The sequence below is a fragment of the Psychromonas sp. SR45-3 genome, from assembly GCF_014163575.1.
In the GTDB taxonomy this organism is placed as follows: Bacteria; Pseudomonadota; Gammaproteobacteria; order Enterobacterales; family Psychromonadaceae; genus Psychromonas; species Psychromonas arctica.
In genome coordinates, this window is record NZ_JACJDP010000008.1 from 57,672 (window position 1) to 115,342 (window position 57,671).

At 37.9% G+C, this 57,671-nt stretch carries 56 protein-coding genes and 2 pseudogenes (2 of these 58 cut by a window edge); 17 read left to right on the plus strand and 41 right to left on the minus strand.

All coding sequences use genetic code 11. The features are described 5' to 3' along the window. Positions 1–574, plus strand: the 3' portion of a protein-coding gene (arcA, locus tag H5084_RS06630; protein ID WP_028869661.1) for a two-component system response regulator ArcA. Its footprint begins 143 nt before the window's first position; the window shows 574 of its 717 coding nt (coding positions 144–717); its start codon lies beyond the left edge, outside the window; its stop codon occupies positions 572–574. 220 nt (positions 575–794) lie between these two features. Here arcA and arcB read toward each other — a convergent pair whose 3' ends face one another. Beyond that, entirely contained in the window at positions 795–3,044 is a 2,250-nt protein-coding gene (arcB, locus tag H5084_RS06635; protein ID WP_182689961.1) for an aerobic respiration two-component sensor histidine kinase ArcB, read from the minus strand. Positions 3,045–3,513: 469 nt separating this feature from the next. Here arcB and folE2 point away from each other — a divergent pair, with 469 nt between their 5' ends. After that, on the plus strand, positions 3,514–4,434 hold the full coding sequence (gene folE2 / locus H5084_RS06640) for a GTP cyclohydrolase FolE2 (RefSeq protein WP_028869659.1): 921 nt from the start codon (positions 3,514–3,516) through the stop codon (positions 4,432–4,434). A 127-nt stretch (positions 4,435–4,561) separates the two neighbouring features. On the opposite strand, the gene H5084_RS06645 is transcribed toward folE2, so the two are convergent. Continuing rightward, positions 4,562–5,239: a pseudouridine synthase gene (locus H5084_RS06645; protein WP_028869658.1), complete on the minus strand. Its 678-nt coding sequence runs from the start codon at positions 5,237–5,239 to the stop codon at positions 4,562–4,564. A gap of 219 nt (positions 5,240–5,458) precedes the next feature. On the opposite strand from H5084_RS06645, the gene H5084_RS06650 reads away from it, so the two are divergent. The 5 genes and pseudogenes from H5084_RS06650 to H5084_RS06670 all read left to right on the plus strand — a co-directional run bounded on the left by H5084_RS06650 (position 5,459) and on the right by H5084_RS06670 (position 8,669). Further along, the gene (locus tag H5084_RS06650) at positions 5,459–6,349 is read left to right on the plus strand and encodes a pseudouridine synthase (RefSeq protein WP_182689962.1); all 891 of its coding nucleotides are present in this window, start codon (positions 5,459–5,461) and stop codon (positions 6,347–6,349) included. 324 nt (positions 6,350–6,673) lie between these two features. After that, positions 6,674–7,147: pseudogene (locus H5084_RS06655) on the plus strand (endonuclease); the annotation flags it as partial. A gap of 22 nt (positions 7,148–7,169) precedes the next feature. Next, positions 7,170–8,063, plus strand: a complete 894-nt coding sequence (locus H5084_RS06660) for a hypothetical protein (protein ID WP_182689963.1) — start codon at positions 7,170–7,172, stop codon at positions 8,061–8,063. A 7-nt stretch (positions 8,064–8,070) separates the two neighbouring features. Continuing rightward, on the plus strand, positions 8,071–8,316 hold the full coding sequence (locus tag H5084_RS06665; protein ID WP_182689964.1) for a hypothetical protein: 246 nt from the start codon (positions 8,071–8,073) through the stop codon (positions 8,314–8,316). After that, positions 8,316–8,669 carry a hypothetical protein gene (locus H5084_RS06670; RefSeq protein ID WP_182689965.1) on the plus strand — a complete coding sequence of 118 codons (354 nt, stop codon included), beginning with the start codon at positions 8,316–8,318 and terminating at the stop codon, positions 8,667–8,669. The genes H5084_RS06665 and H5084_RS06670 overlap by 1 nt, the downstream gene beginning before the upstream one ends. A 165-nt stretch (positions 8,670–8,834) precedes the next feature. Here the strand turns inward: H5084_RS06670 and H5084_RS06675 are convergent, their stop codons facing one another. Continuing rightward, positions 8,835–9,539 carry a nucleotidyl transferase AbiEii/AbiGii toxin family protein gene (locus H5084_RS06675; RefSeq protein WP_182689966.1) on the minus strand — a complete coding sequence of 235 codons (705 nt, stop codon included), beginning with the start codon at positions 9,537–9,539 and terminating at the stop codon, positions 8,835–8,837. Then, on the minus strand, positions 9,540–9,752 hold the full coding sequence (locus H5084_RS06680) for a hypothetical protein (protein ID WP_182689967.1): 213 nt from the start codon (positions 9,750–9,752) through the stop codon (positions 9,540–9,542). It abuts the gene before it with no gap. Positions 9,753–9,916: 164 nt separating this feature from the next. On the opposite strand from H5084_RS06680, the gene H5084_RS19695 reads away from it, so the two are divergent. The 7 genes from H5084_RS19695 to H5084_RS06710 all read left to right on the plus strand — a co-directional run bounded on the left by H5084_RS19695 (position 9,917) and on the right by H5084_RS06710 (position 16,536). Further along, positions 9,917–10,534, plus strand: a complete 618-nt coding sequence (locus H5084_RS19695; protein ID WP_259396692.1) for a hypothetical protein — start codon at positions 9,917–9,919, stop codon at positions 10,532–10,534. 84 nt (positions 10,535–10,618) lie between these two features. Continuing rightward, positions 10,619–10,933 (plus strand): tyrosine-type recombinase/integrase, encoded by a 315-nt coding sequence (locus H5084_RS19700; protein ID WP_310735739.1) that lies wholly within the window; start codon positions 10,619–10,621, stop codon positions 10,931–10,933. Positions 10,934–11,643: 710 nt separating this feature from the next. Next, positions 11,644–12,375 (plus strand): hypothetical protein, encoded by a 732-nt coding sequence (locus H5084_RS06690; RefSeq protein WP_182689968.1) that lies wholly within the window; start codon positions 11,644–11,646, stop codon positions 12,373–12,375. A 74-nt stretch (positions 12,376–12,449) separates the two neighbouring features. Then, complete coding sequence (locus H5084_RS06695) at positions 12,450–12,710, plus strand: AlpA family transcriptional regulator (protein WP_259396693.1); 261 nt, start codon at positions 12,450–12,452, stop codon at positions 12,708–12,710. Between the two features lie 234 nt (positions 12,711–12,944). Beyond that, positions 12,945–13,889, plus strand: a complete 945-nt coding sequence (locus H5084_RS06700) for a toprim domain-containing protein (RefSeq protein WP_182689969.1) — start codon at positions 12,945–12,947, stop codon at positions 13,887–13,889. Further along, complete coding sequence (locus H5084_RS06705; RefSeq protein WP_182689970.1) at positions 13,886–15,244, plus strand: DUF5906 domain-containing protein; 1,359 nt, start codon at positions 13,886–13,888, stop codon at positions 15,242–15,244. Before H5084_RS06700 ends, H5084_RS06705 begins: the two co-directional genes overlap by 4 nt. An 89-nt stretch (positions 15,245–15,333) precedes the next feature. Next, the gene (locus H5084_RS06710) at positions 15,334–16,536 is read left to right on the plus strand and encodes a tyrosine-type recombinase/integrase (protein WP_182689971.1); all 1,203 of its coding nucleotides are present in this window, start codon (positions 15,334–15,336) and stop codon (positions 16,534–16,536) included. Positions 16,537–17,688: 1,152 nt separating this feature from the next. Here H5084_RS06710 and H5084_RS06715 read toward each other — a convergent pair. The 30 genes and pseudogenes from H5084_RS06715 to H5084_RS06855 all read right to left on the minus strand — a co-directional run bounded on the left by H5084_RS06715 (position 17,689) and on the right by H5084_RS06855 (position 48,018). Then, positions 17,689–21,035, minus strand: a pseudogene (locus tag H5084_RS06715) (type I restriction endonuclease subunit R). A gap of 8 nt (positions 21,036–21,043) precedes the next feature. Then, positions 21,044–24,253, minus strand: coding sequence for a hypothetical protein (locus tag H5084_RS06720; protein WP_182689972.1), 3,210 nt, complete (start codon positions 24,251–24,253; stop codon positions 21,044–21,046). Beyond that, positions 24,253–25,695: a restriction endonuclease subunit S gene (locus tag H5084_RS06725; protein WP_182689973.1), complete on the minus strand. Its 1,443-nt coding sequence runs from the start codon at positions 25,693–25,695 to the stop codon at positions 24,253–24,255. Before H5084_RS06725 ends, H5084_RS06720 begins: the two co-directional genes overlap by 1 nt. Beyond that, complete coding sequence (locus H5084_RS06730) at positions 25,685–27,328, minus strand: class I SAM-dependent DNA methyltransferase (RefSeq protein WP_182689974.1); 1,644 nt, start codon at positions 27,326–27,328, stop codon at positions 25,685–25,687. The genes H5084_RS06725 and H5084_RS06730 overlap by 11 nt, the downstream gene beginning before the upstream one ends. Positions 27,329–27,871: 543 nt before the next feature. Beyond that, the gene (locus tag H5084_RS06735; protein WP_182689975.1) at positions 27,872–28,642 is read right to left on the minus strand and encodes a hypothetical protein; all 771 of its coding nucleotides are present in this window, start codon (positions 28,640–28,642) and stop codon (positions 27,872–27,874) included. 257 nt (positions 28,643–28,899) lie between these two features. Further along, complete coding sequence (locus tag H5084_RS06740; RefSeq protein ID WP_182689976.1) at positions 28,900–30,156, minus strand: integrase domain-containing protein; 1,257 nt, start codon at positions 30,154–30,156, stop codon at positions 28,900–28,902. Between the two features lie 310 nt (positions 30,157–30,466). Next, on the minus strand, positions 30,467–30,640 hold the full coding sequence (locus H5084_RS06745) for a hypothetical protein (protein WP_182689977.1): 174 nt from the start codon (positions 30,638–30,640) through the stop codon (positions 30,467–30,469). A 3-nt stretch (positions 30,641–30,643) separates the two neighbouring features. Next, positions 30,644–32,302 carry a hypothetical protein gene (locus H5084_RS06750; protein ID WP_182689978.1) on the minus strand — a complete coding sequence of 553 codons (1,659 nt, stop codon included), beginning with the start codon at positions 32,300–32,302 and terminating at the stop codon, positions 30,644–30,646. Beyond that, positions 32,299–32,772 (minus strand): DNA-binding protein, encoded by a 474-nt coding sequence (locus tag H5084_RS06755; protein WP_182689979.1) that lies wholly within the window; start codon positions 32,770–32,772, stop codon positions 32,299–32,301. Before H5084_RS06755 ends, H5084_RS06750 begins: the two co-directional genes overlap by 4 nt. After that, positions 32,766–33,650 (minus strand): hypothetical protein, encoded by an 885-nt coding sequence (locus tag H5084_RS06760; RefSeq protein ID WP_182689980.1) that lies wholly within the window; start codon positions 33,648–33,650, stop codon positions 32,766–32,768. The genes H5084_RS06755 and H5084_RS06760 overlap by 7 nt, the downstream gene beginning before the upstream one ends. Further along, positions 33,650–34,330: a DUF4376 domain-containing protein gene (locus H5084_RS06765; protein ID WP_182689981.1), complete on the minus strand. Its 681-nt coding sequence runs from the start codon at positions 34,328–34,330 to the stop codon at positions 33,650–33,652. The genes H5084_RS06760 and H5084_RS06765 overlap by 1 nt, the downstream gene beginning before the upstream one ends. A 9-nt stretch (positions 34,331–34,339) precedes the next feature. Continuing rightward, the gene (locus tag H5084_RS06770) at positions 34,340–35,959 is read right to left on the minus strand and encodes a phage tail protein (RefSeq protein WP_182689982.1); all 1,620 of its coding nucleotides are present in this window, start codon (positions 35,957–35,959) and stop codon (positions 34,340–34,342) included. Between the two features lie 16 nt (positions 35,960–35,975). Continuing rightward, positions 35,976–36,611, minus strand: a complete 636-nt coding sequence (locus H5084_RS06775) for a phage tail protein (RefSeq protein ID WP_182689983.1) — start codon at positions 36,609–36,611, stop codon at positions 35,976–35,978. Then, positions 36,611–37,810, minus strand: a complete 1,200-nt coding sequence (locus H5084_RS06780) for a baseplate J/gp47 family protein (protein WP_182689984.1) — start codon at positions 37,808–37,810, stop codon at positions 36,611–36,613. Before H5084_RS06780 ends, H5084_RS06775 begins: the two co-directional genes overlap by 1 nt. After that, positions 37,807–38,130, minus strand: coding sequence for a DUF2590 family protein (locus H5084_RS06785; RefSeq protein WP_182689985.1), 324 nt, complete (start codon positions 38,128–38,130; stop codon positions 37,807–37,809). The genes H5084_RS06780 and H5084_RS06785 overlap by 4 nt, the downstream gene beginning before the upstream one ends. Then, positions 38,120–40,063, minus strand: coding sequence for a phage tail tape measure protein (locus tag H5084_RS06790; protein WP_220485912.1), 1,944 nt, complete (start codon positions 40,061–40,063; stop codon positions 38,120–38,122). The genes H5084_RS06785 and H5084_RS06790 overlap by 11 nt, the downstream gene beginning before the upstream one ends. After that, positions 40,060–40,200 carry a DUF6890 family protein gene (locus H5084_RS20040; protein WP_409077629.1) on the minus strand — a complete coding sequence of 47 codons (141 nt, stop codon included), beginning with the start codon at positions 40,198–40,200 and terminating at the stop codon, positions 40,060–40,062. The genes H5084_RS06790 and H5084_RS20040 overlap by 4 nt, the downstream gene beginning before the upstream one ends. A 44-nt stretch (positions 40,201–40,244) precedes the next feature. Next, positions 40,245–40,523, minus strand: coding sequence for a putative phage tail assembly chaperone (locus tag H5084_RS06795; RefSeq protein WP_182689986.1), 279 nt, complete (start codon positions 40,521–40,523; stop codon positions 40,245–40,247). Beyond that, complete coding sequence (locus H5084_RS06800) at positions 40,520–40,759, minus strand: hypothetical protein (protein WP_182689987.1); 240 nt, start codon at positions 40,757–40,759, stop codon at positions 40,520–40,522. Before H5084_RS06800 ends, H5084_RS06795 begins: the two co-directional genes overlap by 4 nt. A 1-nt stretch (position 40,760) precedes the next feature. Beyond that, positions 40,761–41,345, minus strand: a complete 585-nt coding sequence (locus H5084_RS06805; RefSeq protein ID WP_182689988.1) for a 3TM-type holin — start codon at positions 41,343–41,345, stop codon at positions 40,761–40,763. Between the two features lie 2 nt (positions 41,346–41,347). Further along, positions 41,348–41,770 (minus strand): DUF5675 family protein, encoded by a 423-nt coding sequence (locus H5084_RS06810; RefSeq protein WP_182689989.1) that lies wholly within the window; start codon positions 41,768–41,770, stop codon positions 41,348–41,350. Next, positions 41,767–41,979: a TraR/DksA C4-type zinc finger protein gene (locus H5084_RS06815; protein ID WP_182689990.1), complete on the minus strand. Its 213-nt coding sequence runs from the start codon at positions 41,977–41,979 to the stop codon at positions 41,767–41,769. Before H5084_RS06815 ends, H5084_RS06810 begins: the two co-directional genes overlap by 4 nt. 2 nt (positions 41,980–41,981) lie before the next feature. Then, the gene (locus tag H5084_RS06820) at positions 41,982–42,434 is read right to left on the minus strand and encodes a phage protein (protein ID WP_182689991.1); all 453 of its coding nucleotides are present in this window, start codon (positions 42,432–42,434) and stop codon (positions 41,982–41,984) included. Positions 42,435–42,437: 3 nt separating this feature from the next. Beyond that, positions 42,438–43,571, minus strand: a complete 1,134-nt coding sequence (locus H5084_RS06825; protein WP_182689992.1) for a DUF2586 domain-containing protein — start codon at positions 43,569–43,571, stop codon at positions 42,438–42,440. A 32-nt stretch (positions 43,572–43,603) separates the two neighbouring features. Beyond that, on the minus strand, positions 43,604–44,320 hold the full coding sequence (locus H5084_RS06830) for a phage virion morphogenesis protein (protein ID WP_182689993.1): 717 nt from the start codon (positions 44,318–44,320) through the stop codon (positions 43,604–43,606). Beyond that, a complete protein-coding gene (locus H5084_RS06835) occupies positions 44,321–44,824 on the minus strand; it encodes a phage tail protein (protein ID WP_182689994.1) in 504 nt (167 codons plus the stop codon). It abuts the gene before it with no gap. Next, positions 44,821–45,282 carry a head completion/stabilization protein gene (locus tag H5084_RS06840; protein WP_182689995.1) on the minus strand — a complete coding sequence of 154 codons (462 nt, stop codon included), beginning with the start codon at positions 45,280–45,282 and terminating at the stop codon, positions 44,821–44,823. The genes H5084_RS06835 and H5084_RS06840 overlap by 4 nt, the downstream gene beginning before the upstream one ends. A gap of 107 nt (positions 45,283–45,389) precedes the next feature. Continuing rightward, a complete protein-coding gene (gpM, locus tag H5084_RS06845) occupies positions 45,390–46,109 on the minus strand; it encodes a phage terminase small subunit (RefSeq protein ID WP_182689996.1) in 720 nt (239 codons plus the stop codon). A 14-nt stretch (positions 46,110–46,123) separates the two neighbouring features. Continuing rightward, positions 46,124–47,116 carry a phage major capsid protein, P2 family gene (locus H5084_RS06850; protein WP_182689997.1) on the minus strand — a complete coding sequence of 331 codons (993 nt, stop codon included), beginning with the start codon at positions 47,114–47,116 and terminating at the stop codon, positions 46,124–46,126. Beyond that, positions 47,116–48,018: a GPO family capsid scaffolding protein gene (locus H5084_RS06855; protein WP_182689998.1), complete on the minus strand. Its 903-nt coding sequence runs from the start codon at positions 48,016–48,018 to the stop codon at positions 47,116–47,118. Before H5084_RS06855 ends, H5084_RS06850 begins: the two co-directional genes overlap by 1 nt. Before the next feature lie 222 nt (positions 48,019–48,240). Here H5084_RS06855 and H5084_RS06860 point away from each other — a divergent pair, with 222 nt between their 5' ends. From H5084_RS06860 to H5084_RS06870, 3 genes are all read left to right on the plus strand, one after another. Beyond that, the gene (locus H5084_RS06860; RefSeq protein ID WP_182689999.1) at positions 48,241–50,028 is read left to right on the plus strand and encodes a terminase large subunit domain-containing protein; all 1,788 of its coding nucleotides are present in this window, start codon (positions 48,241–48,243) and stop codon (positions 50,026–50,028) included. Beyond that, complete coding sequence (locus tag H5084_RS06865; protein WP_182690000.1) at positions 50,025–51,050, plus strand: phage portal protein; 1,026 nt, start codon at positions 50,025–50,027, stop codon at positions 51,048–51,050. The genes H5084_RS06860 and H5084_RS06865 overlap by 4 nt, the downstream gene beginning before the upstream one ends. A gap of 572 nt (positions 51,051–51,622) precedes the next feature. Then, a complete protein-coding gene (locus tag H5084_RS06870) occupies positions 51,623–51,874 on the plus strand; it encodes an ogr/Delta-like zinc finger family protein (protein WP_182690001.1) in 252 nt (83 codons plus the stop codon). 72 nt (positions 51,875–51,946) lie between these two features. Here H5084_RS06870 and H5084_RS06875 read toward each other — a convergent pair whose 3' ends face one another. The 7 genes from H5084_RS06875 to H5084_RS06905 form a co-directional block, all read right to left on the minus strand. Beyond that, the gene (locus tag H5084_RS06875; protein ID WP_182690002.1) at positions 51,947–54,283 is read right to left on the minus strand and encodes a right-handed parallel beta-helix repeat-containing protein; all 2,337 of its coding nucleotides are present in this window, start codon (positions 54,281–54,283) and stop codon (positions 51,947–51,949) included. Beyond that, positions 54,283–56,007 (minus strand): PKD domain-containing protein, encoded by a 1,725-nt coding sequence (locus H5084_RS06880; RefSeq protein WP_182690003.1) that lies wholly within the window; start codon positions 56,005–56,007, stop codon positions 54,283–54,285. The genes H5084_RS06875 and H5084_RS06880 overlap by 1 nt, the downstream gene beginning before the upstream one ends. A gap of 17 nt (positions 56,008–56,024) precedes the next feature. Beyond that, the gene (locus tag H5084_RS06885) at positions 56,025–56,207 is read right to left on the minus strand and encodes a hypothetical protein (protein ID WP_182690004.1); all 183 of its coding nucleotides are present in this window, start codon (positions 56,205–56,207) and stop codon (positions 56,025–56,027) included. Between the two features lie 236 nt (positions 56,208–56,443). After that, positions 56,444–56,797 (minus strand): hypothetical protein, encoded by a 354-nt coding sequence (locus H5084_RS06890; protein WP_182690005.1) that lies wholly within the window; start codon positions 56,795–56,797, stop codon positions 56,444–56,446. A gap of 57 nt (positions 56,798–56,854) precedes the next feature. After that, positions 56,855–57,049, minus strand: coding sequence for a hypothetical protein (locus H5084_RS06895; RefSeq protein ID WP_182690006.1), 195 nt, complete (start codon positions 57,047–57,049; stop codon positions 56,855–56,857). Next, positions 57,031–57,279 carry a hypothetical protein gene (locus tag H5084_RS06900; RefSeq protein ID WP_182690007.1) on the minus strand — a complete coding sequence of 83 codons (249 nt, stop codon included), beginning with the start codon at positions 57,277–57,279 and terminating at the stop codon, positions 57,031–57,033. Before H5084_RS06900 ends, H5084_RS06895 begins: the two co-directional genes overlap by 19 nt. A gap of 57 nt (positions 57,280–57,336) precedes the next feature. Beyond that, positions 57,337–57,671 carry the 3' end of a replication endonuclease gene (locus H5084_RS06905; RefSeq protein ID WP_182690008.1) on the minus strand. Its footprint extends 2,092 nt past the window's final position, so the window shows 335 of its 2,427 coding nt (coding positions 2,093–2,427); its start codon lies beyond the right edge, outside the window; it ends in the stop codon at positions 57,337–57,339.

Here is a 57,671-nt window from a genome sequence, read left to right on the forward strand (position 1 = left end):
AAACCTGATTATCATGGATATTAATTTACCAGGTAAAAATGGGCTTTTATTAGCAAGAGAGATACGTGAGCATAAAAATATTGCCCTTATTTTCTTAACCGGTCGTGACAACGAAGTGGATAAGATCCTTGGTTTAGAAATTGGCGCAGATGATTATATTACTAAACCCTTTAATCCGCGTGAATTGACCATTAGAGCACGCAACTTATTAACACGTACCATGCAAGATACCTTGTATTTTGAGCAGGTGCGCCAAAAGGTTGAACATTATAAATTCAGTGGTTGGACACTAGAGATAGATAGTCGCTCATTGATTAGCCCTCATGGTGAAGTGTTCAAACTACCGCGTAGTGAGTTCCGAGCAATTTTACATTTCATTGAAAACCCAGGGAAAATACAAACTCGTGCGGATCTATTAATGAAAATGACAGGACGAGAATTAAAAGCACATGACCGTACAGTAGATGTCACCATCCGTCGTATTCGTAAACACTTTGAAACCGTTCCAGAATCAGCAGAAATCATTTCCACGATCCACGGTGAAGGTTACCGCTTTTGTGGTGAATTAGAATAACCTCCTGAAGTTATAAATCCAATGTAGTACGAATCTAAAGTAAACAAAACAGAAATCGTTATCTACATGTTGATTAAAACTAAGAAGGCCAGTTTTACTGGCCTTCTTAATTATTTACAGTATATCTACCTGGTTTTATCAACCTTAGCGACCTACCAATTAAAAACAAACTCGTTTCTTATACCGATTTAAACGCCTTCAGTCCTGCGCGACACGAATATTATCCGCTATTGGCAACAATCCATTTTCTCAATTTTTTCACGTCTTCAAGATAACCTACTTTGATCAACTCGTGCCAATCATCAATATTATCCCACCAAGCCGGTAACTCTGGCGATTGCATTTTTTGCGCTAACTTCTGAATACGTAACAACCCTACGGAAGCAGCAGCGCCTTTAATTTTATGTGATTGAGAAGCGATCCCCTTTTCATTTTTTGCCACCATATGACTTTCTAGAATAGACAAATATTCAGGCATCATCGTCTCAAATAAGGAGACGTTATCTAACATCACTGACGTCGGTAAAAACTCCATCAACTCTTTCAGCATTTGTTCATTAAACAAATCAACTTTAGGTTCTTTCTGTATCGCAGGCTGCACATTAATGAGATTAGTAACCACTTCACTTGGATCACTAAAGTGGCGTTCCAACATACTATTAAATAATGGTAAACTTAAGGGTTTACCAATTGCATCATCCAAGCCTTTTTCAATAAATTGCTGTGTATCGGAAAAAACATTTGCGGTTAAGGCAACAATTGGCGGTAATTTAGAATATGTTTCACGCAGGCGTTGTGTCACCTCATAACCATTCATATCCGGCAATTGTATATCCATCAAGATCAGCTGAAATTCTTTATTGGCCACCTTATCGAGCGCTTGCTGTCCATCCATTGCGACGTCAACATGATGGCCTTGCTTTTCTAATAAGGCCCTTGCAACTAAGATATTCAACTCTATATCCTCTACCAGTAGGATAGACAAAATCGGCACCTGGAAGGTTGACTCTTTTTTTGATGCTGCAACGCATACCGTCGGTAAACTGAGAGTGAATGTACTGCCTTTCCCTAATTCACTGCTTACCGTTAAACGTCCATTCATTGCTTTCGCAATTTGGCTTGAAACCGACAAACCGATACCCGTTCCCGTTGCATGGCGCTCGCCTTGAACTTGATAGTACATGGCGAATATTTTGTCTAACTTATCTTTTGGAATACCGACGCCAGTATCTTCGACTTCAAAATTTAACCATGTTTTTTGATCTTCTATAAAACTGCTACAGCGTATAGTCACTTCACCTTGAACGGTAAACTTAACGGCATTAGTGATTAAGTTCCATAGTACTTGCCGTAAACGGGTACCATCAGAGTTAATGCATTTAGGTAATTCCCCTTCTTGTTTGAAGATTAAAGTTAATTTCTTTTGTTCCGTTTGAATATATGCAAGGCTTTGTAAATCATTGATGAAATCATCTACATTAATACAGTCATTAACTAAATTAAGGCGTCGTCTATCTAACTTATCAAGGTCGACAATATCATTGAATATATTCCCTAGCGTGATAGCACTCATATGAATGGTTTTAAGGTATTGAGTCTGTTCTTTATTAAAGTTTTCATCTAATAACATACGACTTAAGCCAACGATACCATTGAGAGGCGTTCGCAACTCATGACTAATAGTTGAAATAAAGGTAGTTTTATCGCGACTGGCTTTTTCTAAAAATTCTTGGTGTTTTTTACGTTCAGTAATATCTCGGCCAAAACCAATTAAACCAACACATTCGCGTTGGCTATTAAATAAGGGTAACGCACGAATTTCAAAATAGGCCATGCGCCCATTTGGATATTCCAACCACGTTTCGTGGATCTGCTCAAGATGAGTTTCAATCACTTTTTTATGCCTTAATGAAACTGACTGAGCATACTCATCAGAATAGATATCGGCAGGCACTAAACCAATTAATTCAGCTTCTGTTTTACCTGAGATCTCTTCCATTGCTTTGTTACAACTGACAAACCGTTGCACTAAATCCCGATGAAAAATCAAGTCAGGTGAGGTATCAAAAAAAGATTGTAGTAAGTTTTTCCCTTCGCGCAATTGCAGCTGTGTTTTTTGATGATCTACAATCTCATTTTCTAACAAGTGTGTTTTAGCTTTGTCTCGCTGGGATATTTTCTCTAATTTATCGACAGTCATTGCTAAACGTTGACGCGCATTATCTAAATCATCAACCACTACCGTTAAAAAATAAACTGCCCAAGGTGTGATCAATAAACCTAACATAACCGAACGATAAATATCGGCCATGTCGAGTGATTCAGAAAACAGATGTGCAATGATAATTTGAATACAGGCATCACCTAAAATAATCGCAAAGGCTAGTAACATGCTAAATTTTATTGGACCAAGACGTTTCAATAGCGAAACATAATAATGTACCCATGTTTTTAGATTAAATAGACTCACAGTTCCTCACAATATTAATAACTTAAATGAATGACAGGATTAAATAATAGAACGCTTAGTGTAACCGGTTTTTAGCCATTAATAATAATCCCAAGTACTCAGTGCTTGATGTTCTGCATTCACTATTCAGTTATCTCAGCCACCATATAAATAAAGGCGATTCGATATAAAATACTATTATCTGACCAGCACAAGTTATTTGCTTAGATCGCAAGTCTTAATTGAATATTACATGACATGGTTATAACGCCTTCCACCTCATTTTACACCTAGACTTGAAATATAATCATAATCAACATCAATAAAGCATTTAAAATCAATCATTTTTTAAGTATAGGGATAAATTATCAATCACTTAGATAAAACCTTTGTATTTGGTGGTTTTTAATTTTTGTGATCCCGTTTATAATGCGCGCTTCTTTTTATATTCATTTATCCATGTAAAGCATGTTGAAGGGAGCCTTATTGAATGGCAATGCCAGATATCGCAAATAGTGCACAAGCTCAAACAGAAGGCGCGTTAGATCGCGTAGGTATGAGTAATATTGAGTTACCATTGATGGTACAGACAGATAACTGCCCTGCTCAACAAGTCAGTGCTAATGCAGAATTATTCGTTAACCTGGGTGATCCGCAAGCCAAAGGCATTCATATGTCACGCTTGTACCTGCAACTAGATCAACTTTCAACAGAATCTGAACTAACGTTAGCGACATTAACGACTTTATTAGAAGGGTTTATCGAGAGTCATCAAGACTTAAGTTCAGAAGCCTTTGTTAAAATCGCATTTGATTATAATTTACGTCGCAAATCATTAATCAGCGAAAAGCGTGGTTGGAAAGCTTATCCCGTTGTCATTATCGGACGTTTAATAGATGGTAAACTGGATATTGAACTTCAAGTTGATGTCCCATATTCTTCAACTTGCCCATGTTCAGCAGCTTTAGCTCGTCAATTGATTCAAGATGCATTCAGTAAAAAATATGCGCAAGCAGCAACACTTGATAAAGACGAGATTGTGGCTTGGTTAGGTTCTACTCAAGGTATTGTAGCAACGCCGCATAGCCAACGTAGTGTTGCACAGGTGAAAGTTAAACTTCAGACAACTGCTGATAACTTTCCAATTATTACACTGATTGATTTGATTGAAGCAACATTAAAAACGCCAGTACAAGCAGCCGTAAAACGTGAAGATGAACAAGAATTTGCACGTTTAAATGGTCAAAACTTAATGTTCTGTGAAGATGCTGCACGTCAATTGCAATATGCATTACATCAACAAACACAATTTAGTGATTTTTGGTTACGCGTAAATCATTATGAAAGCTTACATGCGCATGATGCGGTATCGGTTACCACTAAAGGTATTAAAGGCGGTTATCAAGCTTAACCACTGAGAATATTTTTTATTAAGCTTAATAAAAAACCTTGTTCAGCAATGACCAAGGTTTTTTTATCTAACAAATAAGAACATGAGATAAGTACGATTCCAATCAAGAAGAGGCTAAGGTCAGCAACTATTGCTCGCCGATTACCTCTATAAAGGGAATCTCAGTTTTAAAACTCACTATTTTTTTAGTGTACGGGTGCTTGATACTTATTTCGCTTGCATGCAATAACAAACGAGGAGATAAACTTAACGCCAACGGATCTGCATAAAAATCATCCCCTAAAATAGGATAGCCCATTGCCATCATATGCAGTCGTAATTGATGTGTACGCCCAGTAACAGGCATCAATTTTATTAATGTACTTTGCTTTCCATAACTCACTACTTCATAAAAGGTTTTACAGGCTTTACCCGATTCAAAATCAACCTTGTGTTTAGGCGGGTTATCTTTATCTTTACTGAGTGGTACATCGATACAACCTTGCTGCTGTGGCACATGCCCTAAAACACGAGCATAGTAGACTTTTTTTGTTTCACGTTCTTGAAACTGTATTTTTAGCGCCCTTTCAGCTTCTTTTTTTAAAGCGAAAATGATCACACCAGAAGTGGCTAAGTCTAAGCGATGTACGGTATGGCTATCAGGATGTAATTCAAGCAGACGACTGTAGATACTGTCATGTCGTTCAATATCACGCCCCGGCACCGATAAAATCCCAGCAGGTTTATTAAATACAATCATATCTTTATCTTTATAGATCGTATCTAACCAAGGTTCAGTAGGCGGGTTATACAAGAAGTCATTCATCGTCATGTCAGTTAGTTGCTTAAACAAGTGGCAAAGATACCATTTACCAATAATTTTTCAATGAATGAAACACCCCTTCTTAGGCATAGTCATTACTATGATTAAAAGAAAGATGATAAGCAAGGTAATAAGAATCGTCATACGCATCACCTTCTATTGTTAATTAGCCACTAAATTAAGCAAGTCACACATGCTATAGTCCATAATTTAGGTTACTAAATGGCAATATCACAATACCCTTCAAAACTGAGTTTGCCCATAATTAACCCAGGCGTCGCGACAGTATTTGAATATCTGCTTATTAAATTCCCTTATGTTAAAGCAAGCGTTTGGCAACAGCGTATTAATGATGGCAAGGTGCATTATCATGATGGTTCACTGTTAACAATGCAATCCCCCTTTCAGTCACAGCAACGTATTTACTATTACAGAGAAGTTGAAAACGAACCGATTATTCCTTTTGCGGAAAACATATTATTTCAAGACCAACACATTTTAATTGCCTATAAACCGCACTTTCTTGCTGTCACACCAGGAGGAATCTATGTGAGTGAATGTTTACAAAATCGTTTACGTCAACGAACGGGGATAGACACCTTACAAGCATTACACCGTTTAGACAGAGTCACTGCTGGATTAGTAATGTTCTCTATCAACCCTGAGACGCGAGCGCTTTATCATGATTTATTTGAGAATAAAAGAATACACAAAACTTATCAAGCAGTGGCTAAGATTATAAAAAATCAGGCTTTAATCGATAAAGAATGGCAGGTCAACAATCGTATAGAAACCAGTGAACCACGTTTTACAATGCGCATTACTGAAGGAGAAGCTAACAGCCACTCTATTATAAAATGCATACAACAAACGACTCAACAGGCGTTATTTGAACTAACCCCCATCACGGGTAAAACCCATCAGTTACGAGTCCACATGCAATCATTAGGTTTCCCGATATTAAATGATAAATATTATCCTCATTTACAGCCATTATCAGCAGATGATTATTCAGCACCATTACAATTATTAGCTAAAGAACTCAAATTCATAGACCCTATTACCCAACAACCAAGGCACTTTCAATATGATGGTAATTTATCATTACTTTAAATTTCATTATAAATAATGTAATAAATGACCTATTAAATAACGTATGAAATAAAAAATTGAATGGACACATAACATTCATCATTAATTTATGATTCATCATCACAAACTTGAATTAAACCTATCAACTAAGGTTAAATAGAGAGAGCTTTCTTATACTTTAACCTTTTGCTTTCATATACTTCTGCACGATGAACTTACACGGTTAACTTACACTACTAACTTGATCTAATTGATTACCTTAGACTAGCTTACTAAGCTATCGCTTAAATAAACCTATTATTCACAAATAGGATCAACGATGTCGACAATCATATTTATATTCCTTGGCAAGAAGGTCATGCAGTATGTGTAGATAACAAAGGTAAGAGTTTTAAAGGTCGAAAATGTGCAAGTAAAGCAAATATAGAATATCGCTATATGCAATCCGACATGTTTAATCTTTATCCCGCCATTGGCGCAGTTAACGCATTAAGAAGCAATTACAACTTCACTATGTTACCTAATGAAAAAAGTGATTTTGGTTCTTGTTCAATGAAAATAGAGAATAAAAAGGCAAAGCCACCTGAATCATCCCGAGGACGAATAGCAAGAACTTACTTGTATATGGAAGATTCATATAGCCGCTACAAAATGAGCAAATCACAAAAACAACTTATGAACGCTTGGGACAAAATGTATCCAGTTAGTGATTGGGAATGTAAGCGAGCAGAACGTATAGAAAATTTACAGGGTAATATAAATAATATTGTAGTTAATCGGTGTAATGAAAAAATTAAAATGTTAAAAATAAATTTATAACAAAAATAATACAGAGACCCTAATGACAAAAATAATATCTAAAACTCAGAACAACGGAAAATGTGTTTTTAAAATATCTTATGATACAGATGGGACAGCTGACCATACCATCGATGCGCACACTCTCGGGACATCTATTATCAATATGTCTAAGTTAATAAAGGAAGCCGATGAGCATATTAACTCTAAAGCGCCAGATTTAAGAGTTGAGGTGAAAGCAAACTCTGAAGGCTCATTTGTTGTTGAGTTTGTAACTTATTTACAAAATGCAGGAGTAAATCCTCTTTCTGTACTTGGTCTTATTCCTGTAACTGCTGGTGTTGCAACTGTTTTTGGAGCGATTAAACAAATAAAGTCCAGAAAGGTCAAACTAATTGAAAAAACATCAACAGGAATTTCTAAAGTTTTCCTGGATGATGAAACTTCAATTGAACTACCTAGTCATATAGCTGATCTTGTCGTAAACAAGAGCTTCCGAGATAGTATTGATAAAGTAATTAGCAGACCGTTGTCTGAATCAACTAATGCAAAGTTCATAATTAAAGATGAACTAGATAACGAAGTTTTAACGATAACCCAGCGTGAAAGTATAGACTTCAACTCTATTACTTCTAATGTTGTAGACCAGATTATTGATACAGAAGAACAAAAAACTATACGTTTTACTAACATCAACTTCGATGGGAATGCAGGATGGAAGGCTGAATTGGCAGATCGAACTACAGTTCCAATAATTATGCAAGATAACGCATTTATTAATAAAATAAGCAAAAATAACCTACAGTTTGCTAAAGCTGATTTATACTCAGTAAAATTAAGAACAGTAAAAAAAATTCGTCATGGTACAACGCCTACCTATAAAAGGTATGTTATTCAAGTGACGAGAAATGTTACTCAATCACAACCTCAGACTTAGGCACCATATGACAGAAACAGACGCATATTTAAATTTATTTTTAATACTAGGGACAATATTGACGCTTCCCTTTGTATGGAGTCTATTTATTGCTGTAGGTAAATTTTTAATAGTGACATTTTTGCCACCAAAAGATGTCACTTTTGAAATCAAATTAGCCTCTGGTGAAGTTATAGTAAAAAAGGTAAACATTGAAAATAATAAAGAACTTATTAATGCAATACTCTCAGAAAATGGGAGGGTAATTTCTTAATGTCTATTAACAAAAAAAGTGATGGAGTTTTAACAAGCGCTATTGCAGGCTTATCGACAATTTTAATTGCTTTACTTCAATATAACCCAACAAAACTAGATGCAGACTTAATCATAATGCTATCTACTTGCTCTCCAGTAGTATCTGCAGCGGTTATCTCCACTTTTTATTGGCTTTTTTTACAAGGAAATGGAGAAACTATCGAGCAAAAAGCTGTAAATAGTCAATTGAGTCGTCAAATAAAATTTTTGCGGAAACAGATTAAAACAAATAAAAAACAAAATATATGTACAGAACGCTTACATGAAACACTCAATAATACGATCGAATCAAAAGCAAAACAGTATAAGTAGTTTAATAGTCATATAGACTATTTGAGTATAAATAAGTTTTAATAAACAATGGTACTTAGATTGGTTTAGTAATTGCTGGCAGCTTAATCGATATTTCTTTGAGCTCTTAGTCCATTTTATGACTTGTTTACTTTCTCCAATGAAGGAAAAATTTCCGTCGAGAGCTTACTTTGTTAAGTCTGAAAGTAGAAATTTTGGATAAATATTTATAATATCTTCAATCCATTCTTTTTTCATTTTCAATGAAATAGCAACTCTTTCATATTCACGGGGGTTTTCAATGATATCTTGAAGAGCTTCAATCACACTCGGAATAATGACCCTCTTACCATAATGCCCTTCAGCTAATTCAATAGCTTTATTAGGGATGCTTCCCCACTCTTTATACATAGCAAGAATATCAAATATATCTTTATGAGGTAGAGTCAACTTTCTATCCGCATTAGCAAGTAGCTTAGTATAAAAGCATGATTGTTGATCTAAAAATGGAACAGGAAATTTATCAAGGTCTATAAGTGAATTAAGTTCATAATTATCAAAACTAACAAACTCTAACTTTATAGCAGTATTTTCATACTTAATTATAGTTCTAACGGCATCTCTATCTGCTCTAATTTCTCTTGCATAGGTAAAGTCTTTTTTTACTAAATCTCCTAGGGTACGATTAGTCACTTGCTCTCTAACTGCTCTATAAGCGTCTTTATTTGGACACAAAAAATCAATATCGATAGACTCTCTAAATTCGCTCAATTCTAGAGCGATTCTAGTACCACCACCAAAAATAACTTTATTAGCACAAAAAAAATCAGCATTAAAATTTTCTAATGCTGATTCTATAATTTGGTGATGCTTAATCGCATAGTTTGCCAATTAATTCACAGCCGGCATAAAAAAACCATTACCATATGCGTCAGTTAAACGACTAATTAATTTTTTTTCTTCATCGATCAATTTATCTTGATTAACATAACCCCATCGTTTTTCATATAGTTCTAAAGCTAATTTAGGTTCAATGAATTTTTGGTGCATATCCCATAGAAGCTGATTTAACTCATGGTATTTATTACGATTTATATTTCTCATATTATAACCTTAAGTCTACTGCTAAACTTTTAAAAAATAGACGTCAAACTTTATATATTTAATATACATTCAAAAAACATTTAATACAATGTGCATACAACGTTAAATATGACGTTATATTGTGCCATAGTGCACCATAGTGCGAAATACTATACAAACTCTGAATGAAAAATTTATGGATATCAACATTTGTCAGTAAAAAACAACCTAACAGCACTTACTTAGTCGACTGCCGACCACATGGGGCAAAAGGCCCTCGAATACGCAAATGCTTTGAGACTCAAGGAGAAGCGAAGCGGTTTCTACAATACACGCTCGCTCAAGCTGATGATAAGTCTTGGATGCCTGTGAAATCTGACAATCGTAGATTAGATGAATTGATCGAGCTTTGGTTTAACCTTCATGGTCAAGCACTCAATGACGGTAAGAAAAGAAAAAATAAACTACTCGCCATGTCATTAATGATGCACAACCCTATTGCTAAAAACATTACTGCAAGTGATTTTTCTAAATATCGTCAATTACGTATACAAGACGTATCAATCAAAACAGCAAATAATGACCAGACCTATTTAAGCGCCCTTTTTAATGAGTTAAAGCGATTAGGTGAGTGGGAACATGGTAATCCGTTAACAGAACTGCGAGCCCTGAAATATAAGCAGCCTGAAATGGGGCTTCTACACCCAGATGAAATAGTATGTGTATTTGAAGAATTAAAGAATGGCCGAAACTATGATGCTTATCTAATATCAAAAATATGCATTTCTACGGGGTGCCGATGAGGTGAAGCTGAATTATTAACAGGGTCACAACTAACACCTTACCGTGTCACTTTTATCCATACAAAAGGCAACAAACGCAGAGCAGTGCCAATTAGTGAAGAACTCTATAATGAGCTACCACGAAACTCAGGTCGTTTATTTAGCAACTGTATTAAATCATTCAGAATGGCCATAGAAAAAGCAAAGGTAAAACTTCCCAAAGGGCAATCGACTCATGTACTCAGGCATACGTTTGCAAGTCACTTTATGATGAACGGTGGGAACATATTAGTATTACAGCAAATACTTGGCCATGCCAGCATTACAGACACAATGAAATATGCCCACTTCTCCCCTGCACATTTAGAAGATGCGATCAGATTAAACCCACTTTCTACGATAGAAAAAGATAACATCTAAAAACTCTATGGACATAATGTGGACATAAAAAAGAAAAAGGCTCTGTAACCTATTGATTACAGAGCCTTTAATGTGGTGATGGGGGAAGCCTAACAATGAATATAAGCAATTGATAAGTAAGTAAAATACAATAACGTAATTTTTAAGGAACTAGATGCAGTACTAGTTAAAATAAAAGTCATTATTAAAAATAAAGTTGTTTATCTTAATTAAATAATAGATAAACATGATGAAAATTAAAGTTATCAATAGGAAAAAACAAGAGTTATATTTAAAAAATTAACCCTTTATTCTTATTAACCTCGTATAACATATATATTTTTTACACTCAAAAGCATTCAAAAGATTAATATTAAATATTTTCAACTTATTGTGATCAACATATATCAATAACGATTTTTACTTCTACGTTATTTTAACCTATCTATTTTTATGCAAAATAAAAAACAAAATTACCTATACCATCACTACCACTCTATTTATAAATAAATAAAATCAACACTTTAAACTGGTACTAGTGCTTTTAAAGCAATTTTCAAGTTCTTTTTAGGTGTACCACAAATAATAATTGAAAGATTTCAAACCATAAAAAAATCATTAATAGCTCTTCATTTACTAAATAATAATTGTTCAAGCACTTATAAAACTCCTGTCGAACTACTTAGACTCCATTGTATTATGCAATATTTAATATTTGGATGAGATTAATAATGACAACTGACAATAAATGTTTACCTTTAAACACCTCAGATGGTTTACGCAGTGTAACCAATGCTCAAGACTTTTCAGCTATAATTAAAGATTTAATACTTGAAAGTAATCGTCGAAGAGTTGTAATTAATAAATACCAAAAGAGATACAAAAAATTACTTAAAAACGATACAGATGAAGGTAAACAGCAATTACAAATGATTATGATCGTCTTGATCAAGATATTAACTCAACAAGATGAAATTAATACAAAAATTATTACTATTCAATACCAACAACAAACCAATACTTTAAATTCAGAAGCTAAAACTAAGGTTGATACCTTAAAGCAAAAATCTGAAATATCAGAGTTAAACGAGCAACTAGAGTTAACCTTAAAAGTTTTTGTTGCAGCTGACCAGCGAATTAAAAAGCGTATAAAAAATAACAAATCTAAAGGTGATAAAAACAAAAATAAGTTTGAATATTTAACAAAAGTAGCTATTAAAATTACAAATAAATACGCTGAAGAATATCCAGAAAAATTAAATAATAATATGTGTGCACGTAAAGTAACTGCTGAAATAAGAAATAGATTTATTGAACATTTTCAAGATAAAGAAGAGCAGACAAAAGCAAATATCGTGGGTGAGCCAAATAAAAATACAGTTGATGAGCATGTAAAAAATGCATACTTACATTTTGGTTTTCCATCATATTTAGAATCCAAAAAGCAATTACCTAACACTTAAGTATTGGGTAGTTTAATAATTTCCAGCCATCTAATATCCCCTTATAAATTCAATAAGACCAAGGGGATCCAACAATGTACGAGCAACAAACCCAACCATTAAATGTAATCCGAATGCTTGAAGCGGCTAAACGTTTCGGATTAGCAAAATCAAGTTTCTATGATCGAGTTTCACAAGGATTAATAACCCCACCAATTAGTTTAGGAGGACGAGCAAAAGCTTATGTAGAAAGTGAAATAGATACTGTTTTAAAAGCAATGATTTCAGGTAAAACTGAATCAGAAATAAAAACACTAGTTCTTGATTTAGTTCAACAACGTCAAAACCTAGCTTAAGGAAGGATATGCTTTATATAAAAAAAGCTATTCCAACAAAAGTCAGGATAGCTCAATTAATTATTAACGTCTGCACAACGTTTAAGTTTAACTCTAACATTAATAAACCTATATACACAATTTTACAAAAAGATATTAGAAGTTATTTATTACTTTCAGTACCTAATCGTTCAACGATAGTCTTTTTAATTGTCAATATACTTACCCTTTTATTAAAAAATACAGGGGCTTGCTATGACAACTATTGATATTAAATGCAGAGTTCATAATGAATTTATCACTGCAATGGTAAATATGGGAATCGAAGCTCATCAACCTTTAAATGTTGAAGCTAATGGTCAGTTAGAACGTTTTAGAATAAAAGGAGATAAAACAGGATCTAAGAATGGTTGGTATGTTTTATTTGGAGGAGCTTTCGCAGCAGGCTCCTTTGGAAGTTGGAAAACAGGGCTAACTTCGACTTGGAGGGCTAAAACGGCTAATAAAATAAGTAAGAAAGAGCTCACTACTTTCAAGCAACAACGTCAGAAATCAATAGAACGTTTAGAGCAACATCGTATCAAAGTTCAACATGATGCTGCAGTAGACTGTGGAAAAATCTGGAGTAAAGCAAGTCAGTTAATAGACGTGAACCACCCCTACTTACTTGACAAAAAAATAAGAGCTTATGGTATTCGACAACTTGGTGAGCGTTTACTCGTTCCAATTATGAATGCACAAAATGAACTTGTAAGTATTCAGTTTATTGGCCCTACTGGTCAAAAATCATTTAAATCAGGTGGCCGAGTAAAGGGTTGTTTCATGGTGATAGGTGAACTAAAAAATACTGTATTTATTTGTGAAGGTTATGCAACAGGTTCAACTATACACGAAGCAACAAAGTTAGGTGTAATCATTGCTTTCAACGCATCTAACTTATCACCAGTTATATCATCACTAAAAGCGAATGGACTTAATCAATTGAATATTATTATTGCTGCAGATAACGATTTTAAAAACACAAAAAATATCGGATTAGAAAAAGGTCAGGAATCTGCTTATTTAAACTCACTCCTACTTATCTACCCTTACTTTAGCAAGAATCAAGACGGATCAGATTTCAACGATTTAGCTCGTATGAATGGCCTTAGTAAGGTAGCTAAATACCTAAGAAATGTAGCTAAGGATATCAGTAAATGAATGGGCCTATAAAAATAATAACCAATAGTGATACTCCAAAAATTTCAATGATAAAAGGAAGAATATTAACAGACAATGAAATTGCCACCCTTAATGAATTAAATAATAAATATGCCCATGTAATCATCGGAGGTAAACATTTAATCGTAGCAAAAGTTGATTGTTCAATTAATGGTACAAAACTAGCTTTTGGACCTATTCAAAGTTTTCACAATTATTTTACTCATAAATCAACCGTAGCTAACATGAACCGTGGGACCGCATGGACACACTGGGAACACAAAGCCTTTTATGAAAATGGTATTGGTTTTTACCCTGATAGAGCCAAATCTCCAAAAGGCTGCTACAACTTATTCGAGAATTGGAAGTGCAAGTCAAAGCAAGGTGACTGTACTTTTATCATTCAACACATAAAAAATATTTTGTGTAATGGTAATCAAGATGCTGGTCATTATTTTATTCAGTGGTTGGCACATATATTCCAACACCCTGATAAAAAACCGACCGTCGCTATATTCCTAAAATCAGTTGAAGGCACAGGTAAAGGCAGCTTATTTCGCTTATTACAAAAAATACTAGGGGTCCATGCAGGTCAAATCAATGGCTCTCAACTAGTAACACGTAACTTTAATAGTATTTTAATATCTAAATTATTGATTTTTGCTGATGAAGTAAACTTAATGAGTAGTGATACTTTTGACAAAATAAAGGGGCTTATTTCCGAACCTATATGCCAATTAGAAAAAAAAGGTGTAGAGGCAGAACCAATGGCAAATCTAGCTAGATTTATATTTGCGAGTAATCATGAAGAAGTGTTTCCTGCAGGTAAAAGGGAAAGACGATTTTTATTAATTGAAGCAAGTTCTGAAAAGGCTAATGATAAAGAATATTGGAAAGAATTTAATAGATTAATAAATAATGAAGAGTTTACAAGTGCATTCTTACATTACTTATTAAATATGGACCTAACTAATTTTGATCCATTTAACGCTCCGATGACGAGGGAACTAATAGAACAAAAAATTTCAAATTTCAGCATGGTGGACGAATATTTCTATGAAGAGCTAAATACCCAGTCACCTTTTAATAATGAAAAAAGAACACCTTCGACTATTTTAATGAAAAGGTTTATTGAATGGATCAAAACAGCTGAATATCAAGATAACAAAGGTTTAAAAGTAAAAGATAGAGCCGCCCGCTCTTTATTAGCTAAAAAGCTAATAAAACTAGGTTTTAAAAAAATAGGATTAAGAGCAGACCGAAACGGAGGTATTTATTATGAAACTCCAAACATTAAAATATTACGTAGAACTTTTGCAGAAGAGCACGGCTTAACCGACAAAGATTTATTTTAAGTTAAAGCAAGCTAAATGAAAGTTAACAGCAATGATTACTAATAGATCATTACCGATTGCTGTTGGTAATTAGAATAAAAGGATAAATAATGAAAACTAAAGTTATAAAGTACTCAAATAATACAATCAAAAAGATGCAATTTGAAACTGACTTTTTTGAACTTAGAGACCCCCGCTACCCGCTTCGCTTAAGATTTCATAAGAATAGAGAGAAAGCATCTTGGTACTTTGTCCAAAGAGCCCAAGGTAAAAGTTATTTTAAAAAAATAGCAAACTGGCCTATTTTAAGTTTTTCAGATATTCAAGCTAACTTAAGCACCTATCAGGTTAAATTCACTCTCAATCCGGATAGCGCTATTAGTAGCTTCTTTGCAAGCGTTGATTCGTTAGCTAATTGGTACTTACAAAGAAGTAAAACGAATGCATCTATTTCCAATCTACGGAAAGACACCATTAAATGGGCTATTACTCGTCATATTATCCCATTAATTGGGGATTTACAGATAACGGCGATAAACAGAGAAACTTTGGAGTCTAAATTTTTTTGGCCGATGCAAAGCACTTTGCAAAACTCAACAATGCGATCTGTTTGGAATATTCTTAAACAACTTTTTACCAAAGCTATGTTTTTAAAACTAATTGAAGCCCATGAACTCGTCGCTTTAAAGTTCTCTGATTTTATTAAAGAGAAAATAGTAGCTGAACCAACACGTCTAAGAGCGACTCAATTAGATGAAGTTCATAAGAACATAAAGGACCAAAAACCTTCAATACAATGTTTAATAATATTAATGTTGGCTCATGGAACCCGTATAGGAGAAACAAGGCAACTTAAATGGGATTACTTTTGCTTTCAATCTAACACTCTACATATCCCTGGTAAAATCACTAAAAATGGAGATGAATTAACAGTGCCAATAACCGACAAGATAGTAAAACTATTGCAGCAATATCGTAAATACCAATGCAAGAGGCGATATAAAGGGGTGTATTTGTTTCCTGGTATAGCCAAAAGAAAACCAGTAAGTGCAAAGAAAAGCCATTCGATGGTACAAAAAGTTAGTTTAAACAACTGGACGAGTCGATCATTAAGAAAAATATTTAGAAGTAAATTACTAGAATTAGGTGTTGATTCTGAAGTAGCAGAAATGATGATAAACCATAGAAGAGGAATATTAAGTGAGACTTACATACACACAACGGTTCCGATACTAAAGAGACAAGCTTTGGATAAATATCATACCTGGCTGAATGACTTTCAACCTGGAATACTAAGTCTCTCAATAAAATGAAAAACTTAAATAACCATAAACTTTAATTTATAAAGTGATCACTGTACATAGCCAAAGTGATCACTCTCACTTATTAAAAAACAGCACATTCAATCATCTGCGAACTAAAAATATACAAAGCATACAAATAAACAACTTTAAATAGAATTTTTATCTATTTTTAGTATGAGTACTTTGTTTATCACGCTAAAGATTAAGTGATCACTTTAAAAATTGCGTCCCCTCTACACAGCTCATTTTTCCTCGTATGTTTTTACTTCCTTTAATAAAAAAACATACATCTAATTGATTTTATGTAAATCACACTAAAAAACGGTCTCTTTTTAACCACTTACATTATTTTATTTTGGTTACTCTAAAATTTTGTATTTATATACTTAATCTCCAAAAACACACTTTAATAGAACTTGTTGAAAAATAAATAATAGAGCAACATTTCACTGTATTTACAGGCCAATTTTAATAGTAATTTGAGTATTGTCTTAGGTGATAAATTCTAAAACAATCTATCTCATTAGCTAAAAAGAGGTTTCTAGCTAATGAGATAAAAATAAAATCCTATGTTCATCTTAGAGCTTGATTAATTAATTTAACCTTGGTTAGACATCGTCGTAGCTTAATGGATCTGACTTAATTTAAAATAATGTTGAACTGAGCTTTAATATAAAACATAGTAAAAATAATAATTAAAGGAGAATTTGTTAGAAAGATGTTATCCAAAAGTGATCACTTTATACAAGTCATGATGTAGCTTTAAAAAGCTTATATTGTGCCATATTATTTACAGAGCTTTTCTTTAATTTTTGTATTGAGTTGTACTAAATGAAGGTCATAGACCTCACCATAGATAGTGTCGGAGGTATAGCTGGCTTTTTCATCAATTATTACATCATTCTTATTCAATGGCATATCCTGGACCAACATAAACTCCGTTATCAATATTTTGACGAGTTTGAATTGAATAACTAATTTCCCTATTTTCAAATATAGTCTTTACCTTTTTAATTCCGGGCTCACTCCTCATCATAACTAGCCCCCAAACTTCTATTTTCTCATTAGATACCAACATTCAAATAGACGTTTACAAAGCTCTTCACCTGACAGTTCTGTAACAACTTCTTGTGAATAAATAGTATCTACAAACATTCATGATTAAGCTCCTCTAGCCTTAACCGCCTCTGCTTGCTCAAATATCTCTTTATAAACTTCATCACGGCTTACCGGTGGGTAACCAAACTTGGCTAGTATTAATATCAACTCTACTTTTAAAGCCGCTTTGATATCATCACGGTGATTCCAGTCTGTAAACTTAGCTTTATTATCGACAATAACTTTTACCGCTTTAGCCAACTCAATAAGTTTGTCTTCTGGATAATCAAAGTCATACCGAACAGCTAAGGTTTTTAATGCGTCATAAAAGGCTTTTTCTTCGATATCAATACCTAACTCATCGCCAGCATTCATCTCATCACGCACGCCGTAGATTAGGTCAACCATACTGTCAGAGAACTCTTCTAAGACTTCACTCACTAATACATCATCTTCTTTGCGTTCGTTATAGCGTTCAACTAATGCTTCAAAACGTTTAGTGAAATCAGTACCTTGTACTTGGTTTACTTTTTTTAATTCGCCAATCGCCTTAGCTAACAATTGCTGTAATATCTTAATTTTAGTATTTGGCAGTTTAATTTTTTCAATTTTAGCAATATAGTCATCATTGAAAATATCAATCTCACCACCACTTTCATTACCCAGTTTAAAGATCTCTTCTACACCATCACTTTGTAATGCTTCAGAAAGCATTTCACGTACCTTGGCATTCATCTGCGCTGCGTCGGGCACAACGCCAGTACTGAGTTTAAAAACAATAGAGCGAATGGCTAAATAGAAGTGGATATGATTACGCTCCTCTTCGTTTATTTTCTCGCTACCACAACAAACGTCATAAGCGGCTTTTAAACGTTTCACTATATCAATGAAGCGTTTTTTACGTTTTTCAGTCACTAATACAAATTCAGCCGCATGATTTAAACAGTTTAACTGCGCGACCGCTTGGCCAGTAAAATACGGAGTAGCATCGAATGTGTGAAAAGCATCTTTTAACAAAGCGAGGTGATTTTTAACTTCAATAATAGAGGCTTTAACATCCTCAAAATTGGTTTCATCGGTTTTAGAGTATTGGGCCAACGCTTTATTCATGGCTGATTTAATACCAATATAATCAACAACCAAGCCTTTATCTTTACCTTCAAACTGACGATTAACACGAGAAATAGTTTGAATTAAACTGTGTTTTTGAATGGGCTTATCGATATACATGGTATCTAAAAATGGCACATCAAAACCGGTTAGCCACATATCAACCACTATCGCGATTTTAAAATTAGAATTTTTATTTTTAAACTGTGTATCTAAGGCCTTACGTTCGTCTTTTCCACCAAGTAAGTGATACAAACGTGCTACATCATCTTTACCACGGGTCATGATCATTTTCACCCGTTCAGAAGGGGCTGCAATGCGTCCTTCGCTAATAGCTCGTTTACGTTCAATGTCAGATAACTCACTGGCATTATCTGTATCTACTTTTTCAAACCAAGTTGGGCGTAACGTTTCGAGCTCTTGGTATAGTTGATAAGCAATGCCACGTGAACTACAGACAAACATTGCCTTACCAACGACCGTGGAGCCTTCTTCAACACGTTTGTCATAATGCTCGACAAAGTCTTTTGCTATTGCACTAATGCGGTCGGGGTCGCCTAATATCGAATTCATATTAGCGGTTGCTTTTTTACTCTCTTCTATCTGTAATTCATTACTACCGACTGCTTCACAGTCTTTATAATACTGCTCAATTTCTTTTAGTTTATTATTGTTAAGACACACTTTCGCAGCGCGTCCTTCGTAAACAATACGCACTGTAATTTCATCTTTTACTGACTCCGTCATAGTGTAAGAATCAACAACCTGACCAAACACATCTAAGGTGGCATCAACCGGTGTACCGGTAAAACCAACATAAGTAGCATTAGGTAAAGAGTCGTGCAGGTATTTTGCAAAGCCGTAGGTCTTCTTAACACCAGTGTCTGTCACTGTCACTTTTTGATCTAAATTGACTTGGCTACGGTGCGCTTCATCGGAAATACAAATAACATTACAGCGATCCGTTAATAGCTCTGCATCTTCAGTAAATTTATGAATGGTCGTTAAAAACAAACCACCACTGTTACGATCTTTTAATAACTCACGTAAATGGCTACGGCTAGTGATAGTGGTAATAGTATTGTCACCAATGTAGGTTTTAGCATTACCAAACTGTTGCGATAGCTGGTCGTCTAAATCGGTTCGGTCAGTGATTAAAATAATCGTTGGGCTTTTAAAATCGACACTTTTCATCAACAATCGCGATAAAAACTGCATGGTATAACTCTTACCACACCCCGTTGCACCAAAGTAAGTCCCCCCTTACCGTCCCCCATTGGTTTTTGATGGGTTTTGATATTTTCGAATAGCTTTTTAGCCGCATAATATTGTGGATAGCGCGGTACAATTTTTATCTCTTTTTTACTGGTATCAGGGAAAAAGACAAAGTGGCGCATCACATCACGTAAACGCGCTTTATCAAATAAACCTTGAAGCATAGTATGTAACGAGTTTATGCCATCTTCAGCCACCAACTCTTGGCCAGTCACTTTGCCCCAAGAGTAAAAGAATTGATAAGGGGCAAACAAGTTCCCCATTTTATTATTCACGCCATCACTGATCACACACAAGGTATTAAATACAAATAGTTGAGGGATAGCACGACGATAACGGATAGTTAACTGTTCAAAGGCTTCAAATATTGGGGCTTTTTCGCGTATCGCACTTTTAAACTCAAATACAACGAGCGGTAAACCATTAATATACAAAATCGCATCAGGAATACGCTTTTCACCCGTTGCTCCGACAATTTCTAACTGACTAACGACCCGATAGATATTGCCGTCATCTGTAGCCTTGCTTGCTTTAGCATCCGCTAAGTAAGCCACATTATCTTCGGCTACCTTTAACGTTTTTTGATCGGCTGTAGAATCAACAAAGTTAGCATTAACAGCATCAGGAAATAATGATTGTTTAACTGACGCTTCGACATTGTCGTAATCAAGCAGTTGAATATACAAATCTTTTTGAGAAGCACTGCCCGCGGTACTAGCAGATTCACGCTTTAATAAAAAACCATCACTCAACCACTTACAAAACGTTTTATTGCTGTCGTATAAATCACTGGCAGGCAGGGTTTCTAACTTGCGAATAATCGATTCAATTTCACCGTCAGTTATACCCGCGCTTTGATAGCGCTTCGCTAGAAAGGCTTGTAGATCTGCTTTAATCAACACCTCAGATTGAGTACGCACACCATCAATTAATAACGGATGCTCTCCACCTTTACTGTGTGGGTAACCTTGCTCACCTAAGAGTTCAATAATCGCTTCTTCTAATTTAGCTTCAGTGAATTTCATTTTCTACCTTAATTATATTGAATAGCTTCATTATCAAATGTCAGATTTAGTTGAATACATTGATCATTACTCAACTGTATTTCCATAAAGAATGTTAAGGATAACTTCCCTTCAATGTTATTATCAGAAACTGCAAAAGATGCATTAACGTATCTTTGTTGCAGCTCATCAACAGGTGAAAACAAAAGCTTCTTAAACAAGTTTCTAGAGGTAATTAAACACTGTTTACCTTCTCTTAACGGTAACCTGTAGACAGGACAATTATCGATATGGCAAAGGTATCCCCCACTAAAACCATCCCTTAGTTCAATGCCAAATAAACTGGAATTATTTGCATCATAAGTGTATTTTCTTATCGTATTTTCAAAATTACGGTGTGAAATAAACAAAACTGGTTTTTCAAAATCTAATGCTAATCGACGAATTTGAGCAAATGTAACTTCAACTGATTCACAAACTACTTCTTCAGATGGGACTTTATTAATTACACTTTGATAGATACTCTTATCGACTTGATTTTTTACCCCATCAGCAAGCCAATTTTCTTCGTTAATCACATACGTTGAATCAATCCCTTCTGCAACCCTGTCTTTGCCAAATCCATTAATCGTCAATTTGTGTGCAGTGGCGTTGCTAACAAAATCTTTGTTGCTCACTTTATCGAATAAACTAAATGGGTATTGTGGAGATTGTATTTTTAAGAAAGGACTTGAAGCGAACAAAGCTAATTGATTAAGCTTGTTTTCATCAATTTCGGCATTTTCAAGAAGGTTATTATTAACACTTTCAATCCTTTCTATAATTTTCTCAATAGACGTCTTGAAATTAGTTTTAAATACTCTAAGTTGACCTTCAGCGCATAGGATGGAGCTTTCAATATTCTCAGCTATTTTTATCCACTCTTTAAGTTCTTGAACTAAATTATAGCGAGAAGTTTGTGCAAACATTTCAGATAAAATAAACTTGTACCAACGTTCGCTCAAAAACCAAACGCTTGATGACATTGAAAGTGATATTTCAATGTATGCACGTTTCATACTAAGAGGAGAATCTATCCCCCCCCAGCCAGAATATGAACGGCCAGAAACCATTTTCTGCGTATCCATTCTTTCAAATTTCTCGATAACTGAAGACAAATAATCTTTATAAGGCCTATTTCCATCAGACGATATATATTCACCCTGTCTAATATATGCACCAAGCACCTCGCCTGGATTTGTAAATTGAGTTGATACAGCAGAGTCACCACCATCTTTACATTGGCCAGACAGGAGAGTTAATACATGATTCTTAATCTTACCTTCATGGTCTGATTTAGGTTTTGATAAAATATAACAAGCAGTGATCAACCTAAGATCTGTTGTAAGGTTTTTAAATGCAAGTTCAAAAGCAGGCACATGTTCATACTTATGCTCATTCAATATACTCTTCCAGAATCTATTATCTTTATTAGTAACAGTAAGCTGAGCAGTTGTCAGGAATTCAATTTTCCATTGATATTCTTGATGGTAATGGTCTTTTTTAGAGAAATTATTTAACCAGTTATTTAAGATATCAATAGCCCAACTGGTGGCTTCAAAGTTTTCAAAACGTAAAGCAGAGATAACAGCTTGTGCTGAAAAACCCAGATGAGAAATGAAGGAAGGATAAGCTTCTTCCATATCTCCTTCACGTTTATACTTATATTCAATCGAGTTTAACCAGTCCTCCCAAGCTCCTACAAATATGTACAAAAGCTCTTCGTATTTATTTGCTAACCTAATATCTGATTGATTTAGATGCACTGAATACCATTCAACTAATATGTGCCACTGTAAATAATTTCCCTCAATGAGCACAGCCGTTTCTCTCGCAGATACTCCGTAACCAAATGAGTTAATCCTTTTATGCAAGGTCAACATTTTTTGGAAGTAACTAGATGTAATCATAATTTTCTCTGATGCTAGCCGAGAAAGTTTATAATACTCTGTGTTCAATTCATTTAAATAACTACGTCCAAACAGGCCAGAATTTGGTAATAGGATCCAATTGTCTTTTTTACCGTGATCATTAATAAAAGCTAAGCTAGAAGATATTTCTATATGCCATGCAATTAAATTATTTACCGCAACTTCAAATCCATGCGTATTGTCGTTATTGATAGAGTCAATGGCAGAGCCTAACAAACCATCTGACATTGCTTTAAAGCTTTCATCACTTAGGTTATCAACAGCTTTGTATGATACCGATCCCTTTATCAAAAATTTAACCAGATAATTTAATTTAAAATTAGTTTTGCAAAGATGAAATTCATTTAACGCCTTAGATAAACGATAAGGTTGAAAAATAAGTGTCAGTCCTTTTTTCCTGAATAAAAAAAGGATCATTACTTGCAATCGAATTGCTAATTTAAGTAACCAAAATCGAATATTACTTAGTGATTTATGTTTGTTAACATTTACAGTTAAAACTTCATATCCTTCATCTGTGTAATTATGATTTTCAATTTTTAGAATTGATTTGTTTTGGAAGGATAGAAAACCTTTATGGCAGGAATGTTCAACAAATATAACTTTTAGGCGGCTCTTTATATCTTTAATACATAACTCATTAATCGAGTAACGAATAATTAAGTTATCTCGTTTCGTGGCATCTAATATTGAAAATGTTTTAGCAAAAAACCATGAGGTCAGCAGAATGTTTAGTGATAGCCATACTGCCGATGAGATACACACAGCTAGGTAGTTTGAATCGCTTAACCAAGGCTTGGAAAAGTAACCGAGAAGTATAAATAAAGATAAAGCTAAACCACTCAAACCTGAAAACATAAAACCAGAGTATTTCTGGTAAATTGGCAAGATAGTTTGAGATCCTGCTGTATTTTGTAATAGAACTCCAATCAAACCAACAACAAGTGGGTAAATAACCGCAACGATAGTTAATTGACCACCCAAAAATATTTGTTGCCAGCCGAGTAAGGCATTCTTGTCTTTGATAAAGGGTAAAGCTAATGCTGTTAACTCAGGCTTCCATACTAATAAATTTGAAGATAGCAAAACAAAGAAGAAGAACAGCATGCTGACATAGAACAGGTATCGTTGTGACCATTGAACAATTTGTCCCTCAAAGAAACTCCATTTATTTTGCTTAAACGCTTCGTTTTTATAAATAGTTTCATTAATGTCTTTATTTACATAATAATTGAGATTTTTAAATAAATTCCCAAAAAAAGAAAACATTAGCATTCCTCTTTTTCTGTAATTCGAGCATTCGTAATTTGTAATTCACCTGAAATTAATTTTGGCAAAAGTGCTTCTCGGATTTTTGTTAAAGATTGAGTCTCGAGTTTATTACTCATCATTTTAGTAAAGTTTGGTTTAGCAAATTCAGTGAAATAATTAAGAACAACGCTTTCTTCTGGAAGTGCTAGATAATAATCATTAAAACACGGATTTTGTACTCGTTGACGACCAGAAGAACCAACCATACTTTGCATACAATGAGCCCTAAAGTTTTCTTCTCTAGCTAAACATGCAATGAACGGGTAGCTAATGCTCTTATTTTTCCTAAGAACAATAAACTCCGTTGAGCCAAAACCAACTTCATCATCAGCAAGAAAGTCTACTAATGCTGTTTTACCATTTTGTAAACATGGAGTAATGCGGGCTAATAAAACGTCATATTGTTTAAATTTTGCACCTCCAGAAAATTCTTTTTTGATGATTTCATCAACCATGTAGCCTGAGGTTGGTATTGATTTCATATCTGCAAATTTAGCGACAGTACCTTTAGGCAACGTTGTTCTAGGATTTACTTGAATCGCTTTTGATACTGGGACGACCTCCCATCCCTTTGGAATCCAGCCGTTGATGCCGATTGAGGGGGCGTCGGTTGGTTCAAACTCGCTTGGGAAGTGTTGGTGGGTATTTTCTGCTTGTGCCAGCTCTATGTTATTTTCAGGTTCTGCTAGGTTGTGCTGTGTTAGTTTTGTTTGCAGTCCAGGGTTATGTTGCAACACCTGTAAGCGTAATGTTGCACGTTGTACTAATGCTGCAGGCCACGTACTTGGTAGAGCTTCTAGGTTAAAATCAGCCTTAGCTAATGCATTATCAAACACAGGATCAAAATCAACAAACCAGCTTTTGAATAACGTCTGCGCCATTTTTTCTAGGGTTTGGTTGGTTTGTTGGTTTAATTGTATTTTATCATCTAATCTTGCACCAATATTTGCAATTTTTTCTTCTACATCCTCAGGAAACCGAGGAATAAGCAAACCATTGATAACTTTTAGACTTAATGTTTTTTGCGTCGAACCACCAACTAAACTCTCTACTTGGTTTTTAACAAAAGAAGAGTTTATTGCTAAATATAGATATCTAGGATTTATTTTAGGAACTATTGCAGAAGTATTCTGACCCAAACAAAAATTAGTTTCTTCAACTAAAGCCGTTATGCCATAACTTCCAACTCTTGTTATTATGATGTCACCTTTACTTGGTCGATAACGTTTTGAGAACTCATCAAAAACAATCTCATCAACCTTAAAAGTTTTTTCAAGATTAATACTCCCATACTTTACATCAGTAACTCTAACCATTGGTTTTCCTGAGGTTACATACTGTGGTGTTTTATGAAGTGAATCAATTACATCTGCAATATCACATAATTTATCATTCCCCATAACCCAGCGCCTCCAAGTTTTTACGGATCGCTTTATCTAACGCTTCAGCTTGATTCATTTGGCTATAAAGGGTTTGGCTGAGTTCTGTCATTTTAGTTTCAAAGGGAATACCATCGTCAACAAGATCTGCTGCGCCAACATATCGACCGGGTGTTAATACATAATCGTTGGCTTTCATCTCAGCAAGGGTGGCTGATTTACAGTAACCCGCGATGTCTTGGTACTCTTTTTGTGCTTTCTCGCTTGCTTCCTCACTTTCAACAACAAATTCTTCACCACGCCAAATATGGTAAGTTTCGGTGATTTTGGCAATATCGTCATTGGTTAATTCTTTTAAGGTACGGTTAACCATCGAGCCCATTTCACGCGCATCAATAAATAGCGTTTCACCTTGTCGGTCACGGCGTTTTAATAAGCCTTTTTCATCATTACCGCGTTTGTCTTTACTAATAAACCATAAACACACGGGAATTTGTGTGGTGTAAAACAGTTGCCCCGGTAAGGCGATCATACAATCGACTAAATCGTTTTCGATGATTTTTTGGCGAATGTCGCCTTCACCGCTGGTATTTGAACTCATTGAGCCGTTGGCTAATACAAAACCAGCGGTGCCGTGCTCGCTAAGTTTTGAAATCATGTGCATGATCCACGCATAGTTGGCGTTACCTGTTGGTGGTGTTGGGTAACCCGCCCAACGTGCATCGTCTACTAACTCATTATCTGCTCGCCACTGTTTTTGGTTAAACGGAGGGTTTGCCATAATGTAATCGGCTTTTAAATCAGGGTGCTGGTCTTTAAAGAAACTGTCACCGGCTACATCGCCTAAATTTCCTGAAATACCACGTACGGCAAGGTTCATTTTCGCCAGTTTATAGGTGGTATTGGTATATTCTTGCCCGTAAATAGAGATGTTTTTTTGGTTGCCGTTATGGCTATTAATGAATTTAAGCGATTGCACGAACATGCCGCCTGAGCCACAGCATGGGTCATAAATTTTACCTGAGAACGGTTCAATCATATCGGCAATCAGCGTAACAATGGATTTTGGTGTGTAGAACTCACCACCGCCTTTACCTTCAGATGCCGCAAATTTACCTAAAAAGTACTCGTAAACACGACCGACTAAATCTTCTTCGCTTTTAGTTTCTTCTGCGTTGTCGGCACCTTCTTTAGCGATTGTGTCGATATTGTTAATGGTATCGATTAATGCAGAGAGTTTACTGCTATCTAACCCTAAACGAGAAAAGTAGTTATCGGGTAATGCGCCTGCCAATGATTTATTGCTTTTTTCTACGGCATGTAACGCTGAGTCGATTTTTACCGCGATATCATCTTGTTTGGCGTTCATTTGAATAAACGACCAACGTGCGTCTTCAGGTAAATAAAAGATATTTTCCATGGTGTAAAACTCAACCATATCGATATATTCATTACCGTACTCTGCAACAATGGCATTTTTACGCACTTCAAACTTATCACTAATGAATTTAAGGAAGATAAGGCTTAATACGATGTGCTTGTATTCAGCAGATTCAACACTACCACGCAATTTATTCGCAGCATCCCAAAGGGATTCTTCAAAACCAATTTTAGTTTTTTTTGTCGTTGGACTTTTCTTAGTTGTAGCTGTCATGAAGGTCTCTTTAATTGCAGATAATTAATAGAACAAATAGATGATTTATGATAACAAACATTAATCATTTTATTGAGTTTTAAATCACTTTATTTGATTAATAATGAATGAGTTGCAGGCTTTTATACGCCTTAAGTTGGATATTGATATGTACATTACCGGGGAGGTAATTATCATATCCTCGATTTACAAAATTTGTATTACGTAAATAACAAATTAATCAAAAATATTAACGGAAAAAATATAACGCCGTAATTTGAGAAAACATTATTGTACTAATCTGTAAGGCCATATAAAAAATTAACAAAATTCAGTAACATTTTTTATATAAAAACCCCTTAATTATGTTTTTAAAATGAATAGCACTATCGTTTTATAAATCAATTCACCACAGCTCCCATAAATAATAGTTGCCAATAAAGGGTATATATTAGGAGAGTTTAGAATCCTTAAAGTAAATCAATTGAATAACTATTTACTGAGGCTAAAGTAATAATAAATTTTACGGGCTTATAATATTGTACAAACCCGTTGAAATGGAAATTACGAATCTAGAAGACAATAGTTAGCTTTAGTCTTATTTATTTTTTTATGCTTTAAGCCCATTTGATGTACAGCCTCTTTTTCCATGCACCTTAACTCACGAAAAATTGATAAAATTGGCTCCCAATATGTTATTGAGAACGAATTTACACATAGAGGGATTTTGAACATATGAAAAAGCTGTAAGGCATCGTCCATTGTTATTCGTATGTGACCGGAAGTACACAAGTCACAACTTGCACCCTGGCATTTAGGGCATAGCGTCGTACTTTTAGCCTTTTCTCGGGCTAATTGATCAAGCTTTAATTTTTCATACTTCAGAATACTCTTCAACTGTTCTCTTTGATAACTATCTTCATATAGTTCGTCTAATTGATTTTTAATCTCGATCTGTTTTTTCAAAGCAAGTTCTGCTTTAGGTCCAAATTTTTTGTACAAAGATTCTATTTTTTTATATTGACTTGGTATGGGGGTCCTAGTGAGCATATTAATTACAATAATTGAAGCGACCTTACTAGCAGCAACTCCAATAGATAAGAATTTTTTGTTAATATGCTCAAGTAACTCAACTATATTATTAGGAACATTATCAAAGTACTTTGCCTTTATTACTAGCATACCTAAACGATACTTTGTATTTGAAAGATCGAGTTCAGATAAAATCTCATTGCGTTCTAAAAAGTCATTACTAAAAGCCCCATTATTTAAAGTATTCATCTTTGGAGACTTTGGAGTTGCTAATTTAACAACTAATTCAAGTGATCTAGTCATTTCTCATTCCTTCTTAGAGATATAGAAGATTATTAAAAGAATAATACAGATCATAATTTAGCCAGAATTACAGATTATTTACTAATTTTTATCAAAAATATAAGTAATCATTTAACTTGACTGTTAATAACTGGTATAGATGGTTTATAAGCGGTATAGCTATAAAAACTACCTATACCGGCTACGAAGTTGATGGGGAATAAAGGTTATTATCATTGGTACTGGTGATATTGCTAATAGATTAAAAATAAGGTGAATTAACCATTTATGATTTTAAGCCCCTTGGATCTAGTTAAACTCATATTACCCATTGATGCTTGTTCTATATGATTACTCCACCAAGCCATCACTTTTTGTCTTCTTTCAAGATATTCACTGCGGTTATAGGCTTTTCGTACTTCATTAGCATCGACATGAGAAAGGCATGATTCAATAACATCACCGTCAAAACCTTGTTCATTTAGTGTAGTACTTGCCAATGCGCGAAGTCCATGTGCAACTAAACGCCCTTTAAAGCCCATTCTACTTATAGCGACATTAGCTGTTGATTCATTTGCATGTTTACGAGGATTCCGATCAGCTGGAAATAAAAATTCACGCTTTCCACTAATAGGTTTAATAAATTCAAGTAATGCCATAGTCTGATCAGTCAAAGGAATACTATGCGGTCGGTGCATTTTCATACGTTCGGCTGGAATATTCCAAATTCTGGTTTCAAAGTCAATTTCTTCCCACCTTGCTCCAGCAGACTCATTGGGCCTGCACATAGTATGCAATTGCCATTCAATTAAACAACGAGTAATTATTTTAATACTGGCCGTGTTTAGGGCTAGCATTAAATCGGGTAATTCATTTGGTTTAAGTGTAGGCATATGTTTTTTCTTAGGCACTTCAAACGCCTTATTAATGCCAGCTAATGGATTACTATTAAGCAAACCTGTGTTAACTGCGAAAACCATTACTTCATTAATCCTTTGACATAATCGCCTCACTGTTTCTAAACTGCCTTTTGCGCTAACAGGACGTATCACATCAATAACTTTTGGTGCTACTAATTTATTTAATGGCACATTCCCTAACTTAGGAAAAACGTGAAGCTCTAGAGAACGCCAAATATCTATCGCATAATTTTGGCTTACTTTAGTTTTTTTTACTTCAAACCAGTTAATAGCTGTCAATTTGAAGGTATTACTATTTTTTTCTTCTTCTAATTGTTGTTTTGAATCTTTTTCATTCTTGGGATTTAAACCTTGAGCTAAAAGATCTCTTGCAGATGTTCTTAATCTTCGAGCATCTGCTAATGATATTGCTGGGTATAGTCCAAAACTCATTGAAGTCATTTTTTTGGTATATGGACATTTGAAATTTAAAATCCAACTTTTTGTGCCATTAGGGGATATTTTAATTTGGAGACCATCACCATCAGAAAGCTTCTTGGCGATCAACTTACCGTCTTTCATCGTGGGTTTAGCTTGCTTAACTTCAGTATTGGTTAAGGGTGTTGTTCTTGCCATTATCTAGTACCGCCTTTTGTTGAATTGTTACGATACTAGATATAGTACTAGTTAAAATACTAGATGTCAGCAGTCTCTCTCGAACCCTATAGACATAAAAAAACCCGCAATGCCTTTGGTTATGGGCGTTGCGGGTCTTTAGCGGTCTTCTTAAGACCTTGATGTGGTGGAGATGGGGGGAGTCGAACCCACACCCAACATTACAAAACAACCACTTACTAAGGTACTCAAGGCTTTAGTGCGTCACAGTGTGCCACTGTATGCGCCCTAATACCACCACTGTGGACAGTTTATGGACACTTTTTTTTAACTATTCCACTTTGTTGGCGTTCACTTGCGCATTTTGTTTTATTTCATCGACGACTGCGTTTGCAATGGCTGTGGCTAGTTTGCTTGCCATTGCGAACTCACCGCTTAATACGAACCCTTGGGCTGTCAATTCCGTTTCTAGTTTTGATTCTAATGAATTCTGTGATAATGCCATAGTTTATTTTCCTGCAAAAACGGTGGTTGAACCATCCACATGTGGTTTACCTGTGAACGGGCAAATGCTTTGGCATGTGATCACGCCTGTACCACCATTCAATTTAATTGTGTCCGCATCTTGCGTTATATTTTTTGCGGTAATTATTTGGTCTTTGGTTATTGCGATTGTCTGCTTTCCGTTGACTGTTAGTGTGTCGTCTTTTTCGATTGTTTGTATTCTGTTTTGTAGCACTTTTAGTTTGTCATCTAATGTGATGATAGTTGTTCTTAATTTACCGACTGTTGTTATTAGTTCGCCAGCTGTTGATACTTGCATGTTACCTAGTGAGCCCAATACCAAATCATCACCTGATAATAGGTCGATAGCACCTAGTGCCTCAATGACTTTTTTACCCACAATCTCTTCAATGCTGTGTTCATCAACAATTAATCGATGCTTTCCAAATTCGCCTTGGTAGTTATCGGCTTGGTCGTGCTGTTCAAATGCACGTTTTGTTTGTGTTTGGTCTGTTTGTTCGGTGTTGTTTCCTGCGGCATCGATGCGTTGGCTGACTGCATCACGTTGTTGTTGCAGTTGTTCACCTGGTGCGATTGATGGCAATGCATAATCACGTCCATAAACACCGCGAAGAATTGGTAAATCGTTACGGCCATAAGCAAATGCGATTTCAACGAATGTTCCTTCAAGTGGGTAGGCTAATAATCCTGATTCACTGCCTGCCATGGTATTAGGCATTGGGATGGAACGATAAACTGGCACATTTGTATCTGCATTTAGGTTTTCATCTAATAGCTGAACGTCCACCGAATAACGAGGGCGAAACGGATCGGCTGTTTGTCCTGCTTGGGCATTATCGCGCACTGCTTCAACTCGCCCTAATTTGGGTAGGTGATTAGCCGTGGCCAGTTCAGGGAAGTAATTTAATATTTCTCGTTTTTTAGCCGGTACGCTGTTTTTATCGGTTTCCCAATAGGCGGTCATTTCATCGCCCATTAAATCTAAACGGATAATTCTTTTCTCTGTCAGCTTATCATCTTTAATTAGCGCCCCCGGTCGCAACATCGGGAACGGGGCAAAGGTCATGTTATCGCCTTTCAACCTTGATGATAAGTCCAGCGGAATGTTGACCGGTTTATTATAAAATCGGCAATCTTGATAACTACTGATGTGCACGGTTTGGTCGGTATGCTGAAACCAAACGAGATCGTTTATTTCAAATGCGCGCCCTATTTGCTGTAAGCATTGGTAGCCTGTTCCTTGGCAGACGAAGTTAGGTATTTTTCTATCGGTGTAATCTGCATCTTTTGGCAATACAAATTCCAACCCTGTTTTATCAGATAATAATGCTAACACATCACGCATGGTTGGGTGTTCTGCACTAACTGGCCAGCGGTGGCTTAATATTCCTGTGTTTTCTTTTGCAGTAATTTTGATGTGGCCATTTTCTGCAGGCTGTATTTTTTCAATATAGCCTTCAAAAAATGGTTTCATGTTTTGTTGGTAGCCGATATCAAAGCGTACTGCTTGATTTTTTTCAATCACCAGTTCATCTGACAGGGTAAAAATAGCCACGCTACCCAATGATAATTTTAGGCTAACTCGATGTTCTGCGAGTTTTGCATCTTGGTTATTAATGTATAGCCGTTTGTTTAGTTTCATATTCCCGCCTGCTCTGCATCAATCAGTGCTTGTTGATGGCGGGTGTTTTGTTTTTGCTCTGGCTTGGTAGTTGCTTTGAGTCTGTTTTCTTTTTGTTCTGCCACCCCATTATGCTCTCTTAGCTCAAACGTGACATTCCACGCCAATAGTGTTGCGTGTTCGGTAGCATTGATGTTATTCGTAAACTTGGCTTCACGAATTTTTAAGGCTTTAGCTAGGTCATTACCCACGCGGTAAACTTGGCGGTTGTCACTGTCGTCTTTTGCTGATGCGAGTTGATAAAGTTTGGTTAATGTGTCCACTGATTTAAACGGCACTGTGCCGGCAAAGGATAGCTTTTTTCCTTTGTCGCCCTGTTCTGCCACGTCGGTTGCTGATGATTGGCCACTCATGTCTTGGTCTTTTAACTCCATCGACATGGCAACGGTCATACCGTTTAGTTTGATCACTTCACCATTTAAACTCAGCATAGTAAATCCTCAAAAAATGTTAACGGCTGTTCGCTTAGTAATAAGCTTGCCACTGTGTATTGGTTGTTATTGGGCGCTGATGCTTGCAATAGTTGTGATGCAATACTTTCAGGTGAACCACTTATCGACAGACTATAAACACTACCATTTAATGATTTTAACGCATTCATTGCAGTGCTTATTTGGTTTAATTTATTGGCACGTTTTGCGGCTAATGCTTGTAACTTACCGATCACGTTGGTTTTGTCATTGGCTAATGATTCAAGCGTGGCCAGTTGCGCCCCTTGTTGTTTTAACAGTTCACGCAACGGCTGAGCATTTAAGTGTGCTTGTGGTTTAAATCTCGGTTGTATGATTGATGCCGATTGATGCAATTTATCAACTCCATTTGTTGATAATGCAGTGGCCTGTCTCGCCACTTGGCACCAGTCTGGCAATGTTAAAACAGCGGTAATGCTATTCATTGAATCTGCAAAGCGTTTTATTTGTGATTCAGTAACCATCACAACAATGGCGTTGATTGTGCCCGTTGGTCTGTTTTTATCAACTTGGTCGCGCATTTTTGAGGCCAGTATTTTAAGCGCGGTTTGTGGATTTAAATAGCTACCTGATGCTTGTTTATTGCCCACTTGGAATTGATAGGGCGAGGCGGTTAATACTTGCCCTTGATTTAACAGCGCATTGAGTTCGGCACGTAGGCCTAATAAACTTTCGGCTTCACTGCTTAATGGATGACGGCTGTAGTTTGCTTCGCTTTCAATGGCGGTTAGTTTTGCTACGGCATTGGTCATTGCACTATCAACCGAATCGGTTACCGACTCGGCGCTAGTTTGTATTGCTTGCGCGGCACTTGGCCATGATAGTGCGGATTTTTGCATTAGTTCGCCCAACCAATTACATAGTTTTCTACGTCATCGAATTGCGTTAGATTTTCTATTTCTTTTTTCATTTGTCGTTGTCTTGCGTGTATAACGAACCCTAATGCGGTGATTTCGTCATTCACTTTTTGCAGCGTTTCTCGTGTTATTGGTTGGTCATTATTATCGGCATCCGTCCAATAATCCGGCAAATTTGTTGCTGATAGTGCGCCAGTTAATCGGGTTCTTGATTCTGGGTTTGCATCCCATGTCACACCATCAACAGTTACTTTTGTGTCTGTTGCGCTTTCTTGTTGATCACGCCACGCTGTTACTGCTTGTTTTTTTGCTGTTTTTATTAACTCTATTTTTTGTACCCAGTGCTCACCATCCCATATCGAATAGTTTAATGGTTCTTCTAATGTATAGCCGTTTTCTATTTCTCCTAGCTCTGTTACTTTTTTTGTTTTTTGAGGGCTTTCTGTTTGATAAATTGTTTTCCCTCTAAAATCAGCTATGTATTCACATCCTGAAAAATCATTCAACGCAATACATGAAAACCCCTCTTTTTCAGGAAGTGGCTTTGTTTTCAACACGTTCTCAGGAATATGCAATACTCCACCGCGATGCTCTGCTATCAACCCGACACTTGATACTTCTTTTGTTGCGATATTCACTGGGTAATAGATTATGTTTAACATTATTAACTCCTAAATTGTAATGGCCATGGCGCGTGCGACGTTTCTAGGGCGTGTTTCTTCACCATAACTGCCTGTATTTGGATTCCCTACATGGATGTAAGAATCCCCGCGACTTTCTACATTGCTATAGGGGTAAGTTATACCTGAGTCATTATTAGTATCTTGAAACGCAACAATGTTATTTGCTCCGCCGGATTCGCCGTGAATATCGTGCTTGTGCTTTTGAAACTGGTGATCCTGCCAAGAACCTACCCTGCGATTTACATCTACACCACGCCCTTGATCTAGCACCCGTAAAAACTCACCTCTAATTTCACCCGTATTGATAAAGTTACCATTGACCAATTCTGGATATTTTCTCGCTAAGCGCCAATATACGGCCGTTGGTAAATTTACATTTAGCTCCATGATTGCCGTTTCTGGTGGTGCTGTACTTAACCACCAAAATGGCATGCCTACCTCTGTGCCAGTATAAGGTATCCACCAGAATGGGGCAGTAGCGTCTTGCCACTGCTCATGTCGATTAGTCAAAATAGCAGGGTCTTTGTTAACACAGGTTAAGTTTGGCCCTGCATACATCTGCATTATTTGTATTTCACCATTTTGTTCAATAGTGCATATTTCTCCTGTTTTGTAAATCCGGTTTTTATCCCACGGCAATCCCTGAGAAAACAATGCAGACTCTGCTATTTTTTTCTCAATACCATTCCAAAATTGGTTTAATTTCACATGTTTTAAATTTGTTTCTTCATTGTTAATATCATCTTCTGTCGCAGCATTATCCGCACGCTCTAACGCGCCCGTTTTTAATGTAGTTTTATCTGTGACACTGCCATCTGCATTAATCGTTGCAATTTTTTCGACATAATGTTTGTTACCACCTGCATCAATATAATTACTCTCTGCTGTTTGAGATGTAAATATTGATACGTTATTAATATAACTAGATAGTGCAGACCCCGCGCGATATACATCAATGTAAATATCACTTGGTTTATTGGTAATGGTTTGAACAATATCATCTTCTGTAACTGCTCTTAGTCCACCCACATAGGCCGTCCCTGCTGTTATCAAATATTTATTTTGTACCGTCTGCTTGCTCACTTTAAACCCGTCTATAACTGCTGCTTCTCCGTAGCTATCTAAACAACCTAATCTATGATCGTCATCTATTCCGTTCAATCTAGCCTGATAGTCTATTTGCCATGTTTCGGCATCAACCGTTATACCTGTTAATTCCGCTGCACCTGAATATGCTTGCAGTAGTGATTTAGTTGATGACATTCCATCCTCTTTTGTTTCACTAATTTTATGCACAATAACGCCACATGAATTAACCACATTTTTATCATGTAGGTAAATAGCGTTAAATGTAAATTCAGCAACAGATGATGGGATCACAACTGAATATGCTAACGCGCTTTCACCGACTTTTCCAACCTGATCAACGCTTTGTTTATGCACCCATGTTGATGGGTCTGGTAATCCGGTTGTGCGATCAATCGGTGCGGCTAAATCTAATCCTGGTATATATGCAAAAATCATTTCGTTCATGTCGGGACCATAACCGGCATTAATTTTTTCTTGCAAATATTGTTCAAATTGCAGTGGTATTACTGTTTGACTCATTGGTTATGCTCCTTGCCTATAAAAAGGCGACAAATACTTGTTGTTGATGATTTATTCTCTCGGTCAATACAGTGGTTTCACATACTGCTGACGTTCGTGCCACAAACATGGCATGTGAGTGTGAAAACTCCACTGCGGCCAAATAAGCAAAAGTTGGGAAGATAACTTCAAACCGATAACGCCTACAGGTTCGGCCATACTGCTCTATGAGTGTTTGCAACAGTGCGCTATTTTTTGAGATATCGTTATCAGTTAACTCAATGGTACAAACGTCCCACTCTTCACTTTGGCGCTCTTTAAACGAGACAATGGCAATACCTAACCGCTCAAATATTCGCTTAAACCCTGCGACACTGCCTGAATCTTTTGCATTAAGGGCGGCGTATTTAACGCGCTTACGATAGAGCCCTAACGATTCATTTTTAAAACGAGTGATATCTCTATCCCACGCCATCACATCAAGCAATGATTCACTGCAAGTCAGTGGATCTGATTGTTGAAGGGGAAACAGTAACCACCCTTTTATTAATGAGAAAAAAGCGCTCACACCTTTTGATAAATAATAGGGTTCTTTGATGGTGTCACTGGTTGTGCTTCCATCTTGCCACCACGGCACAACGGTGGTTGGCTGTTCTGGTATTTTATCTGGCATTAACTTTCCTCACTCACGACCAGTGTGTTAATTCTTGGTTGAACTAACGCGCTGACAATATCTTCTTGGATCACACCATCGATGCTTATCTTTATTGATTTAACGGTCACCATGTTGCTGTGAATTTCACTGGCCATTTTTGACACGCTAAAACGGCTTTTAGGTTTTGCTCTGGTCATTTCGTCAAAGGCTTCTGTTTCTCTGAATGCCGCTCTAATTCTGTTTTCTATTTCTAATAAGGTGGTATCTATTTTTTCTTGGGTCATGTTGTCGGCTAATACGGCTTCGGCTGATACATCATAGCTTTGATCTGCTATTGCTAAACAAGTCAGCACATCGCCATGGCCGTGATGGTCATCTTCAGTAATATGTGCGTTAAGTTCATCGATTAAACTTTGTGGCGTTTCACCTACTTCCATGACGATATAAGCGTTTGCGGTACCAGGTGAAATATTTCCTGTATTCTCAAAAAATATATTATCACTACGAATGCCAGCCACACTGGCAATAATTGCACGATATGCATCATCAATGTGCCAACTGCCTGAACTTGTAAATGCATTTTGTAAGCGCAATGCTAACTCTTCGTCGGTTTCTTCATTTGCACCTGATGTTGTTATCCAATCTGGTTCATTGACAGCCGCAGTAATCCCCGGTAGTTCCACGGGTAAAATATTAAAGTAACCGGCAGGCAGGTTATAAGCTAATCCTGCGGTCATGGCTTCGACCAATACTTTTCCTGTTTCATCACCAATGGCGATCACTGTATCAGCCAATACTTGCAATTGATAAGTTACGCCATCAATGGGCAATGTTTGAATGATAGCGCCTTTGGCAATGGTCACTTCATCACTTGCGGTGGCTTTGGTTAATGTGATTAAGCCTTGTGTTTTTACTGCGGCTTTTACGGTTACGTTCAGCTCCCATGCTTTTAGCTCTAATGCCCAACGTTCGGCGGTTGCAATAAACATATTAGGTAGAACGTAACCCGCTAATAGAGTTTTAATTAACCAGATGGTAGGCACGATAACCGCAGCACGCACCCAACGCCAAAACGGTGACATTTCAGAGTCATTTGATACTTTACTGCCTGCCGCAACCACCTGTTCTTTTAGTTTAATTTCTAATTCAGCTTCGGTAGTTGGTATGTTTGATTCTGAAAGAATGCTTTCAAAGTCTGCGTTTGGTCTATTGCTCATGCATTTACCTCTAGTTCACCAAATTCATAGGCCTCTGCTGTCAGCGTTATTTGTCCTGCTGTTAGCTCGGTTGCTGTTGCACTGCCGGGGATGATTCGCACATCTTGCTCGGCTAATTGTTCTATTTGTACCAATACATCAGATCGCAATGCGGCGTTACGCTCTGCGATTAATTCGCGTGCTAACCCTGATTCCATGATGCTGTGTTTTATATCTTGCGCGATGCTGTATAAATCACTGCATTCTTGTGGCTGTTGGCCTGCGTCAATATCCCAACCGCCATCAACTACTTTAATATCGATATATTTTTTATCCGGCATTGAATTCAGACGCCTCTTCTAAATAATCAAGCGAGAATGGTGCGGTTGTATTAACCGTTATATCACCGTATGTTCTGTTATTTCCTGCCTGTTGCTTATTGACCGTCGTCGCGTTCGCTACCATGCCCGGTGGTAAACTCGCTTTATTTTGTGGCTGTTTATACGGGAACATTGCAGAGCCTGCGTCTGATGTTTTGTTGTATGAACTCGACCAACCGCCACTCACCTCTGGAGCAACTGCCATATTTGCAGTCATTTTATCAAGCTCTGAAAACTCAGTGCCTACATCAATTGAAACACCGGGAATGAGGTTCAACTTATCTAACAACCAATCAATTGCACTTAATACTTTCTTTATTGGATAGATTATTGCGCTAAAAGCACCACCGACGATCCCGCCAAATAATTCACCCGCACTTGCGGCATTATTAAGCGCGTCACCTGTTGCATTCATTGCAGGTAAAAATGAAGATATCCACCCAAATGCCCAAGAAACTAAATCGCCAATAACTTTAAAAGCGTCGATCAAAGGATAAAACAAAACGGAAACACCTGAAGCCCTTACAAAGGCATCAATGAAACCGCCAACAAAGGCACTTACTCTGTCCCAGTAAGACCAAATTGCAGTTACAGCGCCTGCAATAACAGCAACGCCTAGGAGAACTGGCCCCGTTAATACTGAAAAAGCTATTGCAAGTCCTGACAGTGTTACAGTTGCTAACCCGCTTGCTAACGTTAAAGCGCCAACAAGCCCAGTCAAAGAAGCGACCCCAACGGCTACCCATCCTAGTACCTCACCTAACAATGGGAACTCTTGAACCCATCCAACAACAGTCATTAGCCCATCGGCCATTGTCCCAACAACTGCATTTATTGCTGGCAATATAGCTCCAAATACTGCGGCTCTCACTGCAAAAAAGGTCGCTTCCATTCTTTCCCATTGGTCGGTCATTTTTGATGCCATTTCCTCAGCTTTTCCCATGCCTTGCGTTTGGCCTAACGTTTCAATGCTTTGCGCTAACCCGTCAGTATCAGCCATAAGTAGTTTTATCATGCCTGTGGCTTCTTTGGTGCCAAAGGCTTTGGCTAACTCGGCTGATTCAGCTACATCAATGGTGTCACCATATCGCCCTTTTAATTGTTCTAAAATCTCAATCATTGGCAACATTTGCCCCTGACTATCAGTAAAACTTAAATTTAGTGCGTCTTGTGCTTTAGCCGCTCCATTTAAAAAGGCACGGTATTTTGTACCAGCTTCGCTACCTGACATAGTTGCTTGCAAGGTACCAAGGATCGCCATTTGTTCATTCATGCCAATACCAAATGATGTTGCCTCTGCACCAATACTGGTAAATGCACTGCTCATTTCTGAACCGGTAGTTTTAAACATTTGCACGGCGCTTGCTGTCATGCCTGCCACTTGTTCGACCCATTCACCTTTGCCCATATCATTAGCTTGGTTTTTAAAGATGCCGTACATGGTGCCCATGTAGTTTGTGATTGTTCCTGTGTCGGCTTTAGTTGCGGCTGCTAGTACGCCTGATGCTTTGGTGAATTGTGATAACTCGTTGCCATCTAACCCTGCAATAGCAGATTGAATATCATAAGATGCGGCCACAAAGTCGGTGGCTGATTTCCCATATTCTGCTGAAAATTCTAACGCGGTATTTTGCAGTTGTTTAAGGGCGTCATCGGTTACGCCTAATGATGCTACCTCGCCCATTTTTCTATCCATTTCGATAGCGGGCATTAATGCCGATTGTATTGCCAACCCTGATGCAACTAACCCAGCTCCCCCTGTCACCATATTTGACATACCTCTACGGCCTGCATCCATGGTGGTTTGCATTTGTGAGGTGATGCCTCGCAATGGTCGTGTGACTTGGTCAATTACACCGATGTGCATCATTAGTCTGTCAGTTATCGTACTCATTTTTTAAATAACTTCCCTATGGCGTTGGCAACGGCTATCTCTTGGCGTTCGTACAAATGATTGTCTAGCCATAATGCGCTGGCTAGATTTTCAATCTCGTCATTCTCATTTGGTAAAAGATGACGACGCAGGATCAAAGCTTGCTCAAAGCTGTTTTTCTCAATGGCCTTGACCCTGTTATTTAGTTTTTTAGCGCGACTTTCAGCCCACCTCGCGACGCTTTGTTAATTTCCATGAATACTTCCATCACTAGACCTGGCACGGTATCGAGCAATTCAACCAATGCTTCTTTTTGCTCTGGCGCTACTGTTCGTGATAAGAACGTATGGGCCGGTGCAATTTTATTATCTGGCATTAGGTCGTTGGTGTAGTTGTTGTGGTCTGCAACGGTTGGTGAAAATGTAAAGTCAGTTGCGCCGATGGTTAGGACAATTGCTTTTGCTACTGCTGATTTCTTCATGGTGTCTCTCTTTTGTTTAATGTGTCGTAAATTCGGTTGAACCCTGTTTCCATTTGGCGTTCTAATCGCTCTGCATGGGCTTTGAATTCATCTTTTGTCACGTAGTTTTCAGCTACGTGGGTTTTGTGGTTTGATAATGCACTGGACAATTTAAAAAAATGTCCGACTAACATGCCTACTATTGCGACAAGTAATGCCGCGAGTGCTACTAATGAACTTAACCAGCTTGCATCCATATCAGCCGCCTTTTATTGTTTTTTTCAATCCTGCAACGATGCCCACGGGCTCTTTACCTGCTTGCACTTGTTTATCCACTGAACGCTTGTGAATACTGATACCCAACACACTCAGCGCAATACCGAACAAGGGTGTTAAGGCCACCACGCTACCGACTAATTCAGCGGCTACAGTTGGGTGAACTACCATGGCGTAAGCGAGGCCGAAGAATAATAAGCACCAAGCCGCGCACACTGCATAACCAAAAGTCGGTCGCCAACGACGAACCCATGGATCATTACTGGCGAGTTCAGCTTGCATGGTGGCATTTTGTTGCACCACTGCTAATTTGCGTTCTTCGCTTTCAAGTGATGCATGTTCAAATGCAATTTTTTTAAGCTGTACTTGATTTTCAAATTCAAGTTGCTTCAGTTTGACCAAGGCTTCTGGATTATTTTTCAGCTCTTGTTCAATGGCCTGTGGCGTATTTTCAACCCCTAGCGCACTGGCCACCAAACTGCCCACGGCTGTTCCTGCTGGGCCACCGATTAATGTGCCGATAATCGGCGCGGCGGTACCTAAAATATTTTTTACGTTATCCCACATAATTAGTCCTTCACTATGGTGAGTTGTGCAGGTTCGCCGCCCAGCTCTTTCATTAATGCGGTGAATGCAACGCCTGAACTAACGACACCCCATTGGCCTTTGACATAACCAAAACTTAAACCTGGAGCCGCACACCCCAACAATTCACTTGGGACATTTGCTATATGCCATAAACATGCTGTTCTAATGCTTGGCCCGTCAACTGTAACTCCTAAAGTTGGGGCCACCATGGCGTATCCTTTCCCGTATTTTGGTGAGTTATTAGGAACTAATAAATAATCACCCTCTGGCACGCACGAGTTAAATGGCTTATTGTTTTTCCATTCGCGCTCTACAACACAACACACTTTGCTACCATCTGCGCGGTGCAACGTTGAGAATGTGCCCTCTTCAAAGTATCGACGTTTTAAAATAAAATGTTTCATAGCTTTCCCCGTTCTGATAACGATTTACAGTGAACGCAATGCTGACAGCCTTTGACCGCTTTTTGTCGTGCTTCCGGTATTTCGGTTCCACACTCAACACAATGGGTTTCACTGACCACTAATTTGCTTTGATTTGCTTTAAAGTGGTTTGATAGCGCCATTTGTCGTTGGCGCGTTTCCAGTTCACTTACTCGGTCAAAGGCGTCCATGATTACACCAATCCGCGCGTATCGTCTGCGCTTAAGTATGGGATGCCGTTTATTTTTACGAAGTTTGGCGATGTGACAAAGCCTTTTAATTTACGGGTTGTTTTGTCTGCACTGTCTGGGTCCAATGCGATTAGATCTGCAATTAATAGTTTGACTCCATATAGCTCGATTTTGTCTTCATCTTGGCCGTTGTTTGCATAAAACATGCAATCAAATGGTTCGACACCGCGCCATGAACCCGCTTCACGTGCTTTTTGTTGTAACTTTTTGAAGTTACTTAAATCAACTTCATATTCAACATCACAGGTCACACTGCCATCTGTGTAGCCATCTGTTACACCACGCGATTTTGCTACGGCCGTTTCATCGTTAATGGTGGCGCTTGCTGATTTAACATGCACCATCACCCCTAAAATAGTGACGTCAAAGTTACGCCCTGAGAATTTAGCACTCATTGTTTATGCTCCTGTTTTTTGATTTAACATGATGCCGACCGTTATTTTCGAAGGGCAGTCGTATGGCTGAACCGCTAGTAAGATTTCAACTTCTTCACTGTTCACCCATGTGATCACTATGTCGTCATCTTCTGGCGGGTAAATTTCACCGGGGAATTCATAATCACCGATCAATTTAGTGATCGCCATTTCGCGTAAATCTTGAGTGAAATAGAGTTTTGCTGATGCAATGCTACCGGGCGTTGAATTTAATTCACGGTCAGCAATACGTGCAATCGCTCGAATACGAACTTTACGTGCGGCTTTCATTGCTACGCGAATGTGTCGAATGTCTTGATAGTCACCACCTGGCACATCAAGCGTTCGGCCAGTTGTCCAGTATTGACCAGGATAATCAGGGAACCACATTGGCACGGCATAGCGATTTGTTTCTAGCGCTTTTAAGTAGGCGAGTTGTAGGGGTTTTCCGTCCATGTCTACGGCTAAGTCTGTTGAGCCTAATACGCTACCTGTTTTTACACGGGCAGGTGAATCGGCAATTGATACTTCTTGGTTAGCGAGTCGGCCTGCGTAGATGCCCACTGTTGAATTGTTTAGGTGCAGTTGCGGTGCCACTGTGATGTATTCACTGGCTACGCTGTCCTGAATCGCGGCGGTATCGGCTAAATAATCAGCCCATGTTTGGCCTGTTACTGCCGTTGCATCAATGGCTGGCGTGGTACAGATTACAAAGGTTTCACGGCCTAGTTTTGCTTTTAGCTCATGGCGCAGTGCAATAGCAGATTCGAGTAATGTTTTATCGACTGCAGGGAAATTTAACACAGTGGCTTCAAAGCTTGATGTTTCGTTTGCTTTGTTGATTGCATCTTGCCAATCATCACCTTCTTTTAAGATCATGACACCTGCGGTCCAACTTTGCTTACCATTTAATTGGGCGGCTTGCATGGTCCTTAGTAGTGATGCATCTGCATCTGATAACACGTCATCTAAATTTGAGGTGTTATCTACTATGATCAAGTTACGCTCTGCACCATCTGGCACGGTCCCGTAACCGACATAAAGAAAATGAAACTCAACAGCAGGAATGCTGCCTCTCATCATGTTTAAAATGTTAATAATGACCGTTGGGAATGCCATGCTGCTACCTCTTTTATTTTATGTGATTTTTATTATCTGCGTCTGCGTCTACCGTAGTTGATGCTTTGAAACGCTCTATCCCATGCTTTCTGGGTTTTCTCTTTACTTGCTCCAAGGAAGCGACGTGATGGTGTTTTTATTGTCCAACTTGAACTACTCTCCAACTTGCCTTCATTTCTCATCCACCAAAATGCATATCTAGTTTCTTCATGACTAAAGTTAGCAACTAACCACTTCACGCTTGGCACCTTCTTTTTCCTTTTAGGTGCGCCTGAATTAATTCGTGATGCCGCAATTTTGTACCCCGACGCCACCAGTGCTTTGGCTTGTTGTCGGCTAATACCTACACCTTTTTTTTTACTAAATTTTTTATAAGCGTTTTCATTCGCTTTAACCGTTCTTGTATTTCCATCACTATGAATCTTCCCTAATGCACCTGCAGCTATCCGGTAATCACCTCTTTTTAGCGAAATAATCGCCTCTCGTTCATTCGACCTACTACTGACACCAATGTTGTCTTTTAACCCCATTAGCATTTTTGCTTTTCGCTTTACTCGGCCTTTTTTACGCTTCGCCCACTTTTGGCCATCTGGCGTTTTTTGCTTGGTAATATTGCTTTTTGATACTTTTGTAATATTTGTAGCCACTCGCATTAATAACGTTGCTCGCTTTCGTGGCGGCAATGCGATCGCTTGCAATACGTTTCTGGCTGTCTGCCTTGTGCTTCGGTTAAAACTAATTTCTATCATTTAAGCCACTGGTAACGTATTAGCTATAAACACTTCACCATGTGTTGCGGTCCATATTTCATAAGGTGCTAATGCCCATTTTTGACCTTGCCACAAAATATCCCCATCAGGTTCTGGTACCACCATTATTGGCTCTATGAACTCAACGTCTAATGTCATGGTCACTGTGGTGTCGCTTTCGGCTTCTACGTCAAAACTTGGATCGTTTAATTCGTAAATATCACGATGTTGATCGTTATCTTCAAGCCATGCTATGACGTTGGCCATGACCACGGCTGGGTCGAGCTCTTTAAACGGGAAGCGCTCAAAACTCCATGACGCGGTATAAGATAAAAAACCAATGTCTGCACCGTGCCCTTGATTTTTAGAACCGATGATCAGCTCTACATCTTCCATCCAACATTCAATATTTTTATGTTGGCGTTGAGGTATTACGCTGTTTAGGTGCTGTACTAGCCCTTGCAAGTAATATCCTGCGCTTGTTTGGCTTACTGGCTCACTCATAACAGTGCAACTCCGCAACGACTTTTGCCATTAATGGCGCGTATATGTTGCTGTGATTCTGCTAATAGCTGATCACGTATTTCTGAATGGCTTGATGCCACGTTTTCGCCTGCATCCTTGGTTTGCTGTGTCGCATATTCAGGGAGTAGTTCAGATTTAGCACGCGCAAAAACCGCTTTTTCATACAAGATAACTAATAGGTTTTTACCATCTATTGATGGCTGGCCTGTTACGTCAGCGGCTGCTTCAAAGCCCTTTGCTTTATATTCAGCTTGTTTTTTTTGTAGCTCGATGTTGATTTGGCCGATTGCTGATGCGACAGAGTAAGCGATCGATTCTTTGTTTAAGTCAATCGGTACACCACGACGCTTTTCAAAATCGCCTGCGTTGATGTTTGGCCAGAAACCGTCGTTTTCAATTTCTGTACTTTGGTATTCTTTGTTTTGACCTGTAAACATCATCGTTCCTAAATGAGTGCGCCTCTAGCCGCTAAGTGAAACATCAAGTTAAGTGAATTAATTCATTTACTCGCGTTCATTAGTCGAGGCGCGGTGGCAGAGAGTCGTTATATATTCGTGCCGTCTTGAATGGCGCGAATACGTTGACCGATTTTATCAATGTGGGTTGTTACGCCCACTTTTGGGTTGTTTTTTCCGGCTTCTTGTAAAAATGACATTGCTTTCTCAAGTATCTCAATGTCGCCTACGCTACTAGCCAACGGCTTTCCATTTTTGTCACGCAGTAAAAACAATCCTGCAAATTTGTAATACTTAGCAACAACTTTTTCGTTTAATCGCCATTCAAGCACTATTTTTTCAAACACATTAGTGAAGTAAGGTTCAATGTCATGACCAGCTGCACTCATTTTTTCTGACCAGGCTAATACTTGATCTGCACAAAAGGTTGCAAAGTCACGTTTAAACGGACTTTCAAAGCCTTTATCAATGGCAATATCACACCAAGCAATCGCGGTTTCTAGCTCTTCAATGTCGAACATCCATACCACCATGTGGCTGAAAAGTGGATTTTTAAAAAGGTCTTCGCTTTCTAAATACTCTTCAACTGAGGCACGATATTTTGGGATTAACTCATCACGTTTCAACGCAATTTTATCGTCTTGGCGTGTTAACGCTTTTAGGCGTTTTAAGTCGTTATCCATTTCATTCAGCAACAAATGCAGGCTAGGCGGTTGATCACCTGTGGCGGTTACAACTTGCGTAGGCGCTTGCTGTTTTTGTAGCTGTTTAAGCTGTGCGTCGCGTTGTCTTTTTAGTGGACTTGCCATGATAATTCCCTTTTTTAAACGATTGTTACCGCTTCAATTGCTGCGAATTTTTCAAGCGTACCCACTGCATAACCTTCCATGCGAATGTATGAAGATTCAAATTGTTTTCGATCTTCTTCATTGCGTGATTTGCGCCACTGTGTATTTTTTTGCGTTAAAATTTGCAGGTTACTTAGTGTTGTTACCCAAATAGAAGTCGCAGGGAAGTACGGCGGTGTGTAAGCTTTTTTGCCGCCAATTGTTTTTGCAAGTGACTGTGCCGCTTTGTGTTCAGTTGGTGTATCTGCTGATTCAAGTAAACGATGCGATTCAGTTGCCACTAAATCTCGACCAACAAGTACCACTAAATCAGGGTCACCTTGAAAGATTTCATCAATCGTTGTATTGATCAGGTCACTTGTAAGTGAATCTAGATTTTTGTATGAGTCTTCTGTTGCACCTGTTGGGTCAAGAATTGCTGATGCTTGAACTTGTGCAGCGGCTTTTTCTTTAACGACAGTCAACCAACCTTTGTTAACATCTTGACCTAGTTTATTTGCAACTGGGTCTGTTGTTTCGGCAACGCTTGTTCCATTAAAACCAATTCGTAACATATCTAATGCAAAGTTACGTGTGATTGCCGCATTCATTAATTTAACAAATTCGCCTGCGTTACCTGAGTTGGCCCATTGCGTTAATGTCACCCATGTAACTGCAGCACCTGAGTCTGTTTCAACTAATGTGTAAGTATTTCCATCAACGCCTAACTTAGCGCTAAAGCGACCGTCTTTTTTTCGGCCTGTTAATAATGCACCTGCACCTACATCGACCACTTGCCCTGTAATTTGGTCCACTGGAATCATTGAAATCATTTTTAAGAATGAGTCTGAATGCTGAATTGCCGCACGCAGTTTTGTTTCCATTGGTGGGCTTACAGAAAACTGTGCTGTTACGTCGATAACACCTGCTGCTTGAGCTAATGCTGCTGAGTATTCATTTAAGTATTTACTAGCTAATGGATTAAACATTAAAGCGCCTCCACTTTAGTTGATGAACCTTCACCACTATTTTCTTGACCCGGTACTTCGTTTTTTAGGTCATTAAACTGTGTTTCTAGTTTTGTTTGATTGTCGATCACTGTTTGTAATTGAGCCGTTAACGCACTGAAGTTCTTTTCTTCTGGCGCTTCACCTTCTGGCGCAGGTTCTTCTGGCTTTACTTCTGTCGGCGCGGGTGTTGAAAACTTAGTTAACGTGGTTGAAAATTCATCCAACTTTGTTTGCTGTGCTTCTTGTTTCTCTACAATCGAGGCAAGCGTGCCCTCGATTTTTTCAAACTGTTCTTTATTCATGGGTTCTTCTTCCTGTGGTTTGTTTTCTGCGCCTGGCAGTTGACCGCCAGTTTGGAAAAATTTTGCGAGGGTATGAAAGGCGTTTGAAACAAGGCTTGATTGGCTGAACTCTGAGAAATCAATCTCTTCGAGGTGGCTGCATTCAAGACTTTTTTCATTGCCGTTGGATGTTGAAAATGTAAGTCGTGTTGTGCCAGAGCTTGCCGGGGAGTCAGTCACTGCAATGCCCATTAGGTAACAACGGCCGGTACCTTTATAGTCCGGATTTGGTTCTATAGATGTATATAACTTTTGGCCTTTTTCATTTGCTTCTAATAGAAACTCATTAGGGATCATTTTTGCTAATAAACGTAATTTACCAGCGCGCTTCTCTGCTTTTAATGCAGGGATTTCGCCCCAATTGTTTCCGTCATATAAATCCCATCCTGAACGCTTATGCTCTGGCCAAATCAGTGCACCATATTCATTTTGTGAATAAGAGTCAGCCATTTCTTTAATCCATTTAGGACTAATTTCTCGGCCATCTACGGTTGCACCTTCGGTTGCTATGATTTTCCAATCACTAACTTTATTAGCCATTACATCACGTCCTCCTGCTAAATTTTTACTTACAAAACAATCTTTTCTCTTTAATAAATCACACCATACGCCTTTGGTATGGTCGATTCAGCTTGTTGATTTCCGATGAATTCCGATTTTTAACATCTAGGAATTATTTGGAATTACTGTGTGTAAGTTCTGTTTTTTCGGGGGGTATGATGATTTTAATTTGTGATGTTCAGTTCAACATTAGGGTAATAAATGGCGTATACAGCAGAAATAAAACAAGCGGCAAAAGTGCTGTATTTAAAGGGATGGACTCCCAAATGTATTGCCAATGAATTAGGGCTGAATAATGAACGTATTGTTTATTATTGGGCTGATAAACATGGTTGGCGCGACATGTTGCGTGAATTTACGGTTGATGAAGCAATATCTTCAAAGATTCAAGCCATTCTTGAGATACCAGAGCCTAGTAAAGCAAACCTAGATTTACTGGACCGATTAATAAAACATCACACGATTCTTAAAAAACAACGCGCTCAAGAGAAAGTGGCGCAAGCAGCTGATGCTTCAACCTCTTCTGAAAAACGTTCTGATAATAAACGATCAAATAAACGCACTAATAATAAGCAGAGCCAGAAGAAAGAGAAGGCCAGAACGGTTGATGATTTAACGCCTGAAGATTTTGACGTTTGGGTTGAGAGTTTATTTGAATACCAGAAGTTGATGCGCGCGGTTAAGAATGACCCATCAATGCCGCGTACTCGTAATGCTTTAAAATCTCGTCAAATTGGTTTTACTTTTGGTTGTGCCGGTGAAGCATTTGAAGATGCTGTGTTGACTGGTGAGAATCAGATTTTTATCTCTGCAACTAAATCGCAAGCTGAAGTTTTCCGCAGTTATATTATTCATATTGCGCAAACGTTTTTTGATATTACGTTAAAGGGCAATCCTATTAAATTGCCAAACGGGGCGGAACTTCACTTTTTAGCAACGTCTGCTAATTCTGCACAATCACGCGCTGGTAATGTTTATGTTGATGAATACTTTTGGATCCGTGACTTTAAGAAAGTAAGTGATGTTGTTTCTGCTTGTGCTACGCAAAAGCGTTTTCGTAAAACGTACTTTTCAACACCTTCTAGCAAAAACCACCCTGCTTATCCGTTCTGGACGGGTGACATGTGGCGCGGTGGTAAATCAACCCGTAAAAATATTGAGTTTCCAAGCTTTGATAAGTTAAAAGATGGCGGTCGTGTTTGTCCTGACAAACAGTGGCGTTATGTGATTGATGTGCATGACGCGGTGAAAATGGGCTGTCACTTAATTGACCCTGATGAACTTGAGGAAGAATTCAGCCCTGATGCATTTAGAAATTTATATAAATGTGAATTTGTTGATGATGCTAAGTCTGTATTTAAGTTTACGGATGTTGAAAAGCTTATGGTTGACCCTGGCATTTGGCAAGACTTTAACGCGCATGAAAACTTTCCGTTTGCGCGTCGTGAAGTTTGGCTTGGTTATGATCCGTCACGAACGCGTGATAATGCCTGTTTGGTGGTGATGGCCCCACCAATGAAAGCCGGTGAACCTTTTCGATTATTAGAAAAGCATTATTGGAAAGGGTTAAATTTTCAGTATCAAGCCAATGAAATTAAAAAAGTGATGGAACGATACAACGCTACTTATCTGGGCATTGATACGACTGGGATTGGTGCAGGGGTTTGGGATTTATTGAGTGCTGAATATCCCCGTGAAGCTGTGGCCATTCATTACAGTAATGAAAGTAAGACGCGATTAGTAATGAAGATGATTGATGTTGTTGAATCTAAACGCCTGCAATTTGATGAAGAGCAGAAAGATATTGCATCAGCATTTATGGCGATTAAACGCGCCTCGACCAATGGCGGTGGCAATATGACATTCCGCGCAGACCGAAGTGAATTAGTTGGGCATGCTGATGTGTTCTGGGCTATTTCTCACGCACTGATTAACGAGCCACTTGATCACTCTAACAAACGCAAATCCACATGGAAAACAGCCGCATGAAAAAGAAGTTTATAAAAAAAGAATCGCCAGTCGATAATAAAAACGAGAATGAAAATGAAAGTTTGATGTTTAGTTTTGGCGCGCCTGAAATGGCGAATGATTTTAATAATTATGAATATAACGAGCTTTTTTATAATGATGCAGATGATTACTGGGAACCACCGCTTGATAGATTAGGCCTTAATAAGTTGACGCGATTGAATGCTTATCACGGGGCCATATTAATGGCGCGACGCAATATGATCGCAGGCCGATTTTTGAAAGGTGGAATGAATGTATTAAAAGTGCAATCACTGGTTCACAATTTATTAGAATTTGGTGATGTAGCGATTTTGAAGATTCGCGATCACTTTGGCCGTGTAGTTCGTTTGCATCCATTGCCCTCTGCTCATATCCGTAAACGTAAGAATGGTGATTATTATTTACTTGAACGTGATGATAAAAAAGTAAGTTATAAAGCGAGGGATATTATTTGGGTTTATCAATATGACCCTTTGCAACAAGTTTATGGTACGCCAGATTATTTGGGCTGTGTTCAATCGGCTTTGCTGTCTAATGATGCAACAACATTCAGACGTCGTTATTTTAAAAACGGTTTGCACATGGGGTTTATCTTTTATGCGTCGGACCCTAACTTAAGTAAAGATGATGAAGATGAATTAAAAGAAAAAATGTCTAGTAGTCGTGGCGTTGGTAATTTTCGTTCGATGTTTGTAAATATCCCCAATGGTAAAGAGAAAGGTATTCAATTAATACCGGTTGGTGATGTTGCTACTAAAGATGAGTTTGAAAGGATTAAAAACATTACGGCGCAGGAAGTGTTAACCGGTCATCGTTTCCCTGGCGAATTGGCTGCAATAATGCCGAATAGTGGTACCCGTGGCGACCCGGTAAAATTCAATTATGTTTATAATCAGAATGAAGTTATTCCGGCTTGTAAGTTAATAAAGGATTCAATTAATGAAGATGAAGAACTGCCTAAATCGTTAAAATTTGAGTTTAATTTAGAGAATGAAGAGTAATTTTTTTGTGAAAATAAATGAAATTTAGTTTATTCGTTTAAAATGGCTGAGAGCCCTATATCCAAAGGGCTTAAAGCGATCCTTTCAGATCTTTATTTTCATAACAAAAACAACACTGCGCACGACGTAAAATATAAAACTTAAACTTAAACAACAACTTATAAATTTACCGTTTAATAATTCAATAATTTAATTTTCAAATAACTGTAAAAAATTTCAATTGTTGAAATTTTAAAAGCCCCATAAACGCACGTTAAACGATCCTTTTGAGATCTTAACAAGCGCTATACCAAGGCTTTCAGCGCCTTATACGGTAATCCCTACCCACCTATAATTTCATAAATACAAAACTGAAATAAAAAAGTTTCTCAGAACGCGCAGGTGTGTGAGAGGAGTATTTTTTCCGTGGCTTCTTCTCTCCGTGCTGTCGCTCAGGTATTTAATTACACGCAAGTGCAGGCTTCATGACAAGACTTAGCAAATCATTGATAGCATGGGCATTAGTGTTGATAGCACTGTGCATATAAACAGCTGTTGGGTTATACTGGAATTGTCAGTCAGTGGAGGGTTTTATGCGTGTAACTTGTAGAGAATGTGGGTCCATTAGTACCATTAGAAAATCAAATAAAATATCAACGGATTATTCAGAATTGTATTGCGGATGTAATGACCCCGAGTGTGGTCATACTTTTGTTGTTAGCCTGGGCTTTAGTCATTCGCTCAGTCCATCAGCTAAAACATCTACTCAACTTGCTTTTGAATTATTAAAAACGTTAGCACCAAATCAGCAGCAGGAGCTAAAAGCACAGCTTTCTTTGCTCTAATTGTCAGATAGTTGTATTTGCAAAACAAAAAAGCCCTCAATTAAGAGGGCTTTGTATTGCAAGGTAGTTAATTTAAATAATTACTTCTCTTAGCCCCGCAATACCTACAGCACTTTTTGACTCATTCCTTGATGTTTTTATAGTGTAGTCCAAGTTACCGTCAAGTTCGGCTCTTATGATCCCATGCGTAAATCCACGGGCAACAGGTAGCTTTATGATTGAGTCGTTAATTTTAACCTGACCATCAATAGGGCTGTCTGAGTAGTTACTACATATTGCAAATAGCTCTACAACGCCATTACCTGTAAAAGACCCATTAATATTATTACCATTATCAGCTAAAACGTAGTTATAACCATGCGCCTCAGTGACTCCATTCAGCGAAATTTCAGCTTTATGATAGTCAATTGTAAAAGGTGCGCCGGAATATACCGGATCAGAAAAATCAATATTATTAAGTCGGCTAATGCCCAATCTAGGGACTCTATAACTATTTAACGTGTCAATATCAAACGTCAACTTATCGCTAGAAACAACCGCAGATAAGATATCAGTGGTTAAATTGACCTTATTTATCACACCTGTGTCGTTTCCAATCTCTAATGAATAGCTTTTCTTTTCAGTCGATAGGCCACTAATGTTATAAAACTCTTCTCCTTCATTTAATTGCGCTATCAAGGTATCCCCTTCATACACGTTAGCTATAGAAACATTCTGTGAGTTATTTTCCCACGTGAGATTTTCATTAACAACGTCTACATAAAAAGACGCAACACTTTTAGGTAGAATGGCACCATAGGAAGGACCATGCTCACTTGCTCCAATATCAATGCCACCTCCCTGCGTTCGCAAAAAGTCCCACTGATCAGTAGCAATAGAAACACCGTAAATAGACTCAAATAACGCTAGTGTTTCGCTTATATCCTTCCCTTGGTCAATACATGGTGAACCATCTAGCAGTCTAAATCTGTTTGCGGTATCAGATAGATCAAGTAAGGCATCGCCCTGTAAGCAAGAAGCAAAATTAGTATCAATCAAAGTGTCTTGTATGCCACCTTCATGCCTAACATGAAAGTCATCAAAAATACAGTGAGACACCTCTAATAAGTCTCCTTCTGCCGAGTAAATATCTAACTCCGCTTTCTCGCTTCGCTTAGATAAGATGCAGTTAGCAACATGACCATCTTTACCGCTTGTAACACTGATATGCCGATAATTGTTATGAAGTGTATTGTTATAAATATGAAGCCCCTTAGAGCCTGTGAAGTTTATAGCAAACCCTTCATTATAACCTGTGCTTGTATTGAGAGCCTGATCGCTTGATGGCGCTATATCCTCAACAGTATTGCCGATAACATACACATCCGTTTGCGCTGAACCTGATACACCGTAGCCCCCGTCGTAAATTTTATTATTAATAATCCATACATCCTTTGGGTTATTATGAAGCACTACTATCTTTCCCACATCAGAAGTAATCTCTGGATCTTCACCGTGACAATCATTAGAAGATACTACAACATGATTACAGCCCTTAATATCTACTGCATTCTCTCCATTGTCATAAAAGTGATTACCCCCAATAAACATAAAATTACATCTACTAGGATTGTTTTCCTCGGTTAAACTTGCTCTACCAACCTGTACACCATCACCACCACAGTTAAACGCAGTGTTATAAATACACCAAAAGTAATCAGCATTATGCGTACAACTCATTGCGTGATAATCGTTTTCTGCACCTGAAACCCAGTCACCATAACCATGCAAATAGTTGTCATAGAATAAAATATACTGATTTCTTATTGTACTACTAAGACCTACAACACCAAGTGCTGAACCTCGCCCTGATGATGCCCCACCATCCCCATAACACTTGCGAATCATGACATGGTGCACACTGCTTCCATTGTGTGACCCAAGGCCAATACCCATCTTACGTGAACTAGCATCAATAGAAAGATCACAATGCTCTATGTTTATGTAGCAGCCCTTAAGTAAAAAATTAAATTTATAATTAGCAAGTTGATATGAATTTTGGCCTCTTAACCAAACGGGTTGCTGTGCAGTCCCCTCACAAAAAAGTTGAACTTGTCCGTTCCCGCTATAGGGTGCATAACCAACGAGGGTTATTACAGTATTTGGCGGGAACGGTTCACCATCAACAGTTATCCCTCTATCCCCTGATCGCGGCACTGATTTTCTAGGGAAATCAGGCGAGCCGTATACTCGTTCTGACCCATCGCCATTTGTATCACTGGCTTCAGGATGTTCATAGTGAACCCAGTATTGACCTGCTTCTTCAAGGCTATCGTTAGCTTCCGTTCTTAAAGGCGCTTGTTTTGAAATTGGATCTTGATTTTCCCAATAAAACAGCGGTTGTCTTATTCCCAGCGGCATTCTAATCATTATAAAATCTCCAATATACTTAATGTTTCTATCTCACATGCGTCACCTGCCACACCACCGCCAGTCACATAAAATCTACCTGTTATCTCCGTTCCCGTTGCTTTTATTACTGAAATGTACGAATCCATTTCAAAGGTCACGAATGCGATTGGTTGAACCTCTACACCAACCCAATTTTTAAACCTACCATCGCCATTAGTTCCCGCCTTGTTTCTAGCTACAAGGTGTATTTGAAACTCTTGCCCAACAACACTTGGAAAGCTAAAATCTATTCGATCTTGTGAACCATCAGTAGACGTTAATGTTGCGACACCACCGTTGATGATCAAATCCGAACCTTGTTCTGAAAAGTCGCTTTTATCAGCAGTATCGAAGTAAGGGTTAGTCATTACATCGTCATCGCTAAACGTATAAGTCTGATCAACATTAATAGTCTTACTTAACGTTGCATAGCCACCTCGTCCATCTTGAACAGTACAGCTAATAAGATATTCACCCGCGTCTTCATAGTCATGATCCATGAAACGCCCTGTAGCCGCAGTACCATCACCATGATCCCATACATACGTTAATATTTCATTTTCGTCATCAGTAACTAACGCTTCAGCTTCAACATGCAATAATGTTTTAGTCACTTCAATAGAAACAAAAACAGGGTTTACATTTACCTCTTGCACATAAATATTTTTTGTTACATAAGAAGCAGCACCATTTTCACCAATAGCCTTTAAATCTATTTGGTAAGAGCCTTTATTCGGAAAGTTGTATGTTTCAGTTTCATTTGTAAAAGTTAACCCATTTATAATAAACTTGTAGGATTCACCGCCTGTAGCGATAAAGGTAACTTGAGTCGGATTTACTTCATCAGCAGAGTAAGTGAAATTAGCTTTAGGCAAACCAACACCAACAACATCAACAAAAAACCTATAATCCCCAACTTCCACCAAAAACTTTCCATGTTGCGCATATACGTGAGTTGAACTTTGCCCCTCAAAACCATCCCCATATTTAAAGTTTGCTGTTTCACCATTAGGTCTGACAAACACAAGAGTATTACCCACTTGGGATGCAATCAATCCAGCAGTGTAATAGTCTACTGTAATCTCTACAGAGAACTGCCCCATTTGCACAAGATATGTTCCATTTTCAAAATAAGTGTAGGTAGGGTTTTTATTGCTATCTGTGTCGCCATTCCCAAATAACCAAGGTTCATCGTAACCCGACTGATTTATACACGTAATTGTATTACCGTTTAATGTAACGCTAAATTCATTTACACCAGTTACCACAATAGTTTTTGAGAAAGCACCATTTGTTATAGTGAACGTTCCATTTTTCTTATATAAATAGATAGGATTAACTTCATCTATAATAGTGCCGTCCCCCATGTTCCACGGGGCTGTAACACCAGTTTGATTTATGCAATACACTGTGAAATCAGACTGAACAACTGAGAAGTCCACATACACTTCAGATGCGGCTATCCAGTCGGTTGCTGTTCCAGTTTCATCGAAATTACTCCCAGTAAAATCATCTACCGTAGGCCGTACCATTTCACCTACTGCCACGTATTGACTTGTAATAGGGATTATTATGTTGCCGTCTGTATCTATATCTGCAAACCCTTTGGCTACATCGTTCCGGTCGCTATCTATCACAACGTATCCCGCACCACTAACCGCCACCCCTAGATTTTCAACTTTAAACCTTACTTCTAAAGCCATTTGATACCTCGTATTTTTTATTCATCCCCATCAACCCCTTTAATTTCCACCTTTGCCCGCGTCCAAATGGAATTTTTAAGCCACGCGAACCGCTTAGGTTCTTCATATTTAGGTGGATCAGGCGGGACGATAATTTCAGTTTTAGGAGCTGAAACTATCCCCCGTGTGATCAACACTTCCCAGTTATTAGCGATTGCCATTCATCACCTCTTATTCATTTGTCTTACTAGCCGATCTGACAATTAGGGGTAACAATGGCAATTCACTATTAGTTAGCCGGTGCTTTTGACCGTGTCCATCTTGCTGTTGTCATCCAAGTGAATCGTTTTAATTCAATCGGCTCAGTTGGCGCCATCGGCCCTGGCCTTTTCCACCTGAGCATGGCCGCATCTTGGTATTTACCTTTAACATTCATCATTTCACCTTATCGTTTGGTTTATCGGCCATAACCTTGTGGCTGTGGCTGCTGTCTTTGTTGTGGTGGCTGTTGTTGCGGTTGGTAATTGTTTGATGCTTGCTGTTGCGGCGGCTGCTGTTGATTGTTTTGATTATCGCTATCCCAAAAAATATACAACTTCAATTTTCCTGCATGGCCAATCGGCAAAGCATCAAGCTCGACTTCCACGTTCGGTGCGGTTGAGTACTGTTGGCTAGGCCATAACGTTGCACGACCCACACTGATGTAACGATTTTTTGTTATAGGTTGGCCGCTTTGTCGGTCAACTTGGTTAGTTTGATATTTTTCCGCGACTACCGCGACGCGGCCTTTATCGATTGGTGCATTGTTCATTTACTTCTCCAGTTTTATTAATTCATTTTCTGGTACCGAAAAATGTACCGTAATTATTTATTTACTTAATTCGATTCGTTTTACAAAACGGCCGTTGGCTTTTGCCCGTCTTACCGACACTTCAGCAATGACCGCCGTAGCCCAAACCATGCCCTCGATCACTTGCACAATTTGCGGCAGGTCTAACCAATCGACAGTGCAATTCTTATTTGGCTGATACTCATACCAACCGTTTACGATTTTTTTGGGCATTCAACACCTCTATCTTCAAGACCAAGCATTTCTACTGCTTTAAAATAAAAGTTTTGAGCTAAAAATTTATCTATTCCTTCAGCGTAACTTTTAGTTATTTCTTTGGTGATGCCCCACCCGTTGTTGTCATAGGGTAAGAACGCCAGTTCAAACGGTAAAGCATCGAAGCTATTTTTTGTGTTCGCTCTTACTTGAACGTCACCCTTTGCAAATATGTAGTTTTTAATCATTCCATTTCTCCACTATCAGTTATGTAAATCACTATGCGTTAAGCTGTACTTAACGCATTACCACTGTTCCCAACCAACACTGCTTGCGTCTTCAAGCTCTCGAACTCGCATTTGCAATCCTAAATCCGTATTAATTAACGATGCCTTGCGGCCATCACCCGTTAAAATCTGTGCACCTGCCATGGCTGGCACTAATAAAGCTGGGTCTAACTCGACGCCTAGCTTTTTAAACTGTTCAATAACGTCTAGCTCCGTTTCGGGACTACGTTCCATGCTCCCCGTACAGTTATTGACAGAACTCCAAGGAAGCTGCGCTTCTTTTTCTAAAACCGCTTCGCTCCCTTGTTTCTTGGCGATAACCCAACCGTCAACGTGCGTGATCATCGTTTTAG

What these genes read in the sequence shown, in the direction of transcription:
- folE2 (WP_028869659.1), top strand. Translation starts at nt 3,514, where the DNA reads ATGGCAATGCCAGATATCGCAAATAGTGCACAAGCTCAAACAGAAGGC.
- H5084_RS06645 (WP_028869658.1), bottom strand. Translation starts at nt 5,239, where the DNA reads ATGAATGACTTCTTGTATAACCCGCCTACTGAACCTTGGTTAGATACG.
- H5084_RS06650 (WP_182689962.1), top strand. Translation starts at nt 5,459, where the DNA reads ATGGCAATATCACAATACCCTTCAAAACTGAGTTTGCCCATAATTAAC.
- H5084_RS06660 (WP_182689963.1), top strand. Translation starts at nt 7,170, where the DNA reads ATGACAAAAATAATATCTAAAACTCAGAACAACGGAAAATGTGTTTTT.
- H5084_RS06665 (WP_182689964.1), top strand. Translation starts at nt 8,071, where the DNA reads ATGACAGAAACAGACGCATATTTAAATTTATTTTTAATACTAGGGACA.
- H5084_RS06670 (WP_182689965.1), top strand. Translation starts at nt 8,316, where the DNA reads ATGTCTATTAACAAAAAAAGTGATGGAGTTTTAACAAGCGCTATTGCA.
- H5084_RS06680 (WP_182689967.1), bottom strand. Translation starts at nt 9,752, where the DNA reads ATGAGAAATATAAATCGTAATAAATACCATGAGTTAAATCAGCTTCTA.
- H5084_RS19695 (WP_259396692.1), top strand. Translation starts at nt 9,917, where the DNA reads ATGAAAAATTTATGGATATCAACATTTGTCAGTAAAAAACAACCTAAC.
- H5084_RS06690 (WP_182689968.1), top strand. Translation starts at nt 11,644, where the DNA reads ATGACAACTGACAATAAATGTTTACCTTTAAACACCTCAGATGGTTTA.
- H5084_RS06695 (WP_259396693.1), top strand. Translation starts at nt 12,450, where the DNA reads ATGTACGAGCAACAAACCCAACCATTAAATGTAATCCGAATGCTTGAA.
- H5084_RS06700 (WP_182689969.1), top strand. Translation starts at nt 12,945, where the DNA reads ATGACAACTATTGATATTAAATGCAGAGTTCATAATGAATTTATCACT.
- H5084_RS06705 (WP_182689970.1), top strand. Translation starts at nt 13,886, where the DNA reads ATGAATGGGCCTATAAAAATAATAACCAATAGTGATACTCCAAAAATT.
- H5084_RS06710 (WP_182689971.1), top strand. Translation starts at nt 15,334, where the DNA reads ATGAAAACTAAAGTTATAAAGTACTCAAATAATACAATCAAAAAGATG.
- H5084_RS06720 (WP_182689972.1), bottom strand. Translation starts at nt 24,253, where the DNA reads ATGTTTTCTTTTTTTGGGAATTTATTTAAAAATCTCAATTATTATGTA.
- H5084_RS06725 (WP_182689973.1), bottom strand. Translation starts at nt 25,695, where the DNA reads ATGGGGAATGATAAATTATGTGATATTGCAGATGTAATTGATTCACTT.
- H5084_RS06730 (WP_182689974.1), bottom strand. Translation starts at nt 27,328, where the DNA reads ATGACAGCTACAACTAAGAAAAGTCCAACGACAAAAAAAACTAAAATT.
- H5084_RS06735 (WP_182689975.1), bottom strand. Translation starts at nt 28,642, where the DNA reads ATGACTAGATCACTTGAATTAGTTGTTAAATTAGCAACTCCAAAGTCT.
- H5084_RS06740 (WP_182689976.1), bottom strand. Translation starts at nt 30,156, where the DNA reads ATGGCAAGAACAACACCCTTAACCAATACTGAAGTTAAGCAAGCTAAA.
- H5084_RS06745 (WP_182689977.1), bottom strand. Translation starts at nt 30,640, where the DNA reads ATGGCATTATCACAGAATTCATTAGAATCAAAACTAGAAACGGAATTG.
- H5084_RS06750 (WP_182689978.1), bottom strand. Translation starts at nt 32,302, where the DNA reads ATGAAACTAAACAAACGGCTATACATTAATAACCAAGATGCAAAACTC.
- H5084_RS06755 (WP_182689979.1), bottom strand. Translation starts at nt 32,772, where the DNA reads ATGCTGAGTTTAAATGGTGAAGTGATCAAACTAAACGGTATGACCGTT.
- H5084_RS06760 (WP_182689980.1), bottom strand. Translation starts at nt 33,650, where the DNA reads ATGCAAAAATCCGCACTATCATGGCCAAGTGCCGCGCAAGCAATACAA.
- H5084_RS06765 (WP_182689981.1), bottom strand. Translation starts at nt 34,330, where the DNA reads ATGTTAAACATAATCTATTACCCAGTGAATATCGCAACAAAAGAAGTA.
- H5084_RS06770 (WP_182689982.1), bottom strand. Translation starts at nt 35,959, where the DNA reads ATGAGTCAAACAGTAATACCACTGCAATTTGAACAATATTTGCAAGAA.
- H5084_RS06775 (WP_182689983.1), bottom strand. Translation starts at nt 36,611, where the DNA reads ATGCCAGATAAAATACCAGAACAGCCAACCACCGTTGTGCCGTGGTGG.
- H5084_RS06780 (WP_182689984.1), bottom strand. Translation starts at nt 37,810, where the DNA reads ATGAGCAATAGACCAAACGCAGACTTTGAAAGCATTCTTTCAGAATCA.
- H5084_RS06785 (WP_182689985.1), bottom strand. Translation starts at nt 38,130, where the DNA reads ATGCCGGATAAAAAATATATCGATATTAAAGTAGTTGATGGCGGTTGG.
- H5084_RS06790 (WP_220485912.1), bottom strand. Translation starts at nt 40,063, where the DNA reads ATGAGTACGATAACTGACAGACTAATGATGCACATCGGTGTAATTGAC.
- H5084_RS06795 (WP_182689986.1), bottom strand. Translation starts at nt 40,523, where the DNA reads ATGAAGAAATCAGCAGTAGCAAAAGCAATTGTCCTAACCATCGGCGCA.
- H5084_RS06800 (WP_182689987.1), bottom strand. Translation starts at nt 40,759, where the DNA reads ATGGATGCAAGCTGGTTAAGTTCATTAGTAGCACTCGCGGCATTACTT.
- H5084_RS06805 (WP_182689988.1), bottom strand. Translation starts at nt 41,345, where the DNA reads ATGTGGGATAACGTAAAAAATATTTTAGGTACCGCCGCGCCGATTATC.
- H5084_RS06810 (WP_182689989.1), bottom strand. Translation starts at nt 41,770, where the DNA reads ATGAAACATTTTATTTTAAAACGTCGATACTTTGAAGAGGGCACATTC.
- H5084_RS06815 (WP_182689990.1), bottom strand. Translation starts at nt 41,979, where the DNA reads ATGGACGCCTTTGACCGAGTAAGTGAACTGGAAACGCGCCAACGACAA.
- H5084_RS06820 (WP_182689991.1), bottom strand. Translation starts at nt 42,434, where the DNA reads ATGAGTGCTAAATTCTCAGGGCGTAACTTTGACGTCACTATTTTAGGG.
- H5084_RS06825 (WP_182689992.1), bottom strand. Translation starts at nt 43,571, where the DNA reads ATGGCATTCCCAACGGTCATTATTAACATTTTAAACATGATGAGAGGC.
- H5084_RS06830 (WP_182689993.1), bottom strand. Translation starts at nt 44,320, where the DNA reads ATGATAGAAATTAGTTTTAACCGAAGCACAAGGCAGACAGCCAGAAAC.
- H5084_RS06835 (WP_182689994.1), bottom strand. Translation starts at nt 44,824, where the DNA reads ATGAGTGAGCCAGTAAGCCAAACAAGCGCAGGATATTACTTGCAAGGG.
- H5084_RS06840 (WP_182689995.1), bottom strand. Translation starts at nt 45,282, where the DNA reads ATGTTTACAGGTCAAAACAAAGAATACCAAAGTACAGAAATTGAAAAC.
- gpM (WP_182689996.1), bottom strand. Translation starts at nt 46,109, where the DNA reads ATGGCAAGTCCACTAAAAAGACAACGCGACGCACAGCTTAAACAGCTA.
- H5084_RS06850 (WP_182689997.1), bottom strand. Translation starts at nt 47,116, where the DNA reads ATGTTTAATCCATTAGCTAGTAAATACTTAAATGAATACTCAGCAGCA.
- H5084_RS06855 (WP_182689998.1), bottom strand. Translation starts at nt 48,018, where the DNA reads ATGGCTAATAAAGTTAGTGATTGGAAAATCATAGCAACCGAAGGTGCA.
- H5084_RS06860 (WP_182689999.1), top strand. Translation starts at nt 48,241, where the DNA reads ATGGCGTATACAGCAGAAATAAAACAAGCGGCAAAAGTGCTGTATTTA.
- H5084_RS06865 (WP_182690000.1), top strand. Translation starts at nt 50,025, where the DNA reads ATGAAAAAGAAGTTTATAAAAAAAGAATCGCCAGTCGATAATAAAAAC.
- H5084_RS06870 (WP_182690001.1), top strand. Translation starts at nt 51,623, where the DNA reads ATGCGTGTAACTTGTAGAGAATGTGGGTCCATTAGTACCATTAGAAAA.
- H5084_RS06875 (WP_182690002.1), bottom strand. Translation starts at nt 54,283, where the DNA reads ATGATTAGAATGCCGCTGGGAATAAGACAACCGCTGTTTTATTGGGAA.
- H5084_RS06880 (WP_182690003.1), bottom strand. Translation starts at nt 56,007, where the DNA reads ATGGCTTTAGAAGTAAGGTTTAAAGTTGAAAATCTAGGGGTGGCGGTT.
- H5084_RS06885 (WP_182690004.1), bottom strand. Translation starts at nt 56,207, where the DNA reads ATGGCAATCGCTAATAACTGGGAAGTGTTGATCACACGGGGGATAGTT.
- H5084_RS06890 (WP_182690005.1), bottom strand. Translation starts at nt 56,797, where the DNA reads ATGAACAATGCACCAATCGATAAAGGCCGCGTCGCGGTAGTCGCGGAA.
- H5084_RS06895 (WP_182690006.1), bottom strand. Translation starts at nt 57,049, where the DNA reads ATGCCCAAAAAAATCGTAAACGGTTGGTATGAGTATCAGCCAAATAAG.
- H5084_RS06900 (WP_182690007.1), bottom strand. Translation starts at nt 57,279, where the DNA reads ATGATTAAAAACTACATATTTGCAAAGGGTGACGTTCAAGTAAGAGCG.